A 57,671-nucleotide genomic window follows, 5' to 3' on the forward strand; every position below is an offset into this window, starting at 1 on the left:
CTCGGGAGCGATCGGGACGCGTCGGTCGGGACGCCCGAGATACGTCCACCCCTGGCCGCGGTCCAGGTAGAGACCGAGGTCGGCGGCGAGCAGAGAGAGACGCCGCAAGCCCTCGGACGGGCTGCATCGCTCCTTTTCGACCGTTTCGCCATCGGTCTGTTCGATGTCGAAGACCGTGCGGGGTCTGCCGGACGTCGACATGATCCGGATTCCGGTCTCGCCGCGCCGGACCTGCCGTTGCTGCTCCTGCCATGCGTCGTATGGGCGGACGTCGGTCGCCGAGGGGCGCTGAGCCGGTATGAGGAGGGTGTTGGTGAATCCGAGCCGTCCATGACGGCCGGCGTGCTCCAGCCAGGCGTCCCAGTGCATACGTCCGTCGGCAAGCCGCTCAACCATGTGGTCGGCGAGTCCGCGGAGGAAAGCGAGTCGACGTTCCGATGCTTCCGTTTGCGCGAGCTGGTCGTCGTCGGATGGGCTCATCACGGCGACTCCCGTCTTGCCGCCTCTTCACGGACGGTGGCGATCATCTGCGTGAGCTTGCCGTTGGCGATCGTGTAGCCGGCCTTACGCAGGCGTCGGCCGAGCCGGTCCCGGCCGAGTTGGACGCCTTCTCGCTCCAGTTCGCGGTGTAACTCCCGCGCGATCGCCATCAGTTCCTCGTCCTGACGCTTGTCGTCGGTGAGGTCGCCTACGTTCGGGTCGTTCGCCGTGGGCTGGGCGGCGAGGCGCTTGAGGGCGAGCCGATCGGCCAGCGGCGCGTGCCATCGCCACGACCATCTGCCGTAGTCGTCCTGGAGCTTCGAGACGGCCATCAGGTGCTGGTGCTCCAGTTCCAGCCCCTGTCGGTATTCGGTGACGTGCCAGAGAACCATGCGGCGCCAGAGCAGCAGGCTGGAGATCGGTGCGAGAACCCAGCGCGCCGCGGGGACCCGTTCCACCCGGTCAGGGGACATCAACCCGACCCATCGGCGGATCAGGTGCCGGACCCCTTCGACGACCGTGATGAACAGGACCGGCATGGCCGCGTGCATGACGCTTCCGGCGAGGTCTCCGCGCGCGGCGGCCACGTTCACCAGGACGGTGGCCGCGATGTATATCCAGGCGACCCAGCGCAGCACCGGCCAGGGCAGGTCGAGGTACTCCATGAGCAGGTCCCAGAGCAGAAGGATCACTATCCCGAGGTCCATGCCGACCGGGACGATCCACGCGAGCCCTCGGAAGTGCGGCTCGGCCATCTGCCGGATCGTGGTGTAAGAACCGAGGCCGCCGAGCACGGCCAGCGTCACGATCAGCGGTGCGACTCCGGCGATCCCCCACTGGACGACTCCGGCCGCCGGAGTTCGCGAACTCGGCAGCGCCGGCCTCCCGGCCTTGGCACCGTTCCCTTCGGCCATTGCTTGGAGTTGCTGAGTCGGGTTCACCGGCGGCGCCTCTGGACCATCCAGACGAGCAGCCGCGCGACGTACCGTGCCTCGTTCGTCGTTCCGAGCAGCCGGCCGTGTGCGGTGACGTAGGCGTAGGTTCCTTCGGCTCCCGCGCACAGGACCGTCTCCGACCAGCCGTCGTGTCGGATGTGAAGCCGCCAGCGCCCGTTGCGCGGTTTTCGGGCGCGCACGCAGGCGCCGATCCGCTTCAGCTCCCAGTGAAGCCGGAGGAGGCGAGCACGCCGTTCCTCGAGTTCAGTCTGTGTGGGCGCCGTTACCTGCATCTTCATGGTCCCCCCGAGTCGTGCCAGTTGAAGACCTCAACAGGTCATCAACTAAAGTCCGTGATCAACAAGATGAATCACGCAGGGATGGTCGTCAATCAAAGTGGATGTTCGGCGTGTTGGCGTCTTACGGACAACACGGTCAACGACTTCGGCGCGGCCCTCGCCCGGGGTTCGGCGTGTTCGAAGCCGGACCGGCTGCAGGCCCGTTGCTCATGGGGGCCCAGGGGTTGGGGAAGGCGGCCATTGCCAACTGGGCCTGGGAAGGCCGCGCGGGCTCGGCGGCCTGTGACCCACGATGACCGCCGGCCGCGATCCTTGCCCGGACGAGGTGTCGGTTAGCGAGGCGTGCCGCGTCGGCCTGGGCCTGGCGTTGCTGGAGTCGGCGGATCTCGGCAACTGTCTCCAGCAGTGAGATGAGGCGACTGACCAGCAAGAGGATGGAAACGGTGGTGCGGTTCTGGACTCCGCCCAGCCTGAGGAGACCGGCCGCGGCGCGCAACGCGCCTCCTGCGGAACTGGGCCGCGGGACGCTTCCATACGGGGCGCGGGCTGCGCGGTCGTAGACATCGGCAGCCTGGAGGAGGTCGGTGTTGCCGGTGACTTTGGCGGCGACACGCAGGGCGTCGGATGCAGCCCAGCAGGCGTCTTCGGCGGCATACGGATTGATGGCCATGTACCGCCGGATCTCGGCCGTGGCATACGCGGCCGCCCGAGCGGCGTCGTCATAGAACGCCTGACGCTCCTCGGCCGTCAGTTCGTCTTCCGGCCGGCCGATATCGCCGCCTGAAGCATTCCACCGCTGCTGGAGGCGAGGGAGCGTGTAGGCGGCACCGAGATGGCCACCGGCGTACCAGACAAGCTCCTCGACACTGGGCAGAGCGACTGCATATCCGGTCACCTGATCCGGTTCGAGCCGGCTGAATCGGCATCGGACGAGCAGCCCCTGTTCTTCCAGCGCGTGGACGAAGTTGTCCGTTGTCCGGACGCTGTCCGCCGCGCGGCGGACGGCCGTCCGCAAAACGGCGAGTGCCGTCCGCTCCGAGACATGCCGTCCGCCGAGCGGACGAGCCGCACCATCCGCACCCCAGCGAAGCCGCAGCTTCGGCAGCGTGAGATCGCCGGCCAGCTTCCCGCCGCCGAACCACACCGGCTGCCCGGACGAAGCCAGGTCATCGGGCAGAGCGACTGCATAGCCGGTGACCTGATGGGCGAACCGAGTGCTGTACCGCTTGCGGACCAAAACGCCTTCCGCCTCGAGGGCGGCGAAGAAATCGGCTTCGGTCCGTGCGCCCGCCGCCGCGGCGGCGACCTGCCGCCACAGCGTCACCCGCACCGGCTCCTCGCGGCCCGATCGCGCGGCCTTCTCGGCCTCGGCGCGCTTGGGCCGCCGCGCCGCCGTCCGGTCCGCCGGGGCCGTGGACCGCAGCCCCCAACGCCGCTCGATCGCCCGGCAGGCATCCCGAACCCGGTACCCGTCGTTCCACACATCCGGACGGACACCATCGATACGAGACAGCGTCGCGACCACATGGATGTGGTCCTCGCCGTGCCGGACGGCGATCCACCGGACGGCGTCATCGTCCCCATCGGCCGCCAGCCCGGTCCGAGCCATCATCTCTTTCGCGATCTCGGCCCACTGGTGATCGTCCAGGATCGGGTCCTCTGGCGCCGCGCGGAGCGCCAGATGCCACACCGGTTTGCGGTAGTTGCGCTCGCCCAGCAGAGCGAGCGGCTGGGAGAGCAGTCCATCCAGCCGCCGGAAGTCCCGGCTACCGTCCGCCCTCATAGGGGGCTCCAACTCGTCCGGCTCGTCGAAGCCCGCCACGATGCGCGGATCGTGATGCTCTCCCAGCCGCCCGGGCCCGTACAGGTACCGGATCAAGCCTTCGACCCGCTTTCCCCGCAGGATCTTGCCGATCAATCGGCGACTTCCGCCGTCACGGCAGGCATCGGCGCACCTCTTGGGCCAGGGCATCCAGGTTGCTGGTCGCTCGCGCAGCGACCTCGGCATACCGCTGGAGCTGGAGCGGCGGCTCCCCCGCATTCGATGCGGCCACGGCCTGATTGAGGTTCACCCCGATCCGCCGCACCTGCTGAGCCGCGTGCATCACCGTCGCCAGCGCCTCCCGCAACAACGCATACTGCGGGAGCGCGCTGCCACGAGCTGCGGCCAGCACTGCCTGCGCCGCATAGGCACCGACCGCCAGCCGCTCCCCCGCTGCCGCTGCCCGCACCAGCGCATGCTCTTCATCCGACAACGAGAACCGCACCGACCGTTCCCGACGCGGACTGCGATGCGCACGCCGATTCAACGGCGCCGGCCCGCTGCTCTTCTCGACTACCGTCCCCACCCCCCACGGATCGCGCTCGATCCGACTGCTCCGTGCTGGACCGCGCCCGGTCCAGCAACCAATAAGTGCACGAATTCCATATCTTGCCCCTGCGCCTGCAGAGGTCGTCCTCCAATGCACCGGTGTCGTGCCAGGTATCCGGAGGCGATGCTCGATCGCCAGCGGAGAGGCGAAATGTTGGGGTGACGAAGGACGACCTCGTCGCCCGGTTGACGGCAGACAGCCGATGGAAGTCTTGTCGGGCTTGACCGCCGGTGAGCGTAGCGGTGATGGCATCGCGCGCGAGTTACCGGCCGCGCACGGCGCGCTCGCAGGTACCGGCTGCGCCTCCGTGGAACAACCCACGGTCCGGCGCTCGAAGCCGAACCCAGAAGCTGATTCAGGCACCACCACTGCCGAGTTACATCTCCCTGCGCGGAGACGGCGGCTTGGAGCTCGGGCGATGGCTTGGTGAGGACGGGGCTGCTGGAGGGCCAGACAAAACGTCTCCGATGCTTCGGGGGAAGTCCCTGGCCGCCGGCTGGATGTCGGAAGCGGTTGCCTGGTCTGTCTGTTCCTCCACCCGCAGCTCGGTTTCGCCCTGAGCCCGTTGCGGGGTTTCGGAATCGGCATCGATGCCGCGGATGGCGGCGAGGGCTCCCTGCACGCCGCGGAAGGATTCGCCGAGGTTCATGGACTGCTCGCATGCGGCGGCCAGAGCATCGTGCGCCTTCAGGGCGGTTGGGAGGAGACCGTCGCCGCGCTCATGCACGAGCCTTCCAGCATCAAGCTCCCGGTGGAGGAAGGCGTCCAGCTGTTCGGCGGTCTTGGCGAGGCGGAACGCGGTCTGAGCCAGGTTGCCTGCGATCGTGCAGGCGGCCTCCGGCCGCGTCAGGCCAGGCGTGCCCTGGGTCAGGTGGTTGAGCGTGCGAGCGCGTTCATGCAGCTCGCCTGCGAGGAGCTCGGTGCGCTCATCTGTGGGGGTTTCGTGATCGACCATGTAGTGGAGTCCTCCGACTCGTTGGCGATGCGAACATGAAGGGCTCCTCTCTATAGACGGCAGATAGCAGCGCCTGACGCGAACTGAAGTTCTGTCAGGGCGTTTGCGCTCCATAATCTCCGGCAAGCTGAGGTAACGCCAGCTCCCTGGCCGGCGTGTCGCACTCCGGCCAGCGGAGGCGAGACCGCAAATAGCGGTTTCGAAGCGCCCGGATCGTGCAGACCGCCGAGGCGCCGACCGGCCTGTTGGTCGTGGCCACCGCCCTCGTGGACGCTATCAGCCTGGGTACGGACGCTCGCCCCGAGCGAGCGGGCTGCCCTCGTCGATCACGAAGAGAGCGGAGAAGACCGCCTCGAACTCGGCAACCCACATAGCGGTAACACGTCGTCGCCGGCGGCGCTGAGCAGGCGGGCGGCAGCCGGAAGGTTCCCGCCACACCGGGGACCGTCTGGCCGTCGCTGGTGTTGTCCTGAGGCAACACAACAGCACGAGCCGGGCTCGTTGAGGGATGTGTTGAGAGGCCAGCGAGCAAGCCCAGCCCTCCAATACTTCCGCGCTGGCGGGAGCGCAGCTATCGCTCAGGGAGACTGCGGCAGTACGGTGCCACCGGGAGGAGAGAGATCTGCCATCCAAATGGTCCCAATGGCGCTTGGCGTTCGTCGTGACCACAGCGTACGGACGGCGCGCGTGCTCGTCCGGGGCTCGGAGGCACCGGCGATCGCGGCTTCCCGTGCTTCTGGCTTTAGCCCACCAGCCCTCGCCGAACCGCTTCCACGCCCACCTGAAAGCGGTTCTCTGCGCCGAGGGACGCTCGGATCTCAGAGACGCGTCGGCGGACCGTGCTGAGACTCGTCCCTACCTGATCGGAGACGGCTTCGTCGGACAGATCTTGGACGAGGAGTTGCAGAATCCTCAACTGCTCTTGCGTGAGGTCTCCAGTGTTGCGGCCGGGCACGGCGAACGGGATGGCCCGTTCCCAGAGGAGTTCGAAGTATTCACGAAGGGCTCCGACGATCACCGAGGATCGAATCAGCAGGGCGCTCGCCGAAACCGACAGCATCACCGGGATCAGTGCGACGACTTCGTCGGCGATCTTCATACGCATCGCAGTCCGGGGGAGGAAACGGACCTCTCCCCCGGCCTGCGCAATCGCCTCAACTTGTACGCGCGCAGCCCGATCTTCGACGTTGTTGGACTGGTAGATGGCTCTGTGCGTGGCCTCGCTCGCGATCGCGTGACCGGTGGCCTCGTCGGGCAGGTCGATATCCGGGCCGTGTGAGACGTCGTGGCTTACCGTCAGCCATTCGCGTGCGGCGGAATGCTTCAGGATTCGCGTCAGTTCGGCGATCTCGTCCGGGTTGGTGATGATGCGTGCCAGTTGATCGTTTGAGGAGCCGGTCGCCGAAGTGGCGGACACCAGGTCGCGGTTCATGCGCCGGTGGCCCTCGAACAGGCGCTCATGGTCGGCCAGCACGTCACGGGCGAGGGCTGACAGCGCTTGCTGAAGGACCACGTCCACAGGGTTGGGCGTCAGCCGGTGAGAATTATCCGGACCGGGTGGACCATAGGTGGCCATCTCGGCGGCGATGAGGCGCTGGATGTTCTGCTGCCCGTCGAGGATCTCGGCCGCCTCATCGTGCTGGCAGCCGTCCGCTGCGAGGAGGCGGACATAGAGGGTCAGCAGGTCTTCGCGGACGATTCCTTCCAGCAGCTGCCTGGCGATGACCTCGATCGTGCGAGTCATCGTGTTCCCTTCTTGGAGGAGAGGCGCCGTCTCCCAGGTCAGCCGACAGGTGAGCGCTGGAAGGAGAGCCTCGCTCGCGGGCCGGTACCAAGGACGATCAGGGTTGCAATGGTCGCTGTGAGGACAAGGAGACCGGCTCTGGTGGCCAGGTGCTGGGCACCGACGAGGTTGGCGAGCGGCCCGGCGGTCAACATGGTGAGCGGCATGAGTGCGTAGCTGGACACCATGTTCCAGCTGTTGACTCGAACCAGGGCCTCGGAAGGGAAGCTGTCCTGCAGGGCGGTCGTCCATAGGACGTAGTAGACGGCTTGCGTCACCCCCGGAACAGTCGCGCTGATGGCGATGACCTGCCATGATGCTCCGCTGCCCATCGCGAGCATGGGGAGCGACACCGCTGCCGGCAGCGCTGCGGCGGTCAGGATGGTGTGAGCGGGTCGCCACCGCGCTCCTAGCGTGGCGCCTAGCAACGCACCGAGAGGTTCTCCGGCCCTGATGATTCCCCATGCTCGCGCGTCCCCGTGTCCGTCGGCCATGTAGAGGGGGCCGGCAACTTCTGTGTAGCAGGCCAAGGCGGTGATGATCGCCGTGTACTGCAACGTCATGATCCAGACCCATGGGCGCTCGCCGAAGTGACGCCACCCGTCGCGGAGATCGCGTAGCGGCCCGGTGGCGATCCTCTTTGAGCGACCGGTGGTGAGGCGACTGAGAAGGAAGGCACTGATGGCGCAGAGGAGTCCCCTGGCCGAGGCCGCCCACGCCGGGCCGATCGTGGCGACGACCACTCCGGACGACGCCAGGCCGATGAGCAGGCCGACCGACTGTGTCTGGTTGATGAGGGCGTTGCCGGCCGGCCGGTCTCGTGAGGTCAGCAGGTCGGCCACGAGGCCCGGAAGCGTGGGGAGGTAGAGGGCTGTGGCGGTCCCTCCCACAGCGGCGAGCGTGCACAGCAGCGGCAACGATGTCCCGTGCGCGGCCAAGGCGGCACCGATGGCAAGCCATGAAGCGCATGTGAGGGCTTCGGCTCCGGCGAGGACCTTGTGTCGGCGGAATCGGTCTCCGATCACGCCCCCGCAGATCATGAGCAGCGCGGGGAAGGCGTTGCTGGCCAAGACGAGGGACAGGCCGCCGGCGCCGTAGCCTTCTCGCATGGTGCCCCAGGCCAGGGCGAGCTGCCCGAAGCCGATGCTGGAGCAGGAGACCAAGTGCGCGGCGAACAGGCCGGCAACGGATTGGTCGCGCAGAAGGGCCAGCGGCGAGCAGATCCCGGTGATGAGTGGTTTGTTCATCTGTCGCCGATCAAGTGCTTGACGATGAACTGCGCGATGTCGCCGTAGGCCTTCAGTTCGTTCTTGCGGTTCGTGAAGCCGTGGCCCTCGTCGGAATAGATGTCGTAGCGCACGTTGACGCCACGGTCACGCAGCCGATCGACGATCTGGTCGGACTCGTTCTGCGGCACCCGTGGGTCATGCGCGCCCTGGATGACCAGCAGGGGCGCGGTGATGGCTTCCGCGTAGGTCACTGGCGAGCGTCGGGTGAGGTGATCGGCATCGGTTTCGGGGTCGCCGAGCACGGCCGCCACGATGCTCTTCCACGTGGGAGGGCAGGCCTGCGCGAGGGTGACCAGGTTGGTAGGGCCGCAGAAGGAGACGCCTGCGGCCCACTGGTAGGGCAGCCGAGAGAGACAGGAAAGGGCCGCGAATCCGCCATAGGAACCGCCCATCACCGCGATGCGGTCGTGATCGAGACCAGGCGTGGCTTGGATCTGGCGCACCGCGTGGTCGAGATCCTCGAGGTCGACGCCCCCCCAGTCGCGGTAGATGAGCTTCTGATAGGTGAGCCCGTACCCGGTGGAGCCGGCGATGTTGGGGGCCACGATCGCAATGCCCTGGTCGAGCAGGTGCTGGTACAGGCCCGAGTAGGCGTAGATGGGACGTTCCTGGGCCTCGGGTCCGCCATGGATGGACAGCAGGACGGGATGGGGTCCTGGCGAGTGCGGACGGTAGAGGAAAGCGCGGACCTGGCGTCCATTCGCGGACGGATAGGTGATCGACTCCGGCTCCACCGGCTGTACAGCGCGCATGGCCGGCGGGCGGCTGTCAGTGAGGTACCTGAAGCCTCCTGCCATGTCGAGGACACCGATCTCACTGGGCCGGGTCGCCGAGTCGATCCGCAGGACGATCTGCTCGGCATCAGGCGTGAGGCTGAGCGCGTCGACGACTCCCTGAGGGATCCCAGGAAGGAGCAGTGGGGCGCCGTTCTTGGTGGCCTGCAGTGCGGAACGTCCATCCTCGTTACGTGACCACACGAGAGTTTCGCCGGCAGCCTCGAGAAGTTCCACATCCCAGTCGTCGGTGGTGAGGCGCCGCAGCCCGGCATCGTCGATGGAGTATCGGCCGATCGAGGTGAACTCCCCCCACACGTCGGTGCAGAGATAGAAGGCACTGGAGTCCGGTGCCCAAGGGCCCGGGGCAAACAGACCGTGGCCGTACTCCACGGTGACGCAGACGGGCTCGGCTCCGGGGCCGGCGACGTCGATCAGATAGGCGGCCACATCGGTGTTCGATCGCGCTCCGGTCGCAGAAAGCCATCGCCCGGACGGCGACAACCGCACCGGCGCGAAGATCACTCCCGCGGGCGGGACGATGCGGCGTTCTGAGCCGTCGGACAGATCGCGGATGAGGATGTCCTGGACGGCGCGGTCCCGGTCGTTGGCTCCGTAGATCAGGAAGCGGCCCTCCGCGTCGAAGGGGTCGTCGGCCAGCACACGCTGGCAGTCCGGCCCCGAACTGACCTCCTCGGGATCTCCCCCGCCGGCGGCGACCTGGTAGATCCTGTACTGCTCGTCGCCGTTGCGGTCGGCGGTGAAGACCAGGCTGCCGCCGTCCGGCGTCCACGCGATCTGCCACACCGACCGCTCGTCCAGCCCGGCCACCCTGCGGGCGGCGCCCCCGGCGACCGGGATCGTCCACAGGTCGAAGGACCCGGTGACATTGCTGGAGTAGGCGATGGTCGTCCCGTCCGGCGAGAGCGCCAAGTGCCGCCGGAAGCGCTCTTCGGGCACGAAGTCCAGGTATTCGGGCATGGGGCGCTCCAGGTTGGGGTTTCTAGATCCAGCCGCGGCGGGCTGCAGCGGCGCCGATCGCGACGCGGCTGGAGACGCCGAGGTACTCGCGGATCGTGCGGATGTACCGTTCGGTGCTCTTGGCGTTCACACCGAGTTCCCGCGAGATCCGCGCATCGGTCAGTCCCTCGGCCAGCAACTTCAAGATGTCCATGTGGACCTGCTTGAGCGGCATCTCCGGTTCCGCGGCTCCGAAAGGGATCGCCCGTTCCCACAGCAACTCGAAGTACTCGCGCAGCGCGCCGACGATGACCGGAGCGCGAACGAGCAGCGCACCCGACAGGCCCGTCGGTGTGAGGGGGAGCAGCGCGACCGCTTCATCGGCCAACTTCATCTTCATGCCGATCTTCGGCAGGATCCGGGCTTCCTCACCCGCCTCGACGTGGATCTGCATGATCTTGAACCCGACCGGATGCTCGGCGCAGGAGGCCTGGTAGATGTTCCGGCACCTGACCTTGCCCTCGAAGGCGGGCGGCGGCGGCATGCTGACCAGCTTCTCCAGCGGCCGCTCCAAGGCGAAGTTCTCAAGGACGAGCCACTCCCGGCGGGCCGTGCCGAGCAGCGCCCGCGACGTGTCGGTGATCTGGCGCCCCTCGGTGAGGATCCGCACCAGCCGGTCCGCTTCTGCTTGCAGGATGCCGGGGAATGGGTGTGTCGCCGCCATGCGGCGTTGACCGTCCAGCAGCCGCTCGTGAGCCGCCACCAGCTTGCGGGACAGAGCCGCGAGCGCTCCCTGCAAAGCCAGGTCGGGAGCGGTGGCCACCAGCCGTGGCGACAGCGTCAGCCCCGAGGGCAACGCATACGCCATCCCCGCCCCGACCAAGGCGTCCACCACATCCTGGCCGCCGAGCAGGTCCGGCGCCTCGGAACTCTGGCAGCCGTCTCGTTCGAGCAGTTGCTTGTAGGGGGTGAGCAACTCGTCGAGAACGATGCCCTGAAGGAGCCTTGCCGCATCATCCACGTCCTCAGCGCTCACCGTCACCTCCAGTCACAGAGAGTATCGATGCGATCAAAGTTCGTCACCGGGTTCGGTGAGTGGTTCCCCGCAATGACGAGAAGTCGTCACCCGCAGGCACAGCCCCGTGCAGCCTTCAGGAACCACGCCACCAGCCAATTCCGGCGCCCCCGGGCCACAGCTGCAGCTGATCACTTACCGCCATCAAGCGTTTCGATCAGTGTCCTGCCCTGGCGCGAACCGCTTTGATCAACGCGCCCCAACACCAATCGACCTTAGGAGGTCACATGAACTGCAGGCCAAAGACCGTCAACCTCCGGCGCCTCGCCAGCCACCCCGCTCGGCGACTCGGCCGGCTGCTCTCCGCCGGGCGACCCGCACGTCCGTTGATGGCTCGCGCCTTCGGCCACCCGCAGGGCGTCGGCCTCCTCGGCCCGGGGACGGACGGCCTGCTCCGCACCCTGTTCGTTGATGCGGTGGTCGATCGGTCAAGAACCACCGAGGTCGTTCTCACGCACACCGACCTGGAGCGCCTCTTCCCCGAAGACATCGACCAGTTCCTCGTGGAGCACTACGACTCCGGCCTTAACGTGACGGCGACCCTCGAAGATGCCATCGAGCGTCTCGAAGATCGAGCGGCGAACTGGAACTCGCACGAAACCGCAACGCGGTCGCCGATCCTGTGGCTGGCCGCTCCAGGCGAGGATGCCGACGTCGTCCACGACACACTGTGCTCTCTGGACGGCGCGGACATCATCGCGATCTTCAGAGGCGCCTGGCCATACGGCCCGACACACCTCGTCGACGCCGACGGCCCAAGACAGGTCCCCAGCCAACTCGAACTGCTGTCTGCTTCCGAAGCGATCGGCAAACTCACCGCTAGCCCCTGACGAGGATGCCGCATTGACCGTCGGCCTGTTGGGTGCTCTCATCAAGGGGGTCGCTGCCCGCGCTCATTCATACTGTCCGGACGGCCCATCCCCGCTGGGCCGTCCGTCAGTCACGAGTCTGCTGCCGACGCTGTGGCAGACCGTCGCAAACTTTCCGGTCTCGGCGCCGACACAGGGGTGGCAGTGCCAGGGCGGCGGGCGTTCATTCGATCTCGTCGATGAGTCCCCAAGTCTTGGCTGTCTGCACATCGAGGGGCCGTCCGGACAGCGCCATAAACATCGTCCGCCACCGGCCGATGCGGCGCGGGACGCTCACAGTACCCCCGGCCCCGGGAATCAGGCCCATCGAGACCTCGGGCAGCCGGAACGTCGCGCCGGGCGCGGCGACCACCCGCCCGGCGAATGCCGGCAACTCGATTCCGGCGCCCACGCAATGACCGTTCAGCCGCGCCTCGACCCGGTCGGAGAGTTGGTGCAGCAACCGCCCGGCGCCGCCGAACGTGCGCACGAAATGCGCTGTCGTGAGGTCGGGGGCGGTACCGAACTCGTCGAGATCACCGCCCGCGGAGAAGGACGGTCCCCCGCCGGTGAGCACGACCTGCTCCACGCTGTCGTCCAGCGCGGCGATCTGCAACGCCTCGACGAGCGAATCCCGCACTAAGCGACCGTAGGCATTGCGGCGTTCCGGCCTGTTCAGTGTGATCAGCAACCGCCCGGCGGCGCGCTCGACCAGCACGGGCTCCGCTGCGGGCGGCGGCAAAGGCCGCGTCCCTCGCTCATCCAGCCAGCTCGCGAACTCCGAACCGCCGAGCAGGGTGGAGTAGGCGAACGACTCCAGGTGGAGCCCGGCCGTCACATCCTCGCCGCCCGCCCTCAGCACCTCCGCAAGCACAACCGCGGCCTGCGGGTTCGCCGACGCGGCGGCACGCAGCAGGGCGGCTTCGGACGCGGGCTCCTCACAGCCGACAAACTCCCGGCCGCTCGACGCACCCTTGGGCACCAAGGTCACGTCCAGTGCTCGCGCCAGTTCCCTGGCGGGCCCAGTGACCGGCCCGCTCGCGAAACCGACCATGACCCGGTCGATCGTGCGCGCACTGGCGAGGGCCCGGCCCGCGTCGTCTACCTGGTCGTCCAGGTCGATCGTCAAGAGCGGTTGGACTACCTGGCCGTCCTCGTCGAGAAGGGGGTCTCTGCCAGCGCCACCCACGAGCGCGGATGCCGTCACCGATGCGGTCATAACTGTGGCAGCCTATACGCAGGTTGTTGAGGCTCCTGCTGATGCGTGGGGTCGAGCGGGCCTCGCCTAGTGCAGCGGCGAGTGCGGCGACCGACGCGCTCGAGGAGACGCTGGCGTAATTGGAGGTGACCTCGTATCCCCTCGCCATACGCCGGTTGGGCACCGGGTCTGAGCCGTCTACTCCGGCCTGTCCACTGCCGATGATGTCGCGAGCCGTACTCGCACACCATTGTTTCGTTGTGTGTGGAGTTCCGATTGCTCTCGACTACGGCCCGATCAGCTGGGTCAGGGCCGTCGGTCGCTTCTCCGCTACGATCCTGATGGTGGACGGGAGTGCGTCACCCCCGGTGACCGAGATGCAGGACGCCCGCAGTCGACTCAGCACCCGAAACGCCAGGAATTGGAGGGTGCTGCTCGACACGGCAGAGACTCTCCTGTTCGAGGAGGGCTTCGCCGAGCGGGGTCCGCAGCAGACGCTCGCAACCTCCTCACCTGCCCCTCCAGTGTGCTCTATGCCTTCAGGACGGATTCGGCCTTGTTGACGTTGACCTTGGAGCCCATGCGCGGACGCAGCGGCGGCGCCTCGGGCCGGCGCCGATGAGCGGCACGCCGCAGGCCGCGGGTGCGGCGTCGGACGTGGGTGTGGCGGCGGCGTGGGCCGCGAGCGGCGCGATGGTGCTGTCGGGGCATCCGGACGGCCCGCCCCTTCTGCCTCCCGGCCGCGCCGCGCACGTCGCTCGGGAGCTGGCCGAACGATTCGCCGGCTCCACAGGGGCTCCTCGCCTGGATGGCGCGCGCTTGCTGGCCGAGCGCGCCGCCTGCACAGGTCACGTGCGGCGTGGACGGGTGTCGGCCGGCGGTGCGTCCCGGCTACTTCCCACAGCGGACGGCTGGGCCGCGGTGTCGTGTGCCCGTCCCGACGACCCGGCGCTCCTCGGCGCGCTCGCCAGCGCCGACGTCCGCGACGATCCGTGGCCGGTGCTCTCCGCCTGGCTCCGCGGGCACACCGGCGCCGAACTCGCCGGGCGCGCCGAACTGCTCGGCATCGCGGCCGGGCCGGTGCGCGCACAGGCACCGCCCTCACACGTCCCAGCGCCAGCGGCGCCCCGTCCTGTGAAGGACGCACTGGTCGTTGACTTCAGCGCGCTATGGGCCGGCCCTCTCTGCGCGCACCTCCTCAGCCTGGCGGGCGCACGCGTCGTCAAGGTCGAGACGCCCACCCGCCCGGACGGCGCCCGGTACGGCGACCCCGGCTTCTACCGGCTCCTGCACGCCGGGCACCGCTCCGTCGTACTCGACCCGGCGACCACGGCCGGCCGCAACGCGATGGCGGCTCTCGTGGACGCCGCCGACATCATCATCGAGGCGTCCCGCCCGCGCGCCCTGGCCCGTTTCGGCCTCGACGCCGACGCCGCTGTCGCCACCGGGACCGTCTGGGTCTCGATCACCGCGAACGGCCGCTCTTCCGAGCGCGTCGGCTTCGGCGACGACGTGGCCGCGGGTGCCGGACTGGTCTGCCGCGACCCGGACCTGTCCCCCCTGTTCTGCGGCGACGCCGTCGCTGATCCGCTGACCGGCCTCACCGCGGCCGTGCTGGCCGCATCCGCACCGCCCGGACGCGGCGTCCTGTGGGACGTGTCGATGACCGATGTCGTCGCAGCGACCCTTGAGCCGGGTCCGCCGCTCCCCAGCACACCGGCCGCCCGCCGCGGTGACGGGTGGGCCATCGAAACCGGAGTCGGCCTGGTTCCCGTCGCTTCTCCGGAGCGCCGCGAACCCGGCGGTGATGCGCCGGCCATGGGCGCCGACACGGGCGAGGTGCTCCGGAGCCTGGGGATCCCCCTCCCATGAATCCGCGGACACTCGGGTGAGCGGGCTCCTGTTCCGCGACGCCGAGATCGGCGGGCGCAGGCGGACGAACGTCCGCGTCGCGGGGGAGCGGATCAGTGAGATCGGCGCGCATCTCGCGCCGGCAGCCACCGACGAGGTGATCGAGTGTCGTGGCGGCGCGCTGATCCCGGGGCTGTGGGACCACCACCTGCATCTGCACGCCCTGTGGGCGTGGAGGAGGTCCGTCCTGTGCGGGCCCCCTGAGGTCGAGGGATGGGACGCCCTGTCTGCGAAGCTGCGCTCGGCGGTGCCCGACGAGACCGGGTGGGTGCGCGGTGTCGGCTACGTCGAGAGCGTCGCCGGGGACCTGGACGCGACACGCCTGGACTCGCTACGCGCCGACGTCCCCGTCAGGATCCAGCACCGCAGCGGCGCGCTCTGGATGCTCAACTCCGCCGCGGCACACGAGACGAGCCTGGCCTCCGGGCACCATTCCGGCATCGAACGCTCCTCCGACGGCACCCCCACCGGACGGCTGTGGCGCGCCGACGACTGGCTCCGTGCCTGCCTACCGGCCGGAGCGGCCACCGACCTGTACACCATCGGACGCGAACTGGCGCGGTACGGCATCACCGGCGTCACCGACGCCACCCCGGATCTGAACACCGACACCATCGCCGCGTTCGAGAACGACGCCGTTCCGCAGCGCGTCCATCTGCTCGGTGTGCCCCTCGCTGCCGCGCCGCCCTGCCATCCGCGGGTGACCACCGGCCCTTACAAGATCGTCTTGGCCGACTCGGGCCTCCCGTCGCTGGACGACCTGACCGGCCGCATCACGGACGCCCACGAGCGAGGACGGGCCGTGGCCGTGCATTGCGTCACGCGCGAGGCACTGCTGCTGCTCCTCGCGGCGCTCGGCGAGACCGGGGTCCGCGACGGCGACCGCATCGAGCATGCCGCGCTCGTGCCGGCCGAGTCCATCGGAGAGCTGGCCCGGCTGGGCCTACGCGTTGTCACCCAGCCAGGCTTCATCGCCGACCGGGGCGACGATTTCCTTCGCAACGTCCCGACCTTCGACCACGGCGACCTGTACCGTTGCCGCCGCCTCTCCGACGCAGGCGTGCCGGTCGCGTTGTCCAGCGACGCTCCCTATGGACCTCTCGACCCCTGGACGGTCATCGACAGCGCCGTGCACCGCCGCACCAACTCCGGAGCGATCGTGAACGGAGACGAGGCCATCACTGCGCGCGCCGCCCTGCTGTCCTACCTCACATCGCCCGACGACCTCGGCGGGCGGACACGTGGTATCCGAGCCGGGGCCGCCGCCGATCTGGTCCTCCTCCACGTCCCGCTCGCCGAGGCGCTGCACAGCCCGGACGCGGAAGCCGTCCACCGCACCGTCATCGCCGGTTGCCCCATCGAACCCTGACGACCTCGTGGCTGTCCAGGGCGCTGATCCCGCACGTGACCATGGCGATCACTACGGAATCGTCCTCTGTTCAGCGTCGAGGAGAGTCGGGTCCTCGCGGAGTTCGCGGCGGACCATCGCCTCCCAGAAGCCGAGGAAGCCGTTGCCGTCTCCAGCGAGCATCTTGTCCGTCCACCAGCGCGGCAATGACGTTTTCCCAGCGATTTTGATTCGGGCGCCGGGGATTAACAGGCTGTAACAGGTAGAATCGGGCAGACTCGCGAACACGGCGACATGCCCCGAAGCAAGCGTGGCGCCCCCGGTAGAAGAGGTCTCACCACAAGTCCTCGCCTACTACCGAAAGGCGCCGCGTTGGTCACCTATCATGCCATGCTCGACGTCCCCCGCGAACTGATCCGCTTCGTGGCCCTGCTGCGCGCCGAACGCCGGGCACGCGGGACCAGGAAGGGAACACGATCCTTGACCTGCTGGAAGCGGGCTCTGTTCGCGATCGCCTGGTTCCGGGACAAGCCGAACATCACCCTGCACGGCGCCGCCTTCAGGCTGTCGCAGTCGACCGCCTACCGGTACCTGCACGAGGCCATCGACGTCCTGGCCGACCGCGCCGCCAGCCTGCACCAGGGCACTGGAGAAGGCGGTCGCCGACGGGCTGCCGCACCTGGAGATGGACGGCAAGATCTTCGTAACCGACCGGTGCCGCCACAAGACCGTGAGCGTGCAGGGCGAAACGATCGACGCCTGGTTCTCCGGGAAGACCGGCGATTTCGGCGGCCAAGTCCAGATGCTGTCCGAACCGGACGGCTTCCCCATCTGGTTCAGCGACGTCCTGCCCAGCGGAGTCGTGGACTTCCAAGCGGCCCGGGCATTGGTCCTGCCGACGCTGTATCCCTACGCCAAGACGATCCCCGTCCTTGCCGACCCCGGCCACCAAGGCGCAGGCCACGGCATCATCGTCCCCTTCAAGAACCCCACCGGCGGCAACGTCCTGGCGATCGACAACCGCTGCCACAACCGCCTGCAACGATTCCTGCGATGCCACGTCGAACGCGGCTTCGCCCTTGTCACCGAACGCTGGACCGCACTCAAGCACACCACCCTCAGCCCAGCAGAATCGGGGACAACGTCCGCCCCGCACACGTCCTCGTGCTCTTCGAGTATCGCGGATCGGTTGAAAGCCGCTGACAAAACCTCAATGCGTGGTGCACCTGGTGCGCTCGTCGCTGCGGTATGCGTCCAAGGCGCACCGGAGCTGGCTCACCAGGGATCTGCGGCAGATCTACACCGCCCCGACCGAGGCCGCCGCCGAGCAGCGGTTCGCCGACTTCGAAACCGAGTGGGGCACCCGCTACCCGGCGATCGTCCGGCTGCGGCGGGACGCCTGGCCGACCTTCACCCCGTTCCTGGCGTTCCCGGCCGAGATCCGCAAGATCGTCTACACCACCAACGCGATCGAAAGCCTGAACTCCCGGTTCCGCCAGGCCACCCGCCGCCGCGTACACTTCCCCACCGAGCAGGCCGCCCTCAAGGTCCTCTACCTGGTCATCCGCCAACCCCTGAAAGGCCGACCCAACATGACCGGCAATACCACCGGATGGAAGGCAGCGCTGAACGCGCTCTCCCTGCACTACGGTGACCGCATCACCCTGAACTGAAAACCGATCACCACCTCACCCACAAACTTTCAGACAGTCCCCGAAGAATTTGTCAGTGGCTTTGGCGGATCAATTGTCAGTGTTGCGTGGTGGCAGGGCGTCAGGGGGCGGGGGTGAGTCCGTGCAGGGTTATATCGGCGAGTGCGGCGGCGGCGGTGAGTAGGTCGTCGGTGCCGAGTGGGCCGCCGTCGGCGTGCTATTGGTTCATCAGGGCGCTGATCGGGCCCATGACGGCCAGGAAGTACAGGCGTTTGGGGGCGCGGGGGATGCGGCCGGCGGTCATGAGGTTGTTCAGGCAGGGCGCCAGGGCCGTGTACATCGGCGCGGCGTACTGTTCTTGCAGGTAGTTGGCGCGGGGTGAGTTCTGGGTGTTCTCCAGGACCAGGACCCGGTTCAGACCGGGGTCCAGGGCGATCTCGCGGTAGAAGCGCCGGACCAGGGCGGTGAGGCGTTTGGCGTCGTCGTCGAAGTCGGTGTCCAGGACGTCGGTGAGCCGCTCGCGCATCCGCTCCAGCGCGTACCCGCCCGCGGCCTCCCAGAACTCGGCCTTGGATCCGTAGCGGTCGTTGATGAAGTTGTGGCTGACGTCCAGTCGTTTGGCCAGCAGCCTGGTCGAGGTGGCGTCGTAGCCGAGTTCGGCGAATGCCGCCAGGCCTTGGCGCAGGATGTCTGTTTCCTGCCCGCCTGCCGTTCGCGCCCTCACCGCGTCCACTGTAGCCACCAGGGGTGGTGATGGCCGTACTCGGCCCGGCCCTTGACGGCGGCCGGGATGAGATTAATCTGGCACCTGCCAGATTAAAGGAAGGGTTCTTTACAACTCGCCTGATGTGCTCGGCCTCGCGCACGGACGCATCGCGTCGGGGGACGGCGGCGACACCGGCAGCCCACTGCACAGAGCGGACCCCACCCCATGCGCCTGAACCGGATGCGCCCGAAGCATTATCACGCCGAGGCGGCTCCCCGGCACCGCAAGTCTCGGCTACGGCGGCTCGGCGGCCGGGGCGAGGCGGGTGCGGCAGGGCCGCCGCGGCCGGCCTTGACCCGGCGGGTGTTTGGGGGTCGGCGGCGGGCGTTCCTGCTGCCGCTGGCCGGAGCGACCGTGCTGGCCCTGGTGCTGGTGGTGAGCGTCTACCGGGTCGCTAGCGCGTTCGGTCTGGGCTGCGCCGGGGGCTCGCCGTCGCTGACCTTGAACGTGGCGGCCGATCCGGCCATCGCGCCGATCGTGGCGCGGGCCGCGCGCCGCGCCACCTCAGGGCACGCCAAGGCGGCCGGGAGTTGCCTGCGGATCCGGGTGCGGACCGCCCAGTCCGCCGACATCGCCGAACTGCTGGCCGGGCAGGCGGTGCCCAGACTCGGCACGGTCCGCCCCGACGTGTGGATCCCCGACACCGACCTGTGGACGGCCTTGATCCCGGCCGCTCAGCGCTCGGCGCTGATCCCCTCCGGTACGCGCATCGCCAGCACACCGCTGGTGGCGGCGCTGCCGCGGCGGCTGGCCGGCCGCACCGCGGGCCAGGAGTTCCTCGCCGTCCCCTCCTGGAAGACCATGCTGAAGGGCGCGGCCACCCAGACCGCCCCGCCGGGCTCACCGGCGTCCTCACCGGTGCAGGTGCAGATACCCGACCCCACCCGCACCGGCGCCGGGATCACCGCGCTGACGGTCGCCGCCACCCTCACCGGCAACGACCCGGCCCAGCGCGCCCAGTTCAGTGGCATCGCACGGGCGCTGCGCGAACACCAGGCGCCCACCGTGAACGACGCGCTCACCGGGAACCACCGCGACCCCACCTTCATCCTGGCCCCCGAGCAGGCCGTGTACGTCCACAACCGCGACGTCCCCACCGACCCGCAGGTCGCCGTGCAGCCCGTCGAGGGAACCTTGACCATGGACTACCCCGTCCTTCGCGTCACCCGCCCCGGCCGCCGCCCGCTGGCCCCCCAACAGTTGGACGCGCTGCACAACCGGCACCTGGACCAACGACGCGCGGCGGCCGGGCTGCTGGAACGCGCACTGGCCTCACAGCAGACCCGCCGCGACATCCTGTCCAGCGGATTCCGCACCCCCGACGGGCAGGCCCCCGCGAGCTTCGATGCCCTCATCGGCATCAGCCCCCAATCCCCCCAGCTCCTGCCCGCCCCGCCGCCCGACCAGGTCGCACAGATCCTGCAGGCGTGGGCGCAACTGTCACTGGGAATCCGGCTGCTGGCCGTGGTCGACATCTCCGGCTCCATGAACCAGCACATCGCTTCCCGTACCAGCCGCCTGGAGGCGACCACGGCGGCCATGCAACAGAGCCTGGCCCTGTTCTCCGACGACTCTGAGGTCGGCCTCTGGGAGTTTTCCACCGACCTGGACGGCCACCGGCCCTGGAAACAGCTGATCGACGTCGGCCCCCTGAGCCAGCGATTCGGATCGGTCACCCGCCGCCAGCTCGGCCTGACCGCCTTCAGTGCGCTGAAGGTCAAGACCCACGGCGACACCGGTCTGTACGCCACGGTCCTCGCCGCCTACAAGGAAATGCAGCGCTCTTACAAACCCGAGTTCGTCAATACGGTCGCGCTGTGGACCGACGGCCGCAACGACGACCCCGCCGGTCCCACCCTCCAGCACACCCTGGACGCCCTGCGCCGCCAAGCCGACCCCACCCGACCCGTCCAGGTCATGATGTTCGGCATCGGCGCCGGCACCGACACCACCGCCCTGGCCCGCATCGCCCAAGTCGTCCAAGGCCAGACCTTCCAGATCAACTCTCCACAGCAGATGCAGACCATCTTCGCCCAAGCCATCTCTCGCCGCGTCTGCGCGCCGCACTGCCCATGACGCCACCGGACGCGTGTTGGCGAGGGTCCAGCCCTACCCGTGCGGGTCACAGTGGCAGTGGCGATCTCGAACGGCCGCTCGGTGCGCGGGCAGGACAGCCAGCCGCGGTCGCCTCGCTAAAAGAGGTCGAGATCCTCAACAGAGACACCGGCCCCACCGCACCGGCGTCCACCCCGACGTGCTGTTCAGCCTCCGCTACGAAGAGCGCCACCTCGCCTCGCTCGCCTCGGCGAAGACCTTCCACCCCCCCACCGAGACCTATGGCCCGACACCCTCAAGAGCAATCCGGATGACACCCTCACCGAGCCCCCCACCCGCCGACGACTACTCCGCGTCGCCCACTGGTAACTAGCAGTGGTTTGTTGAATCAAGGTGGGATGTATGAGGTGCAGGCCGTGACCTGCGGAGACTTTGTCGATTAGTTCTTGGAGTTCAGTGGGTGGGGGCGTGTTCGACCATGCCTTCCACCAGCGAGTGAGTGTGATGGCGGGGATCAGCCAGGATCGGACGGCGCGGAGCGTGTGGGGGCAGTTCGGGGCCAGTGACGTGTCGGAAAAGGGGCGGGTCTGTTGGGGCCCGGGGGTGGGGCCCCTCTCTGCAGAGGTGGCGGTGGCTGGTCGGGGTGGGGGCGGAGGGTGTCGCGGATCGGCGAACCAGGTGTTCCAGCAGAAGCTGCACGCGCAGTTGACCAGGATCTGGTGGCAGCGGATCGCGGTGTCGGAGCGGACCTGGAAGTCGGCCCATCCGAGTTCGTCCTTGATCTGTTTGTAGGACTGCTCGATCCAGTGGCGGATGCCGTAGATCCGGACGAGTTCGGCCAGGTCGGCGGCAGGGTGTGGGCTGTCGCCGCCGCGTGCGGGGTCGTGGGGCCCGCCGTGGCGGGGCAGGTTGGTGGCCAGGTACCAGGTGGCCTTGGCCGGCAGGGCGCCCGGTCGGCGGTGGCCACCACCAGGCGGGTGTGCCCGTCGGGGCCCCACCAGCCCAGCGTGGCCTCGGCAGCCCACCATTGCTCGGCGTGCCCGTCCCGGAAACGACGATCGATCGGCAGCCAGTCGCCCCGACGTTCAGGGCCGCCCCAGTCCAGGATGCGGGCTGCGTCGGCCGGGATGTAGGCGTCGGAGCCGTAGGCCCAAACGCCGTGTCGCGGTTTGAGGGCCATCACGAACGGCAACCCGGCCCTACGTAGTTCGCCTCGGAAGTTGTCCTGGTCGCCGTAGGCACTGTCGGCGGCCACCGCCCGAAAACCGAACCCCGCATGGTCGACCCTTCGGGCCAAACCCGCCGTGATCTGCAGCTTGGTGCGAAAGGCGGGTCGTTCTTACCTTTGGGGAAGTGCCTGGCGGGCCTGTACGGCTGGGCGTGCAGTGGGTAGTAGATGCGTTCATCGGCCCGCAGCATGGTGACGGTGACGATCCCGTTGTCGGTCTTGCCGTAGCGACCCAGCCGCTGCCGCCCCACGTGCGCGGTGGCAGCACCGTCCTTGCGGTCACCCGAATCGTCGATAACCAGCATCCCGTCCCCGTGCGGAGCCGTCGAGGCAGCATCCAGCAACAACTCCAACCGCCGGTCGTTGACCCGATCGGCGTCCAAGCGCGACTCGCTCAGGAAGAACTGCAGCCGCTGCACCGCCCGATGCTGCGCACCCACCACCGGCTCGGCGCCGGCCAGGCAGGTCAGCGTCTTGTTCGCTCCCGCGGCGCCAGCAGCCCGGCCAGATACTCCCGGAACCCCCGCCGCTGCGCCAGATGCGAAAACAGATCATCGAACTGGGCCGCATACCCCTCCAACGGCCCCGGCGCCGGCGGACACCGCTTCGCCCTGGTCACCACGACTCACTCCACACAAGGCCAAGGCGCGGCCACCACAACACCTACCCACACAGAGCCCTGATCCAACAAACCACCGTTAGCGGCCGGGTGGACTTCCCAATGTCTTCGGTCAAGCAGCGGCGGGCTGAGCCGAGGGCGATTGGTGCAGCGCCGGTCTCGTATGAGGGCCCAGAGGACGTTCACGCGGTGCCGGTCTGCCAGTGGACGTACTCGATCGCGCCGCCCTTGGAGGTCACGCGGGTGCAGCGGAACTCAAGGTCGAGGTCCTCGATGTTGAGCGAGAGGATCTCCCGCGCCCGGGCCCGGGCCGCGGTCTCGTACAGCATCCGCCACAGGACGCGCTCGCGTAGCGGGTGGCTGTCGTCGGTGAACAGTTTGTCCAGGCGGGGGCGGGGATGGCGCGGTCGCCGCGGCGGGCGGGCTTGCGCCGCTGGAGGCGGCGGGCGGGGTTGGTGGCCAGGACCTCATTGCGCTGCGCCCAGGTCACGAACGAGGTGAGCGCGGAGCCGGATCTTCACCGCGCATCTGGCCTATCGGCACGGCCAGGGCGCCGCCGACACCTATCATGCGGGGAGGAACTGGGCCAGCGCGGCTCGGATGTCCGGCTGGTGGCCGCCTTGGTTGAGTTCGAGGATGGCGGCCTCCACGACGGCGCTGTTCCACATGGCTGCGCTCGGCTCGGGGTGCGCCCGGCCCATGGCGGCGAAGTCGGGACTGGTCAGCTGGACGACCTTGCTGTTCCGGGACGCGATCGCCTCGATGATGGCGGGGTCGACGCGGGCCTCCAGCAGGAGTGCGCGGACACCGCGATGGCGCAGGCATTCGTCCAGGTAGGCGTTCGCGGCGGTGAGCAGCCGGTCTCGGCCCGGTGCCATTCCCGCGATCGTCTTGTCGATCTCTGCGAACGCGCGGTCGTGGAATTCGGTGTGCAGCGCCAGCAGGAATTGCGACCGGTCGCCGAAGTGGTGGAAGAAGGTGCCCTTGGCCACACCCGCCTCAGCGACGATGAGGTTGACGCTCATGCCTGCCAGGCCCGTCCGCTCTGCCAGGGACAGGCCGGCGGTAATGAGCTGCTCTCGCGTGGCCGCCGCGCGCTGCTGCCGGACGCCGGTGCTCACTGCGCGCTCCCGGCGGTCTCCTCCGATTCGAGGAAGGGCAGTACCAGACCCAGGAAGCCGTCCGGATCGGCGGCGAAGGGCACGTGCCCGGTCTCCATCGTCCGCAGGTCCGCATCCGGTATCGCCGCCTGCGTCTCCCGTGCGGCCGACATGGGGAGGATGATGTCGCGGGCCCCCCAGGCCAGCAGCACAGGTACACCGAGCCGGGGCCCGTCGGCCCGCAGGTCGTAGGCCGGATCGGCGATGCTGCGCCACAGCGCGGCGGACACGGCGGCGCCCGTCCTGCTGCGCGCCCTGTCCTGGACCCGGCGGGTGATGGCGCGGAGCCGGTCGCTGTCCGGCTTCATGTACCGGGGAACGAGCCGGGGGAACACCGCCCGGTTCACGGTCCGGACCCCCAGGGCTCGGGCCGCGAGGCGGGGGACCTTGACGAACCCGCCGGCATTGACCAGGACCAGCCCGGCGACCCGGTCCGGGTGGTCCAGCGCGAGCCTGGCCGAGGCGTACCCGCCGACCGAATTGCCGACGAACACGGCCCTATCCAGGTCCAGCTCGGCGACGAGATCGGCGAGAACGCCCGCGAGCAGCGGCGCGGTCACCAACCGAGGCCCCCCGGCCGGCATCTCGGAACGACCGTGACCTGGCCAGTCCACGGCCAGCACGCGATGGCCGGCGGCCGCCAGAGGCCCGGCCACCGCGTCGAAGTCGGTGTGGTCGTGCAGTGCGGCGTGCAACAGCACGACCGGTCGGCCACGGCCCTGCTCGGCATAGAACACCTGCCCCGCTCTACTTCGGACGAAAGGCATCCTGCATCTCCTCTTCAATGACCGACCGGTCGGTCACTCGATGGCCAGACTACTCCCTGTCCGAGCGCGGACACCAGCGCTGTGTGGCTTGGAACACGGGCCGAAGTGTCAGGCCCGGCCGGTCCAGCCCTCCGCTTCAGGCGACGCCGCAGGCGCCGGTGACGAGGCGCACCGTCATCGGTGACCTCATCACCGCACTGACCGCCGCGGGCGTTCCTGCCGAGACGGCCCTGCTCTCTCTCGACACCGTCTTGGCCTACGCCAACGGCTTCACCATTGAGGAACAGTCCCGCAAGAGCCGCTCGCGCGATGGCCCCGCTCCCGCCGCGACCTTGCCTTCACCGCCGGCCTCGACCTGTTCGTCACGGGAATCCGGCCCTCGCTCCCCACCGCCTGAGCAGACATCGGCACCTGCCGGCCAGTTCCATATCGCCAACGGCGGGCGTTCCTGCCAGGAGTACCAGCGCAGCACGGACCTGTTCATGGTGAGGGCCTGGCTTCCCAGAGCCCGAGAGGGGGCCCGGGTCTTCACGCTCCACATGGCCGGAGTCCCTCAGTCCGCTCGGGCGGGGTGATAAGAGGGTGTTTCGTCGACGGCACGGCGGCTTCCTGGGGATGGGGCGGCGTCCGTCGGCGTCCGCGGGTCGATCCGAGCGCTTACGGGTTGAGCGTTGCCCTGAGTTCCGTTTTGCGGACCTTTCCTGCCGCAGTCCGCGGCAGGGTGTCGACTACGATCAAACGCTCCGGGGTCTTCTGCCGGGCGGCTCCTGCGGCGGCGAAGTGCGCTCGAACGGCGTCAAGGTCGAGGGAGGCGCCAGGATGCAGGACCGTGAACGCGCAGACGCGTTCGCCGTAGCGCTCGTCGGGCTCGGCGACGGCGACGGCCTCGGCGACGGAGGGGTGCGCCGCAAGCAGGTCCTCGACCTCTTTCGACGAGATCTTCTCTCCACCTCGGACGATGATGTCCTTCAACCGGTCGGTGACCGTCAGATAGCCGTCCTCGTCCAATCGTCCGACGTCTCCTGTACGGAGCCAACCGTCCCGCGCGAACGTGGTCGTGTTCAAGGCCTCGTCTCGGTAGCCGGGGAACAGCTCGGGACCACGGGAGAGGATTTCGCCGTCTCGACCAGGCGGCACGTCGTGACCTTGGGCATCCACGATGCGGACCTCGTTGCCGGGCATCGGGCGCCCGTCGGTGTGCGCGCGTTTGGCGAGCGGGTCGTCCGGGGTGCCCGAGCTTATGGTGGGGTGCTCGCTGGATCCGTACGAACGGTAGGCCGCGACGCCGGCGCGTTGAACGCGTTCGACCAGCACGGGCGGAACGCTGGCCGCGCCAACCAGGTAGTCGCGCAGGGTGCCGGTGCCGCGACCGGTGTTCGCCGCCGCGTCGAGCAGGGCCGCCAGGTGAAAGGGAACACCGGCTGAAGACGTGACGCCGTGACGATGGATCAGATCCAGTGCGACTTCAGCGTTCCAGCGCTCCATGAAGACGGTCGAGAGTCCGTGGATCAACGCGCGCAGGACGACGTTCAGCCCGGCGACATGGCCAGGGGGAAAGGCATCCAGATAGACGACGCCGTCCGCGCTGCGGCGGACACCGGGGAGCGTGGCCATCTCGGCCATGAGGGTCCGGTGCGTGTGCTGGACGCCCTTCGGCTCAGCGGTGGTACCGGACGTGTAGACCAGCACGGCCACCTCGTCCGCAGGTGCGGGAGCGAGCGTCGGCAGGGGGTCGGACGCCTCGAGTTCCGTCCACGAGGCGGCGCCGGGCGGCATCGGGACGGCGCCGCCGTCGCGGATCGCGATGACGGCGCGGAGATCAGGCAGGTCGCTCCGAGCGGCCAGCACCTCCGCCGCCATTCCCGGGAAGGCGATCAACGCGGTGGCACCGGACTGGCGCAGGACGAAGGACACCTCCCGGAGCTTGTAGATCGGGACGATGGGCAACGCGACCGCACCGCAGAGCAGCACGGCCGCATGGACGATCGCGTTCTCCACCCGGTTCGTCAGTTGGAAGGCGACGACGTCTCCACGTTGGACACCGAGCCCGGTGAGCCCGGTGGCGACCCGGCCGGCCCGTTCGAGAACCTTCGGCGAGGAGATCTCGATTGTTCCGGTTTCACCGTGAAATACCAGGTCGGCGGGTCGCCGGGCGGCGCCTTCCCGCAAGGCGGCCGCCAGGTCGGCCGGACCGGCGCTCGCTTCGGCCTCCGCCGTGTTCTCGATCGTCATCGGACATCGCCTTCCAGGCTGCTGGCGGCCGCCGTGCGCCGGGAGGAGATCGCGTCGCCCCAGGACGCGATGCGATTCCAGAGCTCCCCCCTGCGACCCGCGAAGTTGTGGCAGTGACCCGATCCCTCGACGATCACCAGCGTCACGTCAGCGGAGGCGCGATAACAGGCAGGTTCCGCATATGGGTCGGGTGAGACGTCGACCCGGCCGAACCCGAGGAAGATCGGCACGTCGACCGCTTCGGCGTACTGCCGGACATAGCCCGGAGTCGTGACCTCGGAGGCCGCTCGGACGGGCACCCGGGATTGCGCCGCGTCATCGACGCGAATGACCTCCTCGGGCACGTCGGGGCCGTGGAACAGCTGCCGCAAGAGTGCTCGCGGCACGATCGTCGAGGTCGCGTCCGGAGCCGTTCCCGTGGTCGCACGAAAGATGGCCTCGGTCTCGTCGACACGTTCCTCGAGGGCCTCCGACGTGGCCTTCTCATCGTGGACGTTGGTGATGTCGACGCCGTAACCGAGAAGCACGACGGCGTCGTAGGCTCCGGCTTGCGCTTGGACCATCGTGGTGAGGCAGGCTCCCATCGAGTGGCCTGCGCCGATCAATGGCAGGTGGGGCAGGGGCGGCAGTCCGGGGACGAGTGTTCCGCCGTCCAGTCGCGCTCTGATCTGGGCGGCGACGGCCGCATCCCCTCTCGCCATGAGCTGCAGAGTCACCGCTCCGGAGGCCGTCGGGTCGGAGCTCCCACCGACGCCGAGGTGATCGAGGGCGATGACGACGTAACCGCGACCGGCGAGATGCCGCCCGAAGCTGTAGCCGTCATGGCCGGGCACCTCCGGATGCCAGTACCTCTTGTCGTAGGTGCCGCCGGCCAGGCACAGGATGGCACCCTTCACCTCGGCGGCGTCCTCCGGCGCGAAGATCCAGGCCGTCTGGCTCAGCGGCTCTCCTGTCCCGATCTCCTCGGTGACATCGAAAGACCGATCCAACGGTCGCACAGTGGCCTCCCCGGTCGGATGACGACACGTTCCCACCATTGTAGGTTATCTATGTCAACGTAGTAACCTCAGTTGCGCGCCGCCCTACACGAATCACTGGAAGGCGGACAGTCGGAGTTCCAGGAGGCCGTGCACGTTCGACCAGTAGGCCGCGGCGTCGCACCAGGCGCCAGCCCGTACTCGGGGATGGCCTCATGCCATCCGCGGAGAGCGATGCTCATTTCGATCCGGGCCAGATGCGAGCCGAGGCACCGGTGCGGTCCCCCGCCGAACGCCAGGTGCGGAGTGGTACTGCCTCGCCGCAGATCCACCGTGCCGGCGCCGCCGACCAGCGCGTCGTCGCGGTTACCGGCGACCAGCGGGAAGAGGACGAGCTCACCGGCCCTGAGCCGGTGGCCATCGAGCTTCTAAACCGACGGTCGCGGGTTCGAATCCTGCCGGGCGCGCCACCCCTCACCTGCATAAACACATGCTTACAACCCAAGATCCACGCCCGACATGTCCCCGTGTTAGCTCCATGTTCGCTCGGATGTCGCAGCCCTGTCGGCAGCGGTCCCCCCAGCGGACGCCCGGACCGCAACACAACCCCGCTGCCCAGCGTGAGCGGAAGGTGATCTGATATGCGGCGTCCCGCCTGCCCATGATGGTGGCACTGCCGGGCTGTCTGGCGCTGACTTCGTTGCCCGGAATCGGACGTCCGTCGGTGTGAGCGCGTTTCGCGAGCGGATTCGTCCAGGGTGCCGGAGCCGATCGTCGGGTGCTCGCTGGATCCGTACGAACGGTACGCGGATAGGCCTGCGTGACCTGCGCGCTCGACCAGCACGGGCGGGACGCTCGCGGCGCCCATAAGGTAGTCGCGCAACGTCCACGTACCGATGCGGCTGATCATGTCGTCAACGGCTGGGTGGACTGGGCCCGCTTGCGGAACGCTGTGTCCGGCCTGCCGATCTGTCGGGGCTTGAGCGGGTTCAGCCAGGCGGGCTTGTCGAGAGCGTCGGCTTCGTTGAAGGCGGGCCCGCAGGCAGCGTCGTTCGGCTGGCTTCCACACCGGACGGGGCGCACGTTCCCGTTGGGCGTGGCGTTGGACTCGGGGTACCGTTCCCGACCACATCCCATTCGCCTCAGGCCGGAGGCACGGGGGACGGTTCGGTTTAGCCGTTGAGGTATTTGCCCGTCATCGCGGTGCGGTACCAGGTCCTCTGCAGCGCGGTGGCGCAGGAAGGTGGCCTGCTGGCGCCCAAGGGCGTTGGATGCTCGGTAGCCGCCGTCCGCGCGCTGCCCGCCCTGGCCCGTAGACATTCCGTGTCGTGAGGGTGTCCAACAAACCTGGAGCGGTTCACTGTTCGGCTCCCTGCTTGAGGGCTAGTCGGTCGATGGTGGTCCTGACGTCGGCGGCGAGGTAGGAGGCTCGGCAGGCTGCGCGGGCGAGCTTGCCGCTGCTGGTACGTGTGATCCCTCCCGGCTCGACCAGAACGAAGTCCCAGAGGACCAGTCCGTGGTGTTGGTGCACTGCGGTCCGGACGGCCTGCTCAATGGCCTGTGGATCGCAGTGCTGGAGCGGGATGCGGCGGTTGCGTTCGGCGAGGATGACCGCGGACTCGGTTCCCCGGTTGTCCACCGCGAAGGCGGCGACGTGCTCTGGCCGGATCCCCGGGTGGGCGTCTTGCGCGGTGTACTCGATGTCCTGCGGGTAGTGGTTGCGTCCGTCGATGATGATCAGGTCCTTGATGCGGCCGGTCACGTACAGTTCGCCGGCGTACCAGAAGCCGAGGTCACCGGTGCGCAGCCAGGGGCCGTGGGGCGTGCTGGCGTCGGTGCCGCTGTTGAGTCGAGCCTCGAATGTCGACGCGGTCTCCTTGGAGCGTCCCCAGTAGCCGTCGGCGACGTTGGGGCCGTGTACCCAGATCTCGCCGATGTGCCTGGCCGGTTGCCGGTAGTGGGTTCGAGGGTCGACGACCGCGACCGTCTGCCCGATGGGCGCCCCGCATGCGACCAGGGCGGTCGCCTCGGGCGCTTCCCGATCGCAAGGACGGGCGACGCCCTCGGCGAGTGCCAGGGCGTCGAAGTGCCGGATGGTGGGAGGAGCGTCAGCGGACCCCGCTGACACGTACACGGTCGCCTCCGCGAGGCCATAGGCCGCGCATGGGGCGGACGACCTGAGTCCGCATTGCTGGAAAGCCTTTTGGAAGTGTTTCAGGGTTTTGGGGCGGACGGGTTCGGCGCCGTTCATGAATACTTTGACGCGGCTCAGGTCCAGGCCGATCTTCTCCTTCTCGCTCACGCGGTCGACGAGCATCTCGTAGGCAAAGTTGGGGCCGGCGGTGAAGGTGTCGCCTTGTTCGGCACTGAGGAGCTGAAGCCAGCGGACCGGTCTCATGACGAAGGCCAGCGGGTCCATGAGGACCGCCGAGTTACCGTGCACGAGCGGCAGCCCGATGGTGGAGACCAGTCCCATGTCGTGGAAGAGCGGGAGCCACATCACCTGCACGGACGAGCGGGGGGTCCCGGCTCCGGCGGCCCAGATCTGCCTGGCGTTGGCGGCCAGGTTGCCGTGCGTGATGACGGCGCCTGCCGGGATTCGTGTGGATCCCGAGGTGTACTGGAGATACGCGGGGTCCGAGGGCCGGACCTTCTCCGGCTCCCAATCAGGGGCCGGATCGATCGAATCCATGACGACGATGTCCTGGTGCCGTTGGGCCGTGCTCTGGTTCAGCAACTCCCGTACGCGGGATCGTAGGGCCGCCGTCGTGAGGACGCAGTCGGCGTCGGCGTCGCGCAGGATCGCCGTCAGCCGTTCGCGGTGGCCGGGAAGATCAGGGGTGAACAGTGGCACGCTGACCATTCCGGCATACATGGCTCCAAGAAAACCTACGATGTACTCGAGTGACTGCGGTGCCACGATGGCGACCCTTTGCCCGGAATCACCCGTGCGACGCAGGGCGGCCGCGACTCCTCGGACGCGGCCGTCCAATTCGCTCCAGGAGATGTCGGTCCGACGGCCCTGCGTGTCCCGGCCGTAATCGACGAAGGAGAAGGCGCGCTCGTGTGGTATTTCTTTGGCCCACCGGCCGAGTTCGCTGATGAGCGGGGAGTCGATCATGCTTCCCAGAGGAGGGGTCATCTGCACTCCAGTCGGTGATTCGTCGGTGCTGCCAAGCGGCGTGGGACCCTGCACGGGGCATGCCGGACGCGCGTTGCCGTATGGGGTCAGGGATGTCGGCGCCAGGCAAATCTAGGTCTTCGCGCCGTGCCCGCCTTGCATGCGCCGTGAGCGTCTTCGGGCAATCAGGTAGCGGCATTCTGATAAATGACGCTCACGGTTCGCGGCCGTGCCGGGTGCGTGAGCACCGCAGGTCCAGGACACGGCACTCCCGTCGTGAGACTCAACGGAGACGGGTTGCCGGCGTCTGCCCCATCGCCGTCTTCGCAGGTCAGCGAGCATGTGTTGGCACAAGTCTGACAATGCTGTCCGCGGGGTCTCTCACCCTGGTGAGTTTCGCTCGGAGATGACAAAAGCGATCGTGTTTCCGGCGTCGACGTGACAGAACGGCGTCACCGATGTCGGAGGTGAAGGTGAACGAACACGAGTACGCGGCCGTGGACCTGCTGCCGCTGGCGAAGTTGCCCGTCGACTCCTCCCCGCTGCGGCCTTACGTCCGGGCGGCCGGCGAGGAGATGGTGCGGGAGATCCACAAGCTGGTTCCCGAATACTCGCGCCCGGCGGACAGCCGGTACGGCCAGCGCATGCAATGGTCGGTGAACGAGACCGTCCGGTACTTCGTGGAGGCGATCGGCAATCCGCAGATGGACTGGGAGCCGTTGAGCGAGATCTATGTCGGCATCGGCGCTCACGAGGCCCGCAAGGGGCGCACCCTGGACGGTCTGCAGACCGCGATCCGGGTCTGCGGGCAGGTCGCCAGCAGACGGTTCATCAGCGACGCCCGCCGGCTGGGGTGGTCGCTGGACACCCTCAGCCAGCTCAACGACTCCCTGTTCGTGTTCCTGGAGAAGATCGCCAGTGCCGCGGCGCAGGGCTACGCCAACACCCGGGACCAGCAGCTCGGCGAACGACAGCGTCTGCGGGCACGGTTGCGGGACCTGCTGATATCCGAGCCGTCCGCCAGTGAGGACGCGATCGCCGCGCTGGCCAAGCGGGCCGGGTGGGAGGTCCCTCGCACCATCGCCGTGGTCGCCATCAGCCGCGACTCGGAGGAGGTCAGGCCGCTGCTCCCGCCGGCCGTCCTCATCGACTGGCACTGCCCAGAGCCGTACATGGTGGTTCCCGACCCCGAACGACCGGCGCGGCAGGGGTTCATGTCCGCCCTCACCGAGGGCCTGACCGCCGCGATCGGCCCGGCCGTGCCGCTCACTCGCGGCGCGGTCTCCCTCCGCTGGGCCAGACGTCTGGTCGGCCTGATCGACGAAGGCGTCATCACGGCGGAGCCCGCGGCCCGCTGCATGGACCACATTTCCGTCCTCGTCACCTCAGTGGGCGAGGAACTGGTGGAGTTCGCATTCAAGAAGCGGCTGGGGTCCTTGCTGCAGCTTCCGCCGCATCGCCGGAACCAGTACGCCAGGACCCTGCTGGAGTACGTGCGAGCCCACGACAACGCCGTCATCGCCGCCGAACGCCTGAGGGTGCACGAGCAGACCGTGCGGTACCGGATCCGCAGGCTGGAGGAGTTGGTCGGAGACGCGGTCCACGATCCCGCCTGCCGGACCGAGCTACTGCTCGTGCTCACATTCGCTGTCGAGATGAAACGCCTGGACTCCGAGCTGCCGGACCCGCACGCGTCATCGTCATCGGAGCTCTGGCCCAGGCACGCAACAGGTGATGTCGCCTGGCAACCGGCGTGACCACCGGAGACGCGGAACCCGCCCAATCTCAGGGGCCGTGCATCGCCAGCCAGGCGCGCAGCGTGACGAGATAGTCGAAGCGCTGGTCGAGGTCGTGGATGTCTGGTCCGAAGATCTGCTCTAGCTGGCGGATGCGGTATCGGACGGTCTGCGGGTGCACCCGCAGGCGCTTGCCGACCTCGGCCGCGTTGAAGTTGCACTCCAGACATGCGAAGAACGTTGTGGCGAGCCGCATCCGCGACGTCACCGGCAGTGACGCGAGAGGGGCGAGCCTGACGGCCACGGCGATGTCGGTCAGGTCTTCGTCCTGCATGATCATCATGATCGGCAGGTGGTCGGTCACGAAGAAGGGTCGGGCCGTGGAAATGATCCGTCGCTCGGCGAGAGCGAGCCCCTGCCGCGCCCAGCGCAACGATCGCGCCACCTCGGTGATCGCCACGGTGGGGCCGACCGCCGCCGCCCGTCCCCGCAGTCCGGTGCGGAGCATGGTGCGGCGCCCGGGCCCCTCGGGATCGGGAACGATCAGGCAGGGCTCTGCGAGGTCCAGTCCGTTGAGCACCTCGTCCGGCAGAGCGGGCCCGGCGGTCCCCCAGCTCTGCGGGTCATTGACCGCGACGGCGGCGACCGTGTCGGGCAAGCGCCATCCGGCCTTTCCCGCGAGCGTGCCGATGGCCCGCGCCGCCGGAGCGGGCGTGACCAGCAGTTCCACCAGATGGCCGAGGTGGTGCCGCCGCTTGTCATGCGATCGTGCCTCATAGGCGGCGTGTCCTTCTGCGACGGTCTCGGTGAGCCTGTCGTGGTAGGCGAACAGCGCCTGCGTGATCTGCGCCATGGTGCTCGGGCTGGTGAAGATGTCCATGGCCTCGGCTTCGGCGTTGAGCCGGTTGAGCGCCACACCCGCGCCGATCCTCAAGGCCGTCTGGAACTGCTCCAGGCCGCGCCCCTCCCTGGCCTCCCCGACACCCAGCTCATACAGGAAGTCGAGCAGTTCCGTCGACGGCGTCTCCGGGTCGGCCATCAGCTCGACGAAGTGACCGATGATCCACTCGACGGTCTGGGTCAGCACCTCGGCATAGCGAGGATCGTCGGGCCGGACGAACTCCGGCAGCTCCCGCTCGATCTCCCGGATCGCCTCCCGCGCAGCCTCGGGCACATGCTTGCGCAGCCTCGTCGCCGTTTCCAGCAGCCGCGGCCCGGATATCTCGATCTCAATGACCCGGGAAGCCGATCTGGAGCCCATCCGCCCTCCCCCGTCCGCCCCGGCCGGAGACGCCGTCTCCGCCTCCCCGGACGCATCCTGATGCCGTGTAACGTGACTCACATTCTGGCCCTTCGCAGTGAGATCGCCTACCCCTTGATGCCGCGCCGCGGTCACCGCGACACGCCCGAGGGCCATTCGCCGGGGTCACCGTGACGCCTTGGCCGCAACGAGGCGAGGACGGCCCCCGGCATGGGAGCCGTCCTCGTCAGGCCCCCATCTCAGAAGAGCGGACAGTTCGACGGCGCGGCCTTCCCTGCGAAGCGATCGCCGATCCAGGCCGTCACGTCATTGATGGCGATGCTGTCGGTCAGCAGGTGCTCCCCGGGGTAGGAGGAGTTCCACTGCGTGGTGATGCCCGCCTTGCAGTAGCGCGAACGGGTGTCCTCTTCCGCCTGTGTGGCGATGACCTCCTCGAAGACTCCCCGATACTGGAAGGTGGGGAAGTCCATCTTGTACTTGGCACCGGAATTCGGGCCGCCGATGTCCGCGCCGAGCTTCTGCGCGTCGACCGCGTCTCCCCAGGACATTCCATCGGAACCCTTGAGCGCGTAGAGCTGGTCGAGGGTGTAGTGATTGGTGGTGTAGTTCTCGACGTTGGCGCCGAGGAACGACGCCAGCGTGCCGTACAGGCAGTTGCTCGTCGCGTTCTTGACCGCCTGCCGGCCGTTGTCGTTCAGCAGCTGGTCGAACGGCAGGTTCGGATATGCCTGGTGCAGGCCGATCTGCGCATCCGCCAGGAAGCCGGCGAACGGCCCCCCGTTCAGCTGCTTGCCCACCAGCCGCAGGTCACCCGGCACGCCACCGGCCGCGACACCCGCCATGTGCAGCTCAGGCGCGTAGGAGGAGGCAAGCTGTGCCCCCCACAGAGCGGCGGCCCCGCCCTCGGAGTACCCGGAGATCGCGACCTTCCCATCGGAGGCCAACGACCCGCCGGGGACCTGCCGCGACGTACGGACGATGTCCAGCAGCGCGTGCCCCGCGTTCTGACCGGCCATGTAGGTGTGGGTCTGTCCGTCCAGGTAGCCGACGCCGTCGGTGGCCGCGACCGCGAACCCGGCCTTCAGGAACGCCTCGACCTGCTCGCCCTCGTACTCGTCCTGATAGGCGCCCGCGAGTTGCTTGGAGAAGGCGCACTGCGACCCCAGCCCCACCGTGCCCGGGTTGAACGCCACAACGGGACGAGAACCGGGCCCCGCCCAGGTCGCCGTGGGAACGGCCACCGTCCCCGAAACCGCGATCTTCTTACCTTGCACGTTGGTGGAGGCGTACTGCACCTTCCACGCCTTCATCGGGACGTTGCCCGGGACGTGCGGCAGGGCGACCGAGCGGCACGCGAGCAGATCGCCCGGGTTGCCGTCGACCGATGACGGCGCGGTGTAGATGGCCGCGTCCGTCGCCGCACATCCCGAAGGTGCGGCTTCCGCGTCCGCCATAGCGGCCATGGGCGCCGTCGTCGCGGCGCCCATGGCCACCGACAGCACGAGTGTTCGCAGTTTCACGATGACTCCAGGGGATGGGAGAGGAACGCAAGCGACTGTGCGTCAAGGGCGCCGCCGGCCCCTACAACGAACGCCACGCATTTTCCGCATCCGGTGTAGCGGACTCCTGAGCCTTCCCCGGCCTCACCTGTACCGATGGCCCGCGCCGACAGCAAGCAAGAAGATCGCCCTCGCGCCTGGCGACCTTCGGGCGCCGAGCACGCCGCCGCGCGTCCGATGACCCGACCGGCCTGCTCCGCCGCCAACTCGACGCGGTGGAAGAGGCGGACACCTCGCGTCCTCGTCCTCGATCGGGAGAACTGAGGGGCGGCCCCTGTTCTGCTCCAAGGACACCGAGCCGTGCGACGCAGATCTCTCCAAACGCTCAACTACGACCGGGTCTCCCGCCGATACCGCCATTCCATAAGTTTTTCATACCGAACACCAAGAGCATCCCTCCAATACAGCGGTCGCTCGCCACTGAGCCAATAATCGGCCCTCGAGAGAGCCGCAGAGACAAGCTCGCGATCAGGGCGACCCACTACTGCATTAGAAGGCCCCAGGACGGGTAACCAAGAGCGGTAGCGTGTTCATTCGGCCAGTTGGCCATGACAATACGGGCGAGCACCGTGAGATCGGATGAATCGGGCATGAGGGACGAGGAAGAAGAGCCGAAGGACCGTATACGCGGCGTCGCCGGTCGGCTGTTCGGCGAGCTCGGCTATGATGCGGTATCCACCCAGATGATCGCCGACGCCGCGGGCATCGACGCCCATGCGGTCGCCGATCATTACCCCAGCAAGGCCGCACTTTACCTCGCCGTACTCGGACGCCTTCAGCGGCTCTGGACGGATCAGATGGCGTCGGTCCTCGCAGGCCACGAGCCCACCGCGGACGGCGTGATGACACTCATGGATCGCTATCTCGATTTCTGCCTCGATCACCCGGAATATCCTCGCCTTCTGATGTTTCGCTGGATGTCCGATGCCAGCGACATCCAGGGCGCCGAAGAGCAGATTCTAGCGCCCACAGTGAACGAATCAGTCAGGGCCGTCCGCCGGATCGTCACTCCGGGAATGGATGCGGAGGCTGCAATGTGGACCATCGTGTGGACGGTTCACGGCTACCTGCAGGCGGGATTCTTGGACGAATCCGCGCGGCCGTCGCCTCCAGAAGATCCGGCGATTCTGGACCGGTTCCGTTCTCATCTTCATCAACTCATCCGCATGCTCTTCGCCTCCGGCTGACGCTGATCCGCGGGATTCCCGACCCGAAACAGGTCTGCGGATGTGACTTTTCTCCGCCACACGCTCGGCGCTGCGGGTGCCGGGGACCGGCACGATGACGTCGCTTTGGGCCAGCAGCCACGCGAGGGCGAGCCAGGCGACGGCGGCGTCCTTGGATGCGGCCAGGTCGGCCAGTTGCTGGACGGCAGCCAGGTTCTTTCGAAGTCGCCGGACTGCCAGCAGCACCGTCACCGGGTGGACGGCATGCGCCTTTCGGATCGTCTGCCGGCCAGCGGAAGCGCCTTCGCAATGGCGCAAGCGCTGACACAGGCCGACCAGCTACCGCAAGCCGGTTGCCGACCTGCAGGGTACTGGGAGCAGGGAGCGCCCACGGGGACCAAGCACTCGCCGGGCAGAACTTTATCCCCTTGTGTCTCATCTGAGCCTGACACAGAGGGGTTCGGGCGACTACAGCCTGCTGGACCAGCAGGCCGCCCTGCGGTGGGTGCAACAGAACATCGGCCAGTTCGGTGGTGACCCGCATAAGGTGACACTGTTCGGTGAGTCCGCCGGCGCCACCTACACCTGCATGAACGTGGCCTCGCCGTCCGCGGCCGGCCTGTTCGGCTCAGCGATCGCGGAGAGCGGTTGCGGCATCCCCGGACCTTCGATCACGCAGGCCAAGGAGTCGGGAGCCAAGGTCGCCAGGAAGCTCGGCTGTACCCAGGGCGATGCCGTCTCGGTGGCCTGCCTACGCTCCAAGTCCACCCAGGAGATCAGCGACGCGGCCGACAGCGCCCTCGGCGGAGGTGTCGGCATCAACAATGCCTCGATCCCTGCCGTCGGCGGCGGCGTGCTCCCCCATCAGCTCAACGCTGCCCTGCAGAGCGGCAGCTACAACCGCGTTCCGATGATCATCGGAACCAATCTCAACGAGGGGCAACTGCTCGCCGGACTCCTCGGAGCACGCTACGGGTTGAGTGAGGCTCTCAGGTCGGTCTTACGGACCTTGCCTGCCGCCGTGCGCGGCAAGGTGTCGACAAGGATCAGGCGCTCTGGAGTCTTCTGCCGGGCCGCTCCTGCGGCCGCGAAGTGATCACGGACGGTGTCCATGTCGAGGTAGGCGCCAGGGTGCAGGACCGCGAACGCGCAAACACGTTCGCCGTACCGCTCGTCGGGCTCGGCGATCGCGACGGCCTCGGCGACGGAGGGGTGCGCCGCAAGCAGGTCCTCGACCTCCTTCGACGAGATCTTCTCTCCACCTCGGACGATGATGTCCTTCAACCGGTCGGTGACCGTCAGATAGCCGTCGTCGTCCATCCGTCCGACATCCCCTGTGCGGAGCCAACCGTCCTGCGTGAACGCCGCCGCGTTCAGAGCATCGTCGCGGTAGCCGGGAAACAGCTCGGGGCCGCGGGAGAGGATCTCGCCGTCCTGACCGAGAGGCAGTTCCCGACCTTGGGCGTCCACGATGCGGACCTCGTTGCACGGCATCGGGCGTCCATCGGTGCGCGCGCGTTTGGCGAGCGGGTCGTCCGGGGTGCCGGAGCTGATCGTGGGGTGCTCGCTGGATCCGTAGGAACGGTAGGCCGCGACGCCTGCGCGTTGAGCGCGTTCGACCAGCACGGGCGGGACACTGGCTGCACCAACGAGGTAGTCGCGCAAGGTACCGGTGCCGCGTCCGGTGCGCTCTGCGGCGTCGAGCAGCGCCGCCAAGTGGAAAGGGACACCTGCTGAAGATGTGACTCCGTGGCGATGGATGAGATCCAGCGCGACTTCAGCGTTCCAGCGCTCCATGAAGACGGTCGAGAGTCCATGAATCAACGCTCGCAGGACAACGTTCAGCCCGGCGACATGGCCGGGAGGAAATGCATCCAGGTAGACGACGCCGTCCGCGTTGCGGCGGACACCGGGGAGCGTGGCCATCTCCGCGATGAGCGTCCGGTGCGTGTGCTGGACGCCCTTCGGCTCGGCGGTGGTGCCGGACGTGTAGACCAACACGGCCACCTCGTCCGGCGGCGCGGGAGCACGGGCCGGCAGAGACTCGGAGGCCTCGAGTTCCGTCCAGGCGGTGGCGCCGCGCGGCACCGGAACGTCGGCGCCGTCACGGATCGCGATGACCGCGCGGAGATCAGGCAGATCGTCCCGGACGGCCAGTACCTCCGCTGCCATCCCCGGAAAGGCGATCAGCGCGGCAGCACCGGACTGACGCAGGACGAAGGAGACCTCCCGGAGCTTGTAGATCGGCACGATGGGCAGCGCGACCGCACCGCACAGCAGCACGGCGGCATGGACGATCGCGTTCTCGACCCGGTTCGTCAGCTGGAAGGCGACGACGTCTCCCGGCCGGACACCGAGGCCGGCGAGCCCGGCGGCGACCCGGTCGGCCCGTTCGAGAACCTCCGGCGACGTTGTCTCGGTCGTCCCTGATTCACGGTGGAAGACCAGATCAGCGGGCCGCCGAGCAACGCCTTCCCGCAAGGCGGCCGCCAGCTCGTCAGGGGCGCTCGCCTGCACCTCGGTCGCGTTCTCGATCGTCACTCCGCATCGCCCTTCCGGTCGTCAACGGGCACCGTTCGCCGGGAGGAGATCGTGTCGCCCCAGGACGCGAGGCGATTCCAGAGCTCCTGCCTGCGCCCCGCAAAGTTGTGGCAGTGGGCCGATCCCTCGATGACCACCAGTGTCACGTCAATGGAGGCGCGATAGCAGGCGGGCTCCGCGTGCGCGTCGGGCGTGACGTCGACCTGCCCGAACCCGAGGAAGACCGGCACGTCGACCGCTTCGGCGTACCGGCGGACGTAGCCCGGCGTCGTGACCTCGGAGGCGGCTCGGACGGGCACCCGCGATTCCGCCGCGTCATCGGCGCGGATGACCTCCTCAGGCACGTCGGCGCCGTGGAACAGCGGCCGCAACGGCTCTCGTGGCACGATCGTCGAGATCGCGTCCAGGGCCGTTCCCGTGCTCGCGCGGAAGATGGCCTCGCTCTCCTCGACACGTTCCTCAAGGACGTCGGACGTGACCTCCTCATCGTGAACGTGGTGATGTCAACGCCGTAGCCGAGGAGCGCGACGGCGTCGTACGCTCCGGCCCGCGCTTGGACCATCGTGGTGAGGCAGGCCCCCATCGAGTGCCCTGCGCCGATCAGCGGGAGGTGCGGCAGGGGCCGCAGGCCGGGGACGAGCATTCCGTCGTCCAGGCGCGCTCTGACCTGGGCGGCGACGGCCGCATCACCGCTGGCCAGGAGTTGCAGGTCCACCCCTCCGGACGCGGTCGGGTCGGCGCTGCCGCCGACACCGAGATGGTCAAGGGCGATGACGACGTATCCCCGACGAGCGAGGCGCCGAGCGAAGCTGTAACCCTCGTGACCGGGTACCTCCAGATGCCAATATTTCTTGTCATAGGTGCCGCCGGCCAGGCACAGGATCGCGCCCTTCACCTCGGCGGCGTCCTCCGGCGCGAAGATCCAGGCCGTCTGGCTCAGCGGCTCTCCTGTCCCGATCTCCTCGGTGACATCGAAGGAGTGATCCAACGGTCGCACGATGGCCTCCCCACGCGGATACGTCCAGACACAAAGTTATCTATGCTAACTTAGTAGCTCCGCTTTCGGCGATCGTGCTTCACCCCGCACCTTCACGCCTCTCCGAACACGCCTCTCCGAAGCCGGACAGCCGGAGTTCCATGAGGCCGTGCACGTTGGACCAGTACGCCCTCGGCGTCGCACCGTGCGCCAAGCGGTACACGGGAACGGCCTCATGCCAGCCGCGGAGCGCGATGTTCATCTCGATCCGGGCGAGATGCGAGCCGAGGCAGCGATGCGGACCCCCGCCGAACGCCAGGTGCGGAGTGGTACGCCCCCTCCGCAGATCCACGTGGTCTGCGCCGGCGACCAGCGCGTCGTCGCGGTTCCCGGCGACCAGCGGAAAGAGGACGAGTTCACCGGCCCTGAGCCGGTGGCAGTCGATCTCCATGTCGTGGACGACCTTCCTACCGATCTCGGGCACCGCGTAGAAGCGCAGCATCTCCTCGACGATCTCGTCCATGGAACCGCCCGCCGCCGCGACCGCTGCGACGTGCTCGCGGTCCGCATCATGGGTCGCGAGGTGGTACATGGCGAAGGCCAGACTCATCGCAACCGTGTCGAGGCCGGCGAGGAACAGCAGGAGGCAGCAGTTGACCAGGACGTCGTCCGAGATCGGGACGCCGTCCAGCTCCCACGCCGTCGTCTGGGAGAGCAGCTCATCACCGTGCTCCCCGCCGTCGCGCGTGCGTGCGATCGCCGCCTGGAAGTACCCGACCACGGACAGGATCCCCGCGGCCTGACGGTCGGCGTCGAACGTGCCGTCCGCAGAGGGAGCGAGCGCGAGCTTCTCCCATTCCAGGAATCTCGGGAGCTCGTCGACCGGTAGGCCCATCATCTCGAGGAAGACCACGGTCGGGAACTGGAGCGCGAACTCCGAGACGTAGTCACATTCCCCCTTCTGCTTGATTTCCGCCACGAGTTCCCTGGTCCGCTGCTCGAGTCTCGGCCGGAGCAACGCCATCTGGCGCGGGGAGAAGTACCGCGCCAGCAGCCGGCGCCACCGTGTGTGCTCCGGCGGATCGAGCTGGATGGGGATCATCTTGAACGGCGGATCCTGGTTCAGCGGGGTGATGACATCGCTGGAGAAGGCGGACGGGTTCTGCAGGCATTCACGTGTCAGGTCGTGGCCGAGCACCATCCAGTAGGCGCGCTCGGGCTCCTCGACCTTGACGATCGTGTGCTCTCCTCGGAGATCGTCGAACCGGCGACCGGCATCCTCGACCGGCCCCGCTCCGACCATCCGGTGCTCGGTGAGCGACATGTCCGTCCGATCTCTCAGCGCACCGAGAATCCGGCGTCGAGCGCCCACTGGGTGCCGGTGATGAAGGCCGCCTCGTCGCTCACGAGGTAGGCCACCGCGTTGGCGATGTCCTCTGGCTGGAGGATCTGGATGGGCAACAGGTTCTGCATGGCCGCGATGTTGGTGTTCGGGTCGGCGGCCATCTTCATCATCGCTTCGTTCGTGGTCATGCCCGAGACCACGCCGGTCGGGTGGATGGTGTTGACCCGGATCGAGTGCTCCGCGTACTGCTGCGCGAGGACCTGCATGTATCCGACCAGGCCGCGCTTGGCCGCAGTGTAGGCCTGCGCCGAGGGCAGGTCGCTGCCGGTGCCCTTGAGTCCCGCACTCGAGCTGACCAGGACGATCGATCCCCCGTTGCCTCCCTCGATGAGCTTGTCGATCGAGGCCTGCACGGTGTTGAAGGCGCCGGTGAGAATGACGTCGAGCGTGTCCTGCCATTCCTGGGCGACGTTCTCGGGCGCGCCGTAGCGGATCATCCCGGCGTTGGCGATGACGATGTCGATGCGACCGAGCCGCGCGTAGCCGTCCTCGAAGACCTGCTTCACCGCCGCCAGGTCGCGGACGTCGGCCTCGCCCGTGACCATCGTCCGGCCCTCCTTCGCGACCAGGGCGGCGGTCTCCTCCAGTTCCTCCCGGGTGGCGCAGGAGTAGTCGAAGCTGGCGATGTCCTTGCAGATGTCGAGCCCGATGATGTCGACGCCCTCTCGGGCGAGGCGCACGGCGTGCGCGCGTCCCTGGCCGCGGGCGGCTCCGGTGATGAAGGCGACGCGCCCCTCGAGGCTTCCGGTCATGGCGGTTCTCCCTTACTACAAGGTCCCGGTCAGATGGCGACGCCGACGCTGCGGATGCGGAGGAACTCCTCGATGCCCTGCCGGCCGCCCTCCTTGCCCGCCCCCGACAGACCGAAGCCGCCGAACGGCCGGCCCACCTGAAGGTTCATGGCACCGTTGATGAGGGTCTCGCCGGCCTCGAGTTCGGCGGCCACGCGGACCGCGCGCTTGAGGTCGTTGGTCTGCACGTACGAGGAGAGGGCGTAGCGCGTACCGTTGGCGAGCGCGATCGCCTGCTCCTCGGTCGAGAACTTGAAGATCGCGAGCACCGGGCCGAAGACCTCGGTCTGCGCGAGTTCCGATTCCGGGTCGACGTCGGCGAACACCGTCGGCTGGACGAAGTAGCCGTCACGGTCGATCCGGGCGCCGCCGGTCACCAGGGTCGCGCCCTCCCCCTTGGCGCGCTCGACCATGCCGATGATCCGTTCCGCCGCGGCCTCGTTGACGACCGGGCCAGACATGACGCCCGGGTCGAACGGGTCGCCGATCGGGATGTTCTGGGCGATGAGTTTCACCTGCTCGACGACCTGGTCGTAGACGTCCTCGTGGACGATCATCCGAGTGGCGAAGGCGCATCCCTGGCCCGAGAGGGCGATCAGCGAGAACGTCGTGCCCAGCTGACACGCGGCCTCGATGTCGGCGTCCTCGAAGACGATGTTGGCCGACTTGCCGCCCAACTCCAGCACCGCAGGCTTCATGTCGGGCGCACAGGTCTCAAGGATCTTGGTGGCCGTGGCCGGACCGCCCGTGAAGCTGACCTTCTTCACCAGTGGATGGGCCACCAACCGGGCGCCGGCCTCCGCCGTGCCGGGAAGGACGTTGATGACGCCCGGCGGGAAGCCCGCCTGCTCGACGAGGTCCATGAACAGCTCGCCGCTGAACGGCGTCAGCTCGGACGGCTTGACGACCACCGTGTTCCCGGCCCCGACCGCGGGCGGGATCTTCATGGCGAGCGAGATCAGCGGCCCGTTCCACGTGATGATGATCCCCACAACGCCGTACGGCTGGGCGAGGGTGTAACCGAGCTCGCCGTCCTGAACGGGGTTGCCCGTGACGTCTCCCTGGATCTTGTCCGCCCATCCGGCGTAGTAGCGGGTCCACTCGGCGGAGGTCGCGGGGAACGCCGAACCGACCGTGACGGGCGTTCCGTTGTCGAGCGCGCCGAGCCTTGCGAACTCCGCGCTGTTCGCCTCGATCAGGTCGGCCAGCTTCTTCAGCAGCTCGCGGCGCTGCGCGGGCGACATGCGCTTCCAGACCTGGAACGCCTCGTGCGCCTTGGAGACGGCGAGGTCGATCTCCTCCTTGCCGGCCAGGGGGATCCGGGCGTCCACCTGTTCGGTGACCGGGCTGATGTGGTCGTAGGTCCCGCCGGACCCGGCGTGGAGCTTCTCACCGTTGATCCGGAGATGGACCTTCGGCGGCGTGCGGTCGGCGTCGGACATCGCGTCACTCCCTGAGACCACTGAGTTAACTAAGTTATCCAATCATCTGCACCTCATGGCGCTTGTCAAGAGTTACGGACGAGATCGTCGGAAAATAGCGCCCACGGCGTGACAGGCAGAGGCGGGCATGGTGTGATGGCCGCGATGACCGGCATTCGTGATGAGCAGACCGCCGGGACGGACCGCAGGCGTCCTGGCCGGCCGCGCGACCCGGTGGCCGAGCAGCGCATCCTCGATGCGGCGATCGACGAGTTCCTCGAGCGCGGTCCGGCGCGCTTCACGATCGACGGTGTCGCCCGCCGCGCGGGGGTCGGGAAGTCGACCGTCTACCTGCGCTGGCCCGATCGCGACGCGCTATTGGTGGAGAGCGTGCGGGCGCGTTCCCGGAGCATCGAGGACGTCGACACCGGTTCGCTCCGCGGCGATCTGATCCGCCTGACGACGAACCTCCTGCGCTTCCTGCGAGACCCGCTCGGCTACGCGACGTTCCGGATCACGGTCGACGCGGTCGCGAACCCTGCCTACGAGCACATCGCCAGAGAACTCGCCCAGAAGCACCGTCATGCCGCGCGACGAGTGTTCGACCGCGCGCGCACCCGCGGCGACACCATCGACGAGGCCGCCGTGGACCCGGTCGTCGAGTGCCTCTACGGTGCAGTGACGATGCAGGTTCTCAACCACGGCCTCGACATGGCGTCCGCGAGCGAAGTAGACCTCGAGGCGCACTGCACATCGACGGTCGACCTCGTCTTGCGCCTGTTGGAGCCTTAGCCTGCGGTGCCCCGGCCCGACGCGCCGGCCCTTTCTCCTATTAGTGGTTGCCGTAGTCGGGGGCGCGCTTCTGCACGTAGGCGGCCATGGCCTCGGTCTGGTCGGCGGTCATCATCGTCAGGACCTGCTGCCGGTTCTCCAACTCGACGGCCGCGTCGAACGACGGGATCTCCAGCGACAGCCACATCGCCTGCTTGGTCAGCGACAGCGACAGCGGCGGCATCGACAGCAGGTCGTCGACCGCCTTTTCCACGCGCGCCGTCAGCTCTTCAGGCGCGACGGCGTCGGCCAGCATGCCGATCCGCAGCGCCTCCTCGGCGCCGAACCGGCGCGCGGTCATCATCAGCTCGTGCGCCCGCCCCGCGCCGACCAGCCGCGGCAGCATCCAGGACGTCCCGATGTCGCACGCCGAGAACCCCACCCGCATGAACGACACCGCGAACACCGCCGACGTCGAGGCGATCCGCAGGTCCGACGCCAAAACCAGCGCCAGCCCGCCACCCGCCGCCGCGCCGTTCACCTCCGCGACCACCGGCTGCGGCATCCGCCGGATCCGCTGCACCAGCCCCGCGATATGCCGCTGCAACGCCAAGCCCTGCTGCACCGCGCCCGCGCCGTCCACGCCCTCCGGCTCGCCATAGCCGCCCAGGTCCAGGCCCGCGCAGAAACCGCGGCCCGCACCGGTCAGCACCACCACCCGGCACGCCGGGTCCGCGGCCGCCTCCGCCAGCGCCCCGTGCAGCCCCTCGACCATCCCGGCGGTCATCGCGTTCAGCCGCTCGGGCCGGTTCATCTCGACACGGGTGACGCCCGGCCGCGGCCGGGACACGACGATCTCGCTCAACGCTCCTCCTGGGAGATCTGCTCGCGGTTTCGGCTCTGCACCTGGGCGCGGCGCCCTTCGATCCCGTCGAAATCCGCGCGATAGGCACGGGCGATGGCCACCTCTGCCGCGAGGTCCTCCGCCAGCCCGCCGCCCCCGGTGTACATCCGTTTGAGGTCCCGCATGGCGTCAGCCGGAACCTCGGCGGCCGACGACGCCAGCGCCATCGCTCGCGCCAGCAGCTCGCTGTGCGGCACGACCTCGCTCACCAACCCGATCCGCTCGGCGCGCGCCGCGTCCACCACCTCACCCGTCATCGACATCCGCCGCGCGTTGGCGGCACCGACGACCCGGGGCAGCCGGGCTGTCAGGCCGCCGCCCGGCAGCACGCCGACACGGACGTGCGTATCAGCGAACACGGCGCACTCGGAAGCGACGAGGAAGTCGCAGCCGAGCGCGATCTCCAGCCCCCCGGTGAAGGCCGCACCGTTCACCGCTCCGACCACCGGCTTGCTCATCTCACCGATCCGCACGATGCAGTTGGCGTCCTGGAACCGCCGGAAGAAGGCGGCCCCCTCGGCCCCGGCTTCCTTGAGGTCGAGCCCTGCGCAGAACGCCGGATCAGCGCCGGTGACCACCACGCCCTTCACCGCGTCGTCGCTGTCCGCCTCCTCCAGGGCCCGATAGAGGGCGGTGTTCAGCTCGCTGCTCAACGCGTTGCGGGCACCAGGCCGATTGAGTGTGAGGAGTCGCACGGCGCCGACGTCTGATGCGAGAAGGACAGGGCCATCGCTCATGTTCTCTCCCGTAGTTGGCAATGATCAGTATAATGAATAAGCATGGCTCGTCCATCCCGGCCCCTCACTCGAGAAGTGCCTCGGCTTTGGCGAGCAACCCGGGAAGCGCCGGCACCATCCGGGCGATCGCCGGAGCGAGCTCTCCTGCACGCCGTCCGCGCTTGATCAGCAGTGCCGTCGCTCCTGCTTCCTTGTAACAGGTGAGTGCCTCGAACCAGGTGAGGTCTGGCATCCGCCGGCCACCTGCCGCGATGTAGGCGGCGAGGAGTTCCCCGCCGCGCGGCATGCCGCTCGGCTCATGGGACGGCGCCGCCGGGTGCTTGGCCTCGTCGGTGAAGAAGGTGAACCACGCGAGATCCACGCGCGGGTCGCCGACCGACCAGATCTCCCAGTCGATCACCGCTTCGACCCGGCCACGGCGGCACAGCGTGTTCCCGAGCCGGTAGTCGCCGTGGTTGATGACGGGATCGAGAGAATCGGGGATCGTCGCGTGGAGTGCGCGGGCACACCGTTCGTACTCGTGTTGCAGATCGGGCGGAACCGTCGCGAAGGCGCGCGTCCAACGGTCGATCTCGTCCGCGAGCGTCGTGACCGGTTCGGCGGCCAGCCCCGCCTCCGCCGGAGGGACCGAGTGAACCGCGGCGAGCACCGCTGCGGCGTCGAGCGCGCTGGACCGCACATCGGCGAAGCCGGCCGGGTCCCGTGCTTCTTCCAGCACCGGCTCGGCGCACTCCCCTGGTACAAGCCCCATGGCAACGAAAGGGGACGTGGCCGGTGGATCACCCGCGTCTTCGAACAGCACCGGAGGGACTCGGACACCGGGTCGTCCATGCAAGGCTCGCATGACCCGCGCCTGCCGCAGCACATCGCGGTTGCGCACAGGCGGAAGCCCCGGCGGTGCGACCTTGAGGACCACTCGCTCCTCCTGCCGGCCCTCCGATCGGAGACGTGCCACGAAAGTGAGACTGGACGCGCCGCCGGTTAACGGTGCGACGTCGGTGACCTCGGCACCAGGCGCCCACGTCTGCACCGCCTTGGTCGCGCGTTCTCGTAGTGACAGCTCCAGTTCGTCCGTCATCAGTAAAGACCCCCGTCGACGCGCAGCAGCGCTCCCGTGGTGAAGCTCGACGCGGGGCTGGCCAGGTAGAGGGCACTGGTCACGATCTCTTCCGGCCGGCCGGGACGGCCCGCCGCGCTGTGGGCGCGCTCGCGGGCCTCCGCCGGCCAGGCCTTGGAGATGTCCGTGAGGAAGGGGCCCGCCGAGATCGTGTTCACCCGGACCGACGGCCCGTACTCCAGAGCGAGCACCTGGGTGAGTGCGTTCAGGGCCGCCTTGGCGCCGGCATAGGGACCGAAGCGTGGTCGCGGCATCAGCGCACCCGAGGAGGAGACGTTGATGATCGAGCCGCCATCGCCGTCGGCCATGCGCCGGCCGACCAGGGCTCCGAGCCGGAACGGGCCTTTGAAGTTGACGGCCAGGACCTTGTCGAACAAGTCCTCGCTGGTCTCCGCCGACGAGGGCGCCAGCGGGGACATGCCCGCGTTGTTGACCAGGATGTCGACGCGTCCGAACGCAGCATAGGCCGCCTCGACCAAGGAGTCGATCTCGTCCCACCTGCCGACATGGCAGGCATGCGGCAGCGCGCGGCGTCCGAGTGACTCGATCTCGGTGGCCACCGCCCGGCAGGCGTCCGCTTTCCTGCTGGTGACGACGACGTCGGCGCCGGCACCGGCGAACGCCAGGGCCATCTCTCGGCCGAGTCCGCGGCTGCCCCCCGTGATCAGCGCGATCTTCCCCCCGAGGTCGAAGAGATCACTCATCGCACATGCTCCTTCGCGCCGTGCTCCTCCAGGATCGAGGCGTAGCGCTCGCGCGCCTCTGCGAGCCTGGGCGGGATGTGCTCCGTCGGGAACAGACCCTCCGCGGGCTGGTACCGCCGCAGCAGCTGCTTGGCGATCGTGGTCCGGTGCACCTCGGTCGGGCCGTCGGCGAGCGCGAGGGCCGGGACGCTCATCCACATGCCCGCCAGCGGCGTTTCGTGCGTGGTCCCAAGCGAGCCGTGGAGATGGAGCGCCCGCTGGACGATGTCGTGGTAGACCTTCGCCATCGCGACCTTGCACATCGCTATCTGTGTCCGTGCGGCGCCGTGCGGCTGGGTGTCGATGGTCCAGGCTGTGTTGAGGACGAGCAGCCGGTACTGCTGCAACTCGATCCACGAATCGGCGATGAACGCCTGAACGGCCTGCTTATCGGCGAGACGCTCACCCTGCGTCCGCCGGGACAGCGCCCGCTCGCACATCATGTCGAACGCGCGCCGGCACTGGCCGACCGTCCGCATCGCGTGGTGCACGCGGCCGCCGCCCAGCCGTGCCTGAGCGACGCGGAACCCCTCCCCCGGACCACCGAGCAGCGCGTCGTCCGGCACGCGGACCCGGTCGTAGCGGATGTACGCGTGGATGCCCTCGTCGAGGTCGTCGCGCTCGGCCATCGTCGCGACGTTGCGCTCGATCTCGATGCCGGGGGTGTCCGCGGGCACGACGAACATCGACATCCGCTCGTGCGGCGGCGCGTCCGGGTCGGTGACGGCCATGACGATGAGGAACTCGGCGTAGCGGGCGTTCGAGGTGAACCACTTCTCTCCGTCGATGACCCAGCCGTCGCCGTCCCGGTACGCCCGGCAGGTGAACTCCTTGGGGTCCGCGCCCGCCTGCGGCTCGGTCATCGAGAACGCCGACACGATCTCCCCGTCGAGCAGCGGGCGCAGGTAGCGGGCCTTCTGCTCGTCGGTGCCGAACATGGCCAGGATCTCCGCGTTCCCCGTGTCGGGCGCGGCGGTGCCGAAGACGGTCGGCGCCCAGTAGGACCGTCCGAGGATCTCGTTCATCAGCGCCAGCTTGAGCTGCCCGTACCCTTGGCCGCCCAGTTCGGGGCCGAGGTGGCAGGCCCACAGCCCCTGCTCCTTGACCTGTGCCTGCAAGGGACGCAGGATCGCGCGCGCGGCCGCGTCGCCGACGTCGTAGGGGGCACCGCCGCTCGGGAACAGCAGATCGAGCGGCTCGACCTCCTCGCGGACGAAGGCCTCCATCCAGTCCAACTTGGCCTGGAAATCGGGATCAGTACTGAAGTCCCACACGGGACCTCCTCGAGGTCATCGGGGGTGGTCGTCGGCCTCCAGCCGCCGGCGCAGCCGCCTGAGGGTCTCGGCGGCCGCGGTCAGTTCGGCCGGGCTCATGTCTTCGGTGACGCGCGAGGCCCAGTCGCGGCCGCGCGCATTGCTGCGGTCGTAGGCGCGCCTCCCCGCGGCGGTCGGGACGAGCCGCCGTGCGCGCTTGTGATCGGGGTTGTCCACGGCCTCGATCAGCCCGCGCTCCACGAGCGCGTCGGCCAGCCGCTGCACGGCTTGCCGCGAATGGCCGAGGCTGCGGCCTATCTGGGGAACGGTCGGGGCCCGGTCCGCCCGGACGACGGTGGTGAGCACGAGCAACTGGGCGCCGGTCAGCCCGTCCTCCGTGCCGAGGTTCGCGGTCGCCGTGAGCAGCCTGCCGTGGCAGCGGAGCACTTCGTCGGCGAGTTCGGCGAGCGGGTGGTCGTCGTCCGGGAACATGACAACAGATTGTCGTTATGGCTATCTCTTGTCAATATTCCGATCGGTCCGAGCTGGCGGCCGACGCCGGCGGCGGCTTCCGTTCCGGCCCGTGAGGCGCTATAGATCTAATGAATATAGATTCTTCAGATCTGGAGGGCCGATGGGCTTCACGACCGTGACCTACGAGGTCGCCGAGCACGTCGCGACGGTCACGTTGAACCGGCCGGAGGCGATGAACAGCTTCAACCAGGCCATGTGCGACGAGTTCACCGAGCTCTGGAAGATGGTCCGGGAGGACGACGACGTGCACGTCGTGGTCCTGCGCGCGGCGGGAGACCGGGCCTTTTGCACCGGCGTCGACGTCAAGCAGGGCATCCACCGGCCGGAGAACGTCTGGACGCAGGAGGACCCGGGCGCCCAGCTGTCGCCGAAGCTCAACTACGTCTGGAAGCCCGTGGTGTGCTGCGTGCACGGGATGGCGGCGGGCGGCGCGTTCTACTGGATCAACGAGTCCGACATCGTGATCTGCTCGGACGACGCCACGTTCTTCGATCCGCACGTCAGCTACGGGCTGACGGCGGCGCTGGAGCCGATCGGGCTGGCCCGGCGCATTCCGATGGGCGAGGTCATGCGCATCGCGCTGCTCGGATTGGACGAGCGCATGTCCGCGAAGCGGGCGCTGGAGATCGGCCTCGTGAGTGAGGTGCTGCCGCGCGAGGAGCTGTGGGACCGGGGCGCCGAGCTCGCGCGGCTCATCGCCGCCAAGCCCCCGGCGGCCGTACAGGGGACCGTCCGGGCCGTGTGGGAGTCGCTGGACTCCACGCGCACGCAGGCGCTGCGGACCGGGCTGTCCTACACCCAGATCGGCAACCCGATCGGGCAGGCGGAGGTCGAGCGGTCGGCCGTGCCGACCCGCGAGTGGGCGCTGCGCTGATGCGGCGCGGACCCGAGCTGCGTCCGAAGAAGATGGCGGATCTGGTCGCCGATCGGATCCGCAAGCAGATCGTGCGCGGCGAACTGCGGGACGGCGACTGGCTGCCGACCGAGCCGGAGCTGATCGAGCGGTTCGGGGTGTCACGGCCGACGCTGCGCGAGGCGTTCCGGCTGCTGGAGGCGGACTCGCTGGTGCGGGTCCGGCGCGGGCCGCCCGGCGGGGCGCGGGTCAGCGTACCCGGACCCGAGGCGGCGGCGCCGATCTTCAGTCTGCTTCTAGCGTTGCAGGAGACGACGGTCGAGGACGTCTACGCGGCGCGGATGGTGATCGAGCCGCCCGCGGCCCGGCTGCTGGCCGAGGAGGGGTCCGATGCCGGCCACGACGCTCTGGCCGCGGAGCTGGAGAAGGTCGAGGCCGCGGTCGGCGGGCCGTTCGGGGCCGCCACCGTCCGGTTCCATAAGCGGATCGTGGAGCTGTCGGGCAACCGCACGCTGTCGACCATGGTGACGCTGCTCGGCGAGATCATGTCGCGGCAGATCGCCGCCGCCTATGACGAGACGCCGCGTCAGGGCGCGGCGCTACAGGAGGGCAACCGGCTGGCGCTGCGCTCCTATAAGCGCCTCGTCGAACTGGTCCGGCGCCGGGACGGCGCCGGAGCCGAGCGGCACTGGGCGGCGCACATGCGCCGGGCGCAGGAGCACCTGTTCGAGGACCCGGGGGCCGGTCGCCGGCAGATCATCGACATACTAGACTAACCTAGTTAACTCAGTAATAGGTTCCAGGGAATCGTGCACCTCGCTCGCGTGCACGCCCCCGGCGGACGGAGGAGAACATGGAGATCAGCGGCAAGAAGGCCATCGTGGTCGGCGGAGCGTCCGGCATGGGGCGGGCCTCGGCCGAGCTCCTCTCGCGACGCGGCGCGAAGGTCGCGATCCTGGACCGTCCCGGATCGGAGGGCGAGAAGGTCGCCGCGCAGCTCGGCGCGCCGTTCCACCCCGTCAACATCACCGACTTCGAAGCCGCCGAGACGGCGATCGCCGCCGCGGTCGACGGCCTGGGCGGTGTGCACGTGAGCGTCACCACGGCGGGCGGCGGGATCGCGAAGCGGACGCTGGGCAAGGAGGGGCCGCACGACCTGGAGAGCTTCCGGGGCGTCATCGACCTGAACCTGATCGCCACCTTCAACATCTCCCGGCTCATGGCCGCGCACATGAGCGGCAACGAGCCGGAGGACGACGAGCGCGGCGTGATCGTCAACACGGCGTCCATCGCCGCGTTCGAGGGGCAGATCGGCCAGGTCGCCTACACCGCCGCGAAGGCCGGGATCGCCGGGATGTGCCTGACCATGGCCCGTGACCTGGGCTCGCTCGGCATCCGCGTCCTCGCGATCGCGCCGAGCCTCTTCGCGACCGGCGCGACCGCCAAGATCCCCGACGACTTCGCCAAGACGCTGACGAAGGACGCCGCGTTCCCCAAGCGGATGGGCCGCCCGGGGGAGTACGCCAAGCTCGTGCTCTCGATCGTCGACAACCAGATGCTGAACGGGCAGTGCCTCCGGCTGGACGCCGGCCAGCGCTTCGCTCCGCGCTGACGCCGGGCGGCCGACCGGCGCTCCGCGCCGTCCTCCTGATCGACTAAACTGAGGATACTCAAACCGATCTGCGAGGAGCACCGAGGTCCATGCCGACGCCTGCTGCGGGCCTTTCGCCGGTGGGCGAAGCCGGGACCGCGTCCGATCGGGAACGGGGATCCGGGGCGCGCGGCGGGACGCTCGGCGCGCAGGTCGCCCGCCGGATCGAGGACGAGATCATCGCCGCGGGCTGGCCGGTCGGCCGCAATCTCGGCTCCGAGCAGGACCTGCAGGACCGGTACGGCGTGAGCCGGGCCGTCCTGCGCGAGGCCCTGCGCCTGGTCGAGCACCACCAGGTGGCGCGGATGCGCCGCGGCCCCGGCGGCGGCCTGTTCGTGACGGCGCCCGACGCGGCTCCCGCCACCCGGGCGATGGTCATCTACCTCGACTACGTCGGCACCAGTGTCGACGACCTGATAGGGGCGCGGCTGCTGCTGGAGCCGCGCGCCGCGGAGCTGGCGGCCGAACGCCTCACCGAGGACGGCGTCCGGCGGCTGCGCGGCCTCCTGGAGGAGGAGTCGCGCCGGCGCGAGGAGCCGGGCATCTGGTCCCAGGACGTGCTGCACCTGGCCCTCGGCGAGTTGTCGGGCAATGCGGCGCTCTGCTCGTTCATCGAGATCCTGACCCGGCTGACGACCCGCTACGCGCACACCGCGACGCACACCCCGAAGGCCGAGGCGGTGCGCAGCAAGGAGTCCGCCGGGCGCCACCACACGGCGATCGTCGAGGCCGTCATCGCCGGTGACACCGGACGGGCCCGGGCGCTGGTCGTCGAGCACCTCACCGCGACGGCCGACTGGCTGAGGACGCACCGGAGCGGCGAGCCGGACGGCCCGATCGCGCCGCAGCTGATCGAGGCACCGGACGGCAAGCTCGGCGAGGTCGTGGCCTCCCGGATCCATCATCAGATCGCCGCCGACGGCTGGCCGATCGGGGAGGCGCTCGGCTCGGAGGCGGAGCTGCTCGCCCGTTACGGCGTCAGCCGCGCGGTGCTCCGCGAAGCCGTTCGCCTGCTCGAGTACCACGGCGTCGCGCGGATGCGCCGGGGGCCCGGCGGCGGGCTGCTGGTCACCGCGCCGGACCCGCGCGCCAGCATCGAGACGATGGCGCTGTATCTCGACTACCAGCGCGCCGGGGTGGCGAACCTCCTGTCGGTCCGCGAGGCGATCGAACTCGGGACGCTCAGCCCGGTCATCGCCCGCCGGGACGAGCCGGGCGTCTCCGCCCGTCTGCGGGACGCCGTGCGGGTGCTCTGGCCGAGCGACGGCCGCGGTGCGCCGCAGGACCCCTTCCATCGGGAACTGGCGCTGCTGGCGGGCAACCCCGTCCTGGTGCTGTTCCTGCGCGTCCTCACCGAGTTGTGGACGCGGCACACGAGCGCCCAGACGCCGTCCTTGCCGGGCGCCGAGGCGGCGGAGGACGTCGAGCAAGTCCACCGGGGAATCCTGGAGGCGATCCTCGCGGGCGACGAGAGCCTCGCCCGGCACCGGATGCGCCGCCACCTCGCCATCCTCAACGAATGGTGGCACTGAGCTCGCCCGCGCTCGTCCGGTCCGCGCCGTCCTTCCGGCGCGTTCCGGCCTGGATAGGCTGGTGGTCCCGGACCCCGGCCGTCACCGAGAGCCGTCCGGGCGCGGAACGCAGGAGGGGACGGTGCCGGTGCCGAGTCAGGCCGCGGAGAGGGTGCGCATCTTCGACGCCGCGTACCGCTGCCTGGCGGAGGCGGAAGGCGCGCCGGTGTCCATCACCGAGATCCTCACCGCCGCGGGGCTGTCGACGCGCGCCTTCTACCGGCATTTCGAATCCAAGGACGCCCTGTTCCTGGCGATGTTCCGCCGTGACGGCATCCGGGTGATGACGGAGCTGCGCTCGCTCGCCTCCGCCGCCGGCGGCCCGGCCGAAGCCCTCGGAGCCCTGATCGAAGGGATGCTGGGCATCACCGCCGACGACCGGCGCCGCAAGCGCGTGCTGGCGCTCAGTTCGGGTGAGGCCACCCGGGCGCGCGGCTACGCCGAGGAGCGCGCCCGGGCCCTCGCCGAGCAGCAGGAGCTCATCGTCGAGATCCTGCGGGCCGGGCAGGCGGACGGTTCGTTCCCCTGGACCGACCCGGAGCCCGACGCGCGCTCCATCCGCGCCGTCCTGGGACAGGCCTTCGAGGACCAGATGACCGGGGCGGCGCGGGACGGCGCGTCCACGGTGGCGGCGCAGATCACCGGTTTCGCGCTGCGCGCGCTCGGCGCCGGCCGTCCCGCGAGCTGACCCCCGCCCCGTGCGGAGCGGGCGCCTCTCGCCCTCTCGGTCTATTCAGTGCAATCTTTTGTTTCCGACGTGTTGCCCGGCTCACAGTCCCCTACGTATCGTACCGAGTTAAAGAATATAGATTCTTGAGCTCTTCACGGAGGTGGCACGGTGGGCGAAGGTCCTGCGGCGAACACGGTGGCCGGGCGCGAGCGGCCGGAGGACGGCCCGCTCGCCGGGATCACGGTCATCGACCTGTCGACCACGATCCCCGGCGCGCAGGCGACGCAGTTCCTCGCCGACGCGGGCGCGGACGTCGTCCAGGTCGAGCCGCCGGGCGGCAGCCCGCTGCGCGACCGGACCGCCTGGCCGGCCCTGGCCCGCGGGAAGCGCAGCGTCCGTCTGGACCTGCGCGACGACGCCGACCGGGCGGTGCTGGACGGCCTGATCGCCACCGCGGACGTGCTCGTCACGACCTTCCGGCCGCGGGCGGCCGCCCGGCTGCGGCTCGCCCCCGCCGACCTCGCCGCCCTCAATCCGCGGCTGGTCAGCGCGGCCATCACCGGGTTCGGCGCGTCCGGCCCCTGGGCCCACCTCAAGGGCTACGAGGGGATGGTGATGGCCAAGCTCGGCATGTTCCAGACGAAGAGCCGGATGGTCACACGGCCCGGACCGGCGTTCGTGTCCGTTCCCTACGCGGGGTGGGGCGCGTCGCAGACGGCCGTCCACGGCATTCTCACCGCGCTCTTCGAGCGCGCGTCGAGCGGGCTCGGCCAGCATGTCGAGGCGGACATGGTCCGCGGCGTCACCGCCCTCGACACCTGGACGTGGTTCACCGAGATGGTGGGGCTGCGCTGGCCCGACGCCTACCAGAACGTCGAGGCGTTCACCGAGGACGGCGAGCCGCAGGCGCCGCTGGTCTACCCGCTGCTGATCGCGCCGACCAAGGATGGCCACTGGCTGCAGTTCGCGCAGACGGCCCCGAGGCTGTTCGCCGCGATGCTCAAGGAGTTCGGCCTGACCGAGATGCTGGCGGACCCGAAGTGGAAGGGGCTTCCGGTCCTGGAGACCCAGGAGCTGCGCACCGGGCTCTGGGAGATCATGATCGGGAAGGTGCGGGAGCGGACGCTCGCCGAGTGGCAGCGGGTCTTCGACACCAATCCCGACCTCATGGCCGAGGTGTTCCGGGCGGGTCCGGACGTCCTGAACCACCCGCAGCTGCACCACGACCACCGGGTCGCCGAGGCCGACGACCCGGAGTTCGGCCGGGTCGTCCAGCCGTCCACCCTGGTGCACGAGAACGAGATGCCGCTCAGGGCTCCCCGTTCCGCGCCCCGCCTGGACGAGCACGGCGACGAACTGCGGCGGGCCGCGGCCTCCCCCGCTCCGGCGGCGGCTCCCCCGGCCGCGCCCGCGGCGCTCCCCCTGGCGGGCGTCACGATCCTGGAGCTCGGCACGATGTTCGCCGGGCCGTACGGTGCGACGGTCCTCACCGACTTCGGCGCCCGCGTGATCAAGATCGAGGCCAAGGAGGGCGACGGCATCCGCAACATCGGGCCGTTCCCCGAGTCGGGCGGCGCGAAGGTGCTCCAGGGCAAGGAGAGCGTCGCGGTGGACCTCACGACCGAGGAGGGGCTGCGCATCGTCCGCGAACTCGCCGCCGAGGCCGACGTGGTCCTGCAGAGCTTCCGGGCGGGCGCCGCCCAGCGTGCGGGGGTGGACGCCGACACGCTGCGCGAGATCAACCCGGACCTGATCTACGTCAGCGCGCCCGGTTACGGAACCGGAGGCCCGTCCGGCGGACGGCCCGCATACGCGCCCTCCATCGGCGCTGCCTTCGGCCTGGCGCTCACGGACGCGCCGGACGCCGCGCACGGGACCGAGTCACTGAAGGAGATCAAGGCCGGGGCCATGCGGCTGGCGAGCGCGACGGCGGTGCCGACCATGCAGGCCGACGGGATCGCCGCGCTCGGCGTCGCGTCCACGATCCTGCTCGGCGTGCTGGCGCGGCGGCTCGGCCGGCCGATGGGCCCCCTGACCGCCACGATGGTCGGCAGCGCGACGCACGCGATCCTGGAGCAGGTCGTCGACTACCCGGGCCGCCGCCCGGCGCCGGTGCCGGATCCGGATGGGCACGGGTTCAGTGCGCTGTACCGGATGTACAAGGCCTCCGATGGGTGGGTGTTCCTCGCCGCCCCCGAGCCTCGGGAATGGGAGCCCCTGGCCGCGGCACTCGCCGGGGAGGCCGACCTCGGAGGCGAAGGTTTCGCGACGCCGGAGGCCCGGCGCGCGAACGACGGGGCGCTGGCGGAGAAGCTGGCCGGGGTTTTCGCGCGGCGGCCCGCCGCCGAGTGGGAGGACCTGCTCACCAAGGCCGACGTGGGATGCGTGCGGGTGACCGAGCGGCTGCCGGAACTGGTCCTGCAGACCGACGAGGCGCTCGCGGCGGAGTACTGCGTCACGGCGACGAACGCGATCTTCGATGAGCATCTGCGAATGGGGCCGCTCGTACGGTTCTCGCGCTCCGCGACCAAGGCGGAGGGCGGATGCTCGGTCGGCGAGCACACCGATGCCGTGCTGAGCGAGCTCGGTTACGACGCGACCGCCATCGCCGCGCTGCGCGAGCGCGGTGTCATCGGCTGACATCGTTCGATCGCCGATTGACAAAGCGGATACGGATGGGCTAGTACTGAAAAAGTCGTTTTCACTCAGATGTGGACACAACCGGCCACCTCCCGACGGCCGGGCCTCTTGGAGCAGCGATGACCCTCATCCCGCCGGCGCGCACTCTGCATCCGCGTCACGGGCTGCACGAGCCCACCTGCGGTACGCCCGCGCGGCGTTCCGGCTCGGTGCGCCGCACCAGCACCGTCGACATGGTCCGGCCGGACGGCCTGCAGGGCCCGCTGGTCCTGGTGGGCAGGGGACGCGACCTGCTGACGCGCGCGGCGGGCGGGTCCCGCACCCTGTCCCAGGCGAGCATGCGCGCCGTCGTGGACTTCGTCGGCGGACGCTTCGTGCGCGAGTTGAGCACCGATCCCGTCCGCCCGCTGGACGCACTGATCGGCGCCCGCGCGAGCTCGGGGTTCCGGGGCCGGCTGGACGAGGCCGATCCGCGCCTCGCCGCCGACCACGACCTGCTCTACCTGCTGCTGGACGAGGTCCCGGTCACCACGCTGATCTCGGGGCAGGCGGTCAGCGCCGGGACCTC

General features: G+C 68.9%; 47 protein-coding genes and 5 pseudogenes (2 of these 52 only partly in view). 17 read left to right on the forward strand and 35 right to left on the reverse strand.

The window, feature by feature from the left end; all coding sequences use genetic code 11:
• The 10 genes from F8568_RS18595 to F8568_RS50450 all read right to left on the reverse strand — a co-directional run.
• On the reverse strand, window positions 1-480 hold the 5' end (the start) of the coding sequence (locus F8568_RS18595) for a toprim domain-containing protein (RefSeq protein ID WP_151594807.1). 1,494 nt of this gene lie to the left of the window's left edge; the window shows 480 of its 1,974 coding nt (coding positions 1-480); the start codon lies at window positions 478-480; its stop codon lies off the left edge, out of view.
• Complete coding sequence (locus F8568_RS18600; protein WP_151594808.1) at window positions 480-1,394, reverse strand: DUF2637 domain-containing protein; 915 nt, start codon at window positions 1,392-1,394, stop codon at window positions 480-482. The genes F8568_RS18595 and F8568_RS18600 overlap by 1 nt, the downstream gene beginning before the upstream one ends.
• A gap of 23 nt (window positions 1,395-1,417) precedes the next feature.
• Entirely contained in the window at window positions 1,418-1,714 is a 297-nt protein-coding gene (locus F8568_RS18605) for a hypothetical protein (protein ID WP_151594809.1), read from the reverse strand.
• 136 nt (window positions 1,715-1,850) lie between these two features.
• Complete coding sequence (locus tag F8568_RS18610; protein WP_151594810.1) at window positions 1,851-3,632, reverse strand: relaxase/mobilization nuclease domain-containing protein; 1,782 nt, start codon at window positions 3,630-3,632, stop codon at window positions 1,851-1,853.
• 16 nt (window positions 3,633-3,648) lie between these two features.
• Window positions 3,649-3,981, reverse strand: a complete 333-nt coding sequence (locus F8568_RS18615; protein ID WP_151594811.1) for a hypothetical protein — start codon at window positions 3,979-3,981, stop codon at window positions 3,649-3,651.
• 481 nt (window positions 3,982-4,462) lie between these two features.
• Window positions 4,463-5,041, reverse strand: coding sequence for a hypothetical protein (locus tag F8568_RS18620; RefSeq protein WP_151594812.1), 579 nt, complete (start codon window positions 5,039-5,041; stop codon window positions 4,463-4,465).
• 742 nt (window positions 5,042-5,783) lie between these two features.
• Window positions 5,784-6,785, reverse strand: a complete 1,002-nt coding sequence (locus tag F8568_RS18625; RefSeq protein ID WP_151594813.1) for a helix-turn-helix domain-containing protein — start codon at window positions 6,783-6,785, stop codon at window positions 5,784-5,786.
• A 38-nt stretch (window positions 6,786-6,823) separates the two neighbouring features.
• On the reverse strand, window positions 6,824-8,071 hold the full coding sequence (locus tag F8568_RS18630) for an MFS transporter (protein ID WP_151594814.1): 1,248 nt from the start codon (window positions 8,069-8,071) through the stop codon (window positions 6,824-6,826).
• Complete coding sequence (locus tag F8568_RS18635) at window positions 8,068-9,867, reverse strand: S9 family peptidase (RefSeq protein WP_151594815.1); 1,800 nt, start codon at window positions 9,865-9,867, stop codon at window positions 8,068-8,070. Before F8568_RS18635 ends, F8568_RS18630 begins: the two co-directional genes overlap by 4 nt.
• Window positions 9,868-9,889: 22 nt before the next feature.
• Window positions 9,890-10,882 (reverse strand): LuxR C-terminal-related transcriptional regulator, encoded by a 993-nt coding sequence (locus F8568_RS50450; protein WP_151594816.1) that lies wholly within the window; start codon window positions 10,880-10,882, stop codon window positions 9,890-9,892.
• 266 nt (window positions 10,883-11,148) lie between these two features.
• Between F8568_RS50450 and F8568_RS18645 the strand changes: the two genes are divergently transcribed.
• On the forward strand, window positions 11,149-11,751 hold the full coding sequence (locus F8568_RS18645) for a hypothetical protein (protein WP_151594817.1): 603 nt from the start codon (window positions 11,149-11,151) through the stop codon (window positions 11,749-11,751).
• Between the two features lie 202 nt (window positions 11,752-11,953).
• On the opposite strand, the gene F8568_RS18650 is transcribed toward F8568_RS18645, so the two are convergent.
• Entirely contained in the window at window positions 11,954-12,988 is a 1,035-nt protein-coding gene (locus F8568_RS18650; RefSeq protein ID WP_151594818.1) for an enoyl-CoA hydratase/isomerase family protein, read from the reverse strand.
• A gap of 597 nt (window positions 12,989-13,585) precedes the next feature.
• On the opposite strand from F8568_RS18650, the gene F8568_RS18655 reads away from it, so the two are divergent.
• The 4 genes and pseudogenes from F8568_RS18655 to F8568_RS18670 form a co-directional block, all read left to right on the forward strand.
• A complete protein-coding gene (locus F8568_RS18655) occupies window positions 13,586-14,839 on the forward strand; it encodes a CoA transferase (protein WP_151594819.1) in 1,254 nt (417 codons plus the stop codon).
• 16 nt (window positions 14,840-14,855) lie between these two features.
• Complete coding sequence (locus tag F8568_RS18660) at window positions 14,856-16,247, forward strand: amidohydrolase family protein (RefSeq protein ID WP_202125115.1); 1,392 nt, start codon at window positions 14,856-14,858, stop codon at window positions 16,245-16,247.
• Window positions 16,248-17,028: 781 nt separating this feature from the next.
• Window positions 17,029-17,280, forward strand: a pseudogene (locus F8568_RS48285) (IS5/IS1182 family transposase); the annotation flags it as partial.
• A 148-nt stretch (window positions 17,281-17,428) separates the two neighbouring features.
• A pseudogene (locus tag F8568_RS18670) lies at window positions 17,429-17,899 on the forward strand (transposase); the annotation flags it as partial.
• A gap of 196 nt (window positions 17,900-18,095) precedes the next feature.
• On the opposite strand, the gene F8568_RS18675 reads toward F8568_RS18670, so the two are convergent.
• Complete coding sequence (locus F8568_RS18675; protein ID WP_151594822.1) at window positions 18,096-18,602, reverse strand: TetR/AcrR family transcriptional regulator; 507 nt, start codon at window positions 18,600-18,602, stop codon at window positions 18,096-18,098.
• Between the two features lie 345 nt (window positions 18,603-18,947).
• Between F8568_RS18675 and F8568_RS50455 the strand changes: the two genes are divergently transcribed.
• Window positions 18,948-20,720 carry a VWA domain-containing protein gene (locus F8568_RS50455; protein WP_151594823.1) on the forward strand — a complete coding sequence of 591 codons (1,773 nt, stop codon included), beginning with the start codon at window positions 18,948-18,950 and terminating at the stop codon, window positions 20,718-20,720.
• 1,158 nt (window positions 20,721-21,878) lie between these two features.
• Here the strand turns inward: F8568_RS50455 and F8568_RS48295 are convergent.
• From F8568_RS48295 to F8568_RS18720, 8 genes are all read right to left on the reverse strand, one after another.
• The gene (locus tag F8568_RS48295; protein ID WP_236008883.1) at window positions 21,879-22,346 is read right to left on the reverse strand and encodes a transposase; all 468 of its coding nucleotides are present in this window, start codon (window positions 22,344-22,346) and stop codon (window positions 21,879-21,881) included.
• A 382-nt stretch (window positions 22,347-22,728) separates the two neighbouring features.
• Window positions 22,729-22,875 (reverse strand): hypothetical protein, encoded by a 147-nt coding sequence (locus F8568_RS18690; RefSeq protein WP_202125117.1) that lies wholly within the window; start codon window positions 22,873-22,875, stop codon window positions 22,729-22,731.
• A gap of 237 nt (window positions 22,876-23,112) precedes the next feature.
• Window positions 23,113-23,667: a TetR/AcrR family transcriptional regulator gene (locus F8568_RS18695; RefSeq protein WP_151594824.1), complete on the reverse strand. Its 555-nt coding sequence runs from the start codon at window positions 23,665-23,667 to the stop codon at window positions 23,113-23,115.
• A complete protein-coding gene (locus tag F8568_RS18700) occupies window positions 23,664-24,473 on the reverse strand; it encodes an alpha/beta fold hydrolase (RefSeq protein WP_151594825.1) in 810 nt (269 codons plus the stop codon). Before F8568_RS18700 ends, F8568_RS18695 begins: the two co-directional genes overlap by 4 nt.
• Before the next feature lie 657 nt (window positions 24,474-25,130).
• Window positions 25,131-26,705, reverse strand: coding sequence for a class I adenylate-forming enzyme family protein (locus F8568_RS18705; protein ID WP_151594826.1), 1,575 nt, complete (start codon window positions 26,703-26,705; stop codon window positions 25,131-25,133).
• A complete protein-coding gene (locus tag F8568_RS18710; RefSeq protein WP_202125118.1) occupies window positions 26,702-27,694 on the reverse strand; it encodes an alpha/beta hydrolase in 993 nt (330 codons plus the stop codon). Before F8568_RS18710 ends, F8568_RS18705 begins: the two co-directional genes overlap by 4 nt.
• Window positions 27,695-27,771: 77 nt before the next feature.
• Window positions 27,772-28,014 (reverse strand): cytochrome P450, encoded by a 243-nt coding sequence (locus tag F8568_RS18715; protein WP_328600946.1) that lies wholly within the window; start codon window positions 28,012-28,014, stop codon window positions 27,772-27,774.
• Between the two features lie 1,025 nt (window positions 28,015-29,039).
• A complete protein-coding gene (locus F8568_RS18720; protein ID WP_236008884.1) occupies window positions 29,040-30,803 on the reverse strand; it encodes a fatty acyl-AMP ligase in 1,764 nt (587 codons plus the stop codon).
• Window positions 30,804-31,276: 473 nt separating this feature from the next.
• Here F8568_RS18720 and F8568_RS18725 point away from each other — a divergent pair, with 473 nt between their 5' ends.
• The gene (locus tag F8568_RS18725) at window positions 31,277-32,560 is read left to right on the forward strand and encodes a helix-turn-helix domain-containing protein (RefSeq protein WP_328600947.1); all 1,284 of its coding nucleotides are present in this window, start codon (window positions 31,277-31,279) and stop codon (window positions 32,558-32,560) included.
• A gap of 28 nt (window positions 32,561-32,588) precedes the next feature.
• Here the strand turns inward: F8568_RS18725 and F8568_RS18730 are convergent, their stop codons facing one another.
• Together F8568_RS18730 and F8568_RS18735 are read right to left on the reverse strand one after the other, a co-directional pair.
• Complete coding sequence (locus F8568_RS18730) at window positions 32,589-33,956, reverse strand: helix-turn-helix domain-containing protein (RefSeq protein WP_151594830.1); 1,368 nt, start codon at window positions 33,954-33,956, stop codon at window positions 32,589-32,591.
• An 83-nt stretch (window positions 33,957-34,039) separates the two neighbouring features.
• Window positions 34,040-35,302: a lipase family protein gene (locus tag F8568_RS18735; protein ID WP_328600948.1), complete on the reverse strand. Its 1,263-nt coding sequence runs from the start codon at window positions 35,300-35,302 to the stop codon at window positions 34,040-34,042.
• A gap of 647 nt (window positions 35,303-35,949) precedes the next feature.
• Between F8568_RS18735 and F8568_RS18740 the strand changes: the two genes are divergently transcribed.
• A complete protein-coding gene (locus tag F8568_RS18740; protein ID WP_160573661.1) occupies window positions 35,950-36,546 on the forward strand; it encodes a TetR/AcrR family transcriptional regulator in 597 nt (198 codons plus the stop codon).
• 63 nt (window positions 36,547-36,609) lie between these two features.
• Here the strand turns inward: F8568_RS18740 and F8568_RS51060 are convergent.
• Window positions 36,610-36,777: pseudogene (locus tag F8568_RS51060) on the reverse strand (aldo/keto reductase); the annotation flags it as partial.
• Between the two features lie 178 nt (window positions 36,778-36,955).
• On the opposite strand from F8568_RS51060, the pseudogene F8568_RS48300 reads away from it, so the two are divergent.
• Window positions 36,956-37,483: pseudogene (locus F8568_RS48300) on the forward strand (carboxylesterase family protein); the annotation flags it as partial.
• An 11-nt stretch (window positions 37,484-37,494) separates the two neighbouring features.
• Here F8568_RS48300 and F8568_RS18755 read toward each other — a convergent pair.
• The 6 genes and pseudogenes from F8568_RS18755 to F8568_RS18775 all read right to left on the reverse strand — a co-directional run bounded on the left by F8568_RS18755 (window position 37,495) and on the right by F8568_RS18775 (window position 43,680).
• A complete protein-coding gene (locus F8568_RS18755; protein ID WP_151594833.1) occupies window positions 37,495-39,066 on the reverse strand; it encodes a class I adenylate-forming enzyme family protein in 1,572 nt (523 codons plus the stop codon).
• Entirely contained in the window at window positions 39,063-39,437 is a 375-nt protein-coding gene (locus F8568_RS48305) for an alpha/beta fold hydrolase (protein ID WP_236008885.1), read from the reverse strand. The genes F8568_RS18755 and F8568_RS48305 overlap by 4 nt, the downstream gene beginning before the upstream one ends.
• A 35-nt stretch (window positions 39,438-39,472) precedes the next feature.
• Window positions 39,473-40,063: pseudogene (locus tag F8568_RS51065) on the reverse strand (alpha/beta hydrolase); the annotation flags it as partial.
• Between the two features lie 79 nt (window positions 40,064-40,142).
• Window positions 40,143-41,366: a cytochrome P450 gene (locus tag F8568_RS18765; protein ID WP_151594834.1), complete on the reverse strand. Its 1,224-nt coding sequence runs from the start codon at window positions 41,364-41,366 to the stop codon at window positions 40,143-40,145.
• 14 nt (window positions 41,367-41,380) lie between these two features.
• Window positions 41,381-42,199, reverse strand: a complete 819-nt coding sequence (locus F8568_RS18770; RefSeq protein ID WP_151594835.1) for a mycofactocin-coupled SDR family oxidoreductase — start codon at window positions 42,197-42,199, stop codon at window positions 41,381-41,383.
• A 29-nt stretch (window positions 42,200-42,228) separates the two neighbouring features.
• On the reverse strand, window positions 42,229-43,680 hold the full coding sequence (locus F8568_RS18775; protein WP_151594836.1) for an aldehyde dehydrogenase family protein: 1,452 nt from the start codon (window positions 43,678-43,680) through the stop codon (window positions 42,229-42,231).
• A 135-nt stretch (window positions 43,681-43,815) separates the two neighbouring features.
• On the opposite strand from F8568_RS18775, the gene F8568_RS18780 reads away from it, so the two are divergent.
• Window positions 43,816-44,451, forward strand: a complete 636-nt coding sequence (locus F8568_RS18780; protein WP_202125120.1) for a TetR/AcrR family transcriptional regulator — start codon at window positions 43,816-43,818, stop codon at window positions 44,449-44,451.
• 40 nt (window positions 44,452-44,491) lie between these two features.
• Here the strand turns inward: F8568_RS18780 and F8568_RS18785 are convergent, their stop codons facing one another.
• The 6 genes from F8568_RS18785 to F8568_RS18810 all read right to left on the reverse strand — a co-directional run bounded on the left by F8568_RS18785 (window position 44,492) and on the right by F8568_RS18810 (window position 49,676).
• A complete protein-coding gene (locus F8568_RS18785; protein WP_151594837.1) occupies window positions 44,492-45,295 on the reverse strand; it encodes an enoyl-CoA hydratase/isomerase family protein in 804 nt (267 codons plus the stop codon).
• Window positions 45,292-46,071, reverse strand: a complete 780-nt coding sequence (locus tag F8568_RS18790) for an enoyl-CoA hydratase (protein ID WP_151594838.1) — start codon at window positions 46,069-46,071, stop codon at window positions 45,292-45,294. Before F8568_RS18790 ends, F8568_RS18785 begins: the two co-directional genes overlap by 4 nt.
• A gap of 64 nt (window positions 46,072-46,135) precedes the next feature.
• Window positions 46,136-47,149 carry a phosphotransferase family protein gene (locus F8568_RS18795; protein ID WP_151594839.1) on the reverse strand — a complete coding sequence of 338 codons (1,014 nt, stop codon included), beginning with the start codon at window positions 47,147-47,149 and terminating at the stop codon, window positions 46,136-46,138.
• Window positions 47,149-47,892 carry an SDR family NAD(P)-dependent oxidoreductase gene (locus F8568_RS18800; protein ID WP_151594840.1) on the reverse strand — a complete coding sequence of 248 codons (744 nt, stop codon included), beginning with the start codon at window positions 47,890-47,892 and terminating at the stop codon, window positions 47,149-47,151. Before F8568_RS18800 ends, F8568_RS18795 begins: the two co-directional genes overlap by 1 nt.
• The gene (locus F8568_RS18805; RefSeq protein WP_151594841.1) at window positions 47,889-49,205 is read right to left on the reverse strand and encodes an acyl-CoA dehydrogenase family protein; all 1,317 of its coding nucleotides are present in this window, start codon (window positions 49,203-49,205) and stop codon (window positions 47,889-47,891) included. The genes F8568_RS18800 and F8568_RS18805 overlap by 4 nt, the downstream gene beginning before the upstream one ends.
• Before the next feature lie 15 nt (window positions 49,206-49,220).
• On the reverse strand, window positions 49,221-49,676 hold the full coding sequence (locus F8568_RS18810; RefSeq protein WP_151594842.1) for a MarR family winged helix-turn-helix transcriptional regulator: 456 nt from the start codon (window positions 49,674-49,676) through the stop codon (window positions 49,221-49,223).
• Window positions 49,677-49,818: 142 nt separating this feature from the next.
• Here F8568_RS18810 and F8568_RS18815 point away from each other — a divergent pair, with 142 nt between their 5' ends.
• From F8568_RS18815 to F8568_RS18845, 7 genes are all read left to right on the forward strand, one after another.
• Window positions 49,819-50,592, forward strand: coding sequence for an enoyl-CoA hydratase/isomerase family protein (locus F8568_RS18815; RefSeq protein WP_151594843.1), 774 nt, complete (start codon window positions 49,819-49,821; stop codon window positions 50,590-50,592).
• Entirely contained in the window at window positions 50,592-51,347 is a 756-nt protein-coding gene (locus F8568_RS49640) for a FadR/GntR family transcriptional regulator (protein WP_151594844.1), read from the forward strand. The genes F8568_RS18815 and F8568_RS49640 overlap by 1 nt, the downstream gene beginning before the upstream one ends.
• A gap of 77 nt (window positions 51,348-51,424) precedes the next feature.
• Window positions 51,425-52,183 carry an SDR family NAD(P)-dependent oxidoreductase gene (locus F8568_RS18825; RefSeq protein WP_151594845.1) on the forward strand — a complete coding sequence of 253 codons (759 nt, stop codon included), beginning with the start codon at window positions 51,425-51,427 and terminating at the stop codon, window positions 52,181-52,183.
• An 89-nt stretch (window positions 52,184-52,272) separates the two neighbouring features.
• A complete protein-coding gene (locus tag F8568_RS18830; protein ID WP_151594846.1) occupies window positions 52,273-53,754 on the forward strand; it encodes a FadR/GntR family transcriptional regulator in 1,482 nt (493 codons plus the stop codon).
• A 121-nt stretch (window positions 53,755-53,875) separates the two neighbouring features.
• Window positions 53,876-54,481: a TetR/AcrR family transcriptional regulator gene (locus tag F8568_RS18835; protein WP_151594847.1), complete on the forward strand. Its 606-nt coding sequence runs from the start codon at window positions 53,876-53,878 to the stop codon at window positions 54,479-54,481.
• 150 nt (window positions 54,482-54,631) lie between these two features.
• Window positions 54,632-57,103, forward strand: a complete 2,472-nt coding sequence (locus F8568_RS50460; RefSeq protein WP_202125121.1) for a CaiB/BaiF CoA-transferase family protein — start codon at window positions 54,632-54,634, stop codon at window positions 57,101-57,103.
• Between the two features lie 119 nt (window positions 57,104-57,222).
• Window positions 57,223-57,671: the beginning of a DUF2889 domain-containing protein gene (locus F8568_RS18845; protein WP_151594848.1), read on the forward strand. It continues 619 nt past the right edge of the window; only the first 449 of its 1,068 coding nucleotides appear in the window; the start codon lies at window positions 57,223-57,225; the stop codon falls past the right edge of the window.

Origin of the sequence: Actinomadura physcomitrii (genome assembly GCF_008923205.2) — a bacterium.
GTDB classification, from domain to species: domain Bacteria; phylum Actinomycetota; class Actinomycetes; order Streptosporangiales; family Streptosporangiaceae; genus Spirillospora; species Spirillospora physcomitrii.

Bases quoted from the DNA above. Each gene is read 5' to 3' on its own strand.
- F8568_RS18720 (WP_236008884.1), bottom strand. From the start codon at position 30,803: ATGATCGACTCCCCGCTCATCAGCGAACTCGGCCGGTGGGCCAAAGAA.
- F8568_RS18690 (WP_202125117.1), bottom strand. From the start codon at position 22,875: ATGCTGTACGAGACCGCGGCCCGGGCCCGGGCGCGGGAGATCCTCTCG.
- F8568_RS49640 (WP_151594844.1), top strand. From the start codon at position 50,592: ATGCGGCGCGGACCCGAGCTGCGTCCGAAGAAGATGGCGGATCTGGTC.
- F8568_RS18620 (WP_151594812.1), bottom strand. From the start codon at position 5,041: ATGGTCGATCACGAAACCCCCACAGATGAGCGCACCGAGCTCCTCGCA.
- F8568_RS18655 (WP_151594819.1), top strand. From the start codon at position 13,586: ATGAGCGGCACGCCGCAGGCCGCGGGTGCGGCGTCGGACGTGGGTGTG.
- F8568_RS18765 (WP_151594834.1), bottom strand. From the start codon at position 41,366: ATGTCGCTCACCGAGCACCGGATGGTCGGAGCGGGGCCGGTCGAGGAT.
- F8568_RS18780 (WP_202125120.1), top strand. From the start codon at position 43,816: ATGGCCGCGATGACCGGCATTCGTGATGAGCAGACCGCCGGGACGGAC.
- F8568_RS18650 (WP_151594818.1), bottom strand. From the start codon at position 12,988: ATGACCGCATCGGTGACGGCATCCGCGCTCGTGGGTGGCGCTGGCAGA.
- F8568_RS18770 (WP_151594835.1), bottom strand. From the start codon at position 42,199: ATGACCGGAAGCCTCGAGGGGCGCGTCGCCTTCATCACCGGAGCCGCC.
- F8568_RS18625 (WP_151594813.1), bottom strand. From the start codon at position 6,785: ATGACTCGCACGATCGAGGTCATCGCCAGGCAGCTGCTGGAAGGAATC.
- F8568_RS18790 (WP_151594838.1), bottom strand. From the start codon at position 46,071: ATGAGCGATGGCCCTGTCCTTCTCGCATCAGACGTCGGCGCCGTGCGA.
- F8568_RS18635 (WP_151594815.1), bottom strand. From the start codon at position 9,867: ATGCCCGAATACCTGGACTTCGTGCCCGAAGAGCGCTTCCGGCGGCAC.
- F8568_RS18705 (WP_151594826.1), bottom strand. From the start codon at position 26,705: ATGACGATCGAGAACACGGCGGAGGCCGAAGCGAGCGCCGGTCCGGCC.
- F8568_RS18630 (WP_151594814.1), bottom strand. From the start codon at position 8,071: ATGAACAAACCACTCATCACCGGGATCTGCTCGCCGCTGGCCCTTCTG.
- F8568_RS18825 (WP_151594845.1), top strand. From the start codon at position 51,425: ATGGAGATCAGCGGCAAGAAGGCCATCGTGGTCGGCGGAGCGTCCGGC.
- F8568_RS18815 (WP_151594843.1), top strand. From the start codon at position 49,819: ATGGGCTTCACGACCGTGACCTACGAGGTCGCCGAGCACGTCGCGACG.
- F8568_RS18740 (WP_160573661.1), top strand. From the start codon at position 35,950: ATGAGGGACGAGGAAGAAGAGCCGAAGGACCGTATACGCGGCGTCGCC.
- F8568_RS18830 (WP_151594846.1), top strand. From the start codon at position 52,273: ATGCCGACGCCTGCTGCGGGCCTTTCGCCGGTGGGCGAAGCCGGGACC.
- F8568_RS18605 (WP_151594809.1), bottom strand. From the start codon at position 1,714: ATGAAGATGCAGGTAACGGCGCCCACACAGACTGAACTCGAGGAACGG.
- F8568_RS18775 (WP_151594836.1), bottom strand. From the start codon at position 43,680: ATGTCCGACGCCGACCGCACGCCGCCGAAGGTCCATCTCCGGATCAAC.
- F8568_RS18810 (WP_151594842.1), bottom strand. From the start codon at position 49,676: ATGTTCCCGGACGACGACCACCCGCTCGCCGAACTCGCCGACGAAGTG.
- F8568_RS18730 (WP_151594830.1), bottom strand. From the start codon at position 33,956: ATGGCCCTCGGGCGTGTCGCGGTGACCGCGGCGCGGCATCAAGGGGTA.
- F8568_RS18645 (WP_151594817.1), top strand. From the start codon at position 11,149: ATGAACTGCAGGCCAAAGACCGTCAACCTCCGGCGCCTCGCCAGCCAC.
- F8568_RS18795 (WP_151594839.1), bottom strand. From the start codon at position 47,149: ATGACGGACGAACTGGAGCTGTCACTACGAGAACGCGCGACCAAGGCG.
- F8568_RS18800 (WP_151594840.1), bottom strand. From the start codon at position 47,892: ATGAGTGATCTCTTCGACCTCGGGGGGAAGATCGCGCTGATCACGGGG.
- F8568_RS18600 (WP_151594808.1), bottom strand. From the start codon at position 1,394: ATGGCCGAAGGGAACGGTGCCAAGGCCGGGAGGCCGGCGCTGCCGAGT.
- F8568_RS18700 (WP_151594825.1), bottom strand. From the start codon at position 24,473: ATGCCTTTCGTCCGAAGTAGAGCGGGGCAGGTGTTCTATGCCGAGCAG.